At 64.8% G+C, this 56,634-nt stretch carries 50 protein-coding genes and 1 tRNA gene (2 of these 51 running past the window's edge); 25 read left to right on the top strand and 26 right to left on the bottom strand.

Annotation, left to right across the window (positions count from 1 at the left end):
• Positions 1-665 carry the 3' portion of an alpha/beta fold hydrolase gene (locus BLW56_RS17140; RefSeq protein ID WP_093511971.1) on the top strand. It extends 238 nt beyond the left edge of the window, so the window shows 665 of its 903 coding nt (coding positions 239-903); the start codon falls outside the window, past its left edge; it ends in the stop codon at positions 663-665.
• Between the two features lie 30 nt (positions 666-695).
• Here the strand turns inward: BLW56_RS17140 and sppA are convergent, their stop codons facing one another.
• The 5 genes from sppA to lptF form a co-directional block, all read right to left on the bottom strand.
• Positions 696-2,678, bottom strand: a complete 1,983-nt coding sequence (sppA, locus tag BLW56_RS17135; protein ID WP_093511969.1) for a signal peptide peptidase SppA — start codon at positions 2,676-2,678, stop codon at positions 696-698.
• 78 nt (positions 2,679-2,756) lie between these two features.
• Positions 2,757-3,653, bottom strand: coding sequence for an NAD-dependent epimerase/dehydratase family protein (locus BLW56_RS17130; RefSeq protein ID WP_093512107.1), 897 nt, complete (start codon positions 3,651-3,653; stop codon positions 2,757-2,759).
• Positions 3,654-3,667: 14 nt separating this feature from the next.
• Positions 3,668-4,774, bottom strand: a complete 1,107-nt coding sequence (proB, locus tag BLW56_RS17125) for a glutamate 5-kinase (protein WP_093512106.1) — start codon at positions 4,772-4,774, stop codon at positions 3,668-3,670.
• A gap of 133 nt (positions 4,775-4,907) precedes the next feature.
• On the bottom strand, positions 4,908-6,008 hold the full coding sequence (gene lptG, locus BLW56_RS17120; protein WP_093511967.1) for an LPS export ABC transporter permease LptG: 1,101 nt from the start codon (positions 6,006-6,008) through the stop codon (positions 4,908-4,910).
• Positions 6,009-7,229 (bottom strand): LPS export ABC transporter permease LptF, encoded by a 1,221-nt coding sequence (gene lptF / locus BLW56_RS17115; RefSeq protein ID WP_093511965.1) that lies wholly within the window; start codon positions 7,227-7,229, stop codon positions 6,009-6,011.
• Between lptF and BLW56_RS17110 the strand changes: the two genes are divergently transcribed.
• From BLW56_RS17110 to BLW56_RS17100, 3 genes are read left to right on the top strand one after another with little or no spacing between them, the layout of a single operon-like run.
• Positions 7,210-7,836 carry a DUF2141 domain-containing protein gene (locus BLW56_RS17110; protein ID WP_371262252.1) on the top strand — a complete coding sequence of 209 codons (627 nt, stop codon included), beginning with the start codon at positions 7,210-7,212 and terminating at the stop codon, positions 7,834-7,836. The genes lptF and BLW56_RS17110 overlap by 20 nt on opposite strands.
• 6 nt (positions 7,837-7,842) lie before the next feature.
• Positions 7,843-8,817, top strand: coding sequence for a diacylglycerol/lipid kinase family protein (locus BLW56_RS17105; protein ID WP_093511963.1), 975 nt, complete (start codon positions 7,843-7,845; stop codon positions 8,815-8,817).
• Positions 8,818-8,824: 7 nt separating this feature from the next.
• Complete coding sequence (locus BLW56_RS17100; protein ID WP_093511961.1) at positions 8,825-9,685, top strand: hypothetical protein; 861 nt, start codon at positions 8,825-8,827, stop codon at positions 9,683-9,685.
• Here the strand turns inward: BLW56_RS17100 and BLW56_RS17095 are convergent, their stop codons facing one another.
• From BLW56_RS17095 to BLW56_RS17085, 3 genes are all read right to left on the bottom strand, one after another.
• A complete protein-coding gene (locus BLW56_RS17095; protein WP_256203602.1) occupies positions 9,686-11,662 on the bottom strand; it encodes an ATP-binding protein in 1,977 nt (658 codons plus the stop codon).
• Positions 11,663-11,769: 107 nt separating this feature from the next.
• Positions 11,770-12,972 carry a serine palmitoyltransferase gene (locus BLW56_RS17090; protein WP_093511959.1) on the bottom strand — a complete coding sequence of 401 codons (1,203 nt, stop codon included), beginning with the start codon at positions 12,970-12,972 and terminating at the stop codon, positions 11,770-11,772.
• Between the two features lie 7 nt (positions 12,973-12,979).
• Positions 12,980-13,216 carry an acyl carrier protein gene (locus BLW56_RS17085; RefSeq protein ID WP_093511957.1) on the bottom strand — a complete coding sequence of 79 codons (237 nt, stop codon included), beginning with the start codon at positions 13,214-13,216 and terminating at the stop codon, positions 12,980-12,982.
• 164 nt (positions 13,217-13,380) lie between these two features.
• On the opposite strand from BLW56_RS17085, the gene BLW56_RS17080 reads away from it, so the two are divergent.
• From BLW56_RS17080 to BLW56_RS17060, 5 genes are all read left to right on the top strand, one after another.
• A complete protein-coding gene (locus tag BLW56_RS17080; protein WP_093511955.1) occupies positions 13,381-13,953 on the top strand; it encodes a Pycsar system effector family protein in 573 nt (190 codons plus the stop codon).
• A gap of 102 nt (positions 13,954-14,055) precedes the next feature.
• Entirely contained in the window at positions 14,056-15,453 is a 1,398-nt protein-coding gene (locus BLW56_RS17075) for an MATE family efflux transporter (RefSeq protein ID WP_093511953.1), read from the top strand.
• A gap of 131 nt (positions 15,454-15,584) precedes the next feature.
• Positions 15,585-15,872: a co-chaperone GroES gene (groES, locus tag BLW56_RS17070; protein ID WP_037514464.1), complete on the top strand. Its 288-nt coding sequence runs from the start codon at positions 15,585-15,587 to the stop codon at positions 15,870-15,872.
• Positions 15,873-15,952: 80 nt separating this feature from the next.
• Positions 15,953-17,596: a chaperonin GroEL gene (groL, locus tag BLW56_RS17065; RefSeq protein WP_093511951.1), complete on the top strand. Its 1,644-nt coding sequence runs from the start codon at positions 15,953-15,955 to the stop codon at positions 17,594-17,596.
• Positions 17,597-17,729: 133 nt separating this feature from the next.
• Positions 17,730-18,500 (top strand): glutaminyl-peptide cyclotransferase, encoded by a 771-nt coding sequence (locus BLW56_RS17060; RefSeq protein WP_256203614.1) that lies wholly within the window; start codon positions 17,730-17,732, stop codon positions 18,498-18,500.
• Here BLW56_RS17060 and BLW56_RS17055 read toward each other — a convergent pair.
• From BLW56_RS17055 to BLW56_RS17040, 4 genes are all read right to left on the bottom strand, one after another.
• Positions 18,497-19,174, bottom strand: coding sequence for a DJ-1/PfpI family protein (locus tag BLW56_RS17055; RefSeq protein WP_093512098.1), 678 nt, complete (start codon positions 19,172-19,174; stop codon positions 18,497-18,499). The two genes, BLW56_RS17060 and BLW56_RS17055, sit on opposite strands and share 4 nt — an antisense overlap.
• 149 nt (positions 19,175-19,323) lie before the next feature.
• Complete coding sequence (locus BLW56_RS17050) at positions 19,324-19,536, bottom strand: hypothetical protein (RefSeq protein WP_256203601.1); 213 nt, start codon at positions 19,534-19,536, stop codon at positions 19,324-19,326.
• A gap of 75 nt (positions 19,537-19,611) precedes the next feature.
• Positions 19,612-19,941: an entericidin EcnAB gene (locus BLW56_RS17045; protein WP_093511949.1), complete on the bottom strand. Its 330-nt coding sequence runs from the start codon at positions 19,939-19,941 to the stop codon at positions 19,612-19,614.
• 170 nt (positions 19,942-20,111) lie between these two features.
• On the bottom strand, positions 20,112-20,444 hold the full coding sequence (locus tag BLW56_RS17040; protein ID WP_093511947.1) for a hypothetical protein: 333 nt from the start codon (positions 20,442-20,444) through the stop codon (positions 20,112-20,114).
• A 228-nt stretch (positions 20,445-20,672) separates the two neighbouring features.
• Here BLW56_RS17040 and BLW56_RS17035 point away from each other — a divergent pair, with 228 nt between their 5' ends.
• From BLW56_RS17035 to BLW56_RS17010, 6 genes are all read left to right on the top strand, one after another.
• A complete protein-coding gene (locus BLW56_RS17035; RefSeq protein WP_093511946.1) occupies positions 20,673-21,659 on the top strand; it encodes an ArsR/SmtB family transcription factor in 987 nt (328 codons plus the stop codon).
• On the top strand, positions 21,656-22,594 hold the full coding sequence (gene metF, locus BLW56_RS17030; protein WP_093511944.1) for a methylenetetrahydrofolate reductase: 939 nt from the start codon (positions 21,656-21,658) through the stop codon (positions 22,592-22,594). The genes BLW56_RS17035 and metF overlap by 4 nt, the downstream gene beginning before the upstream one ends.
• A complete protein-coding gene (locus tag BLW56_RS17025) occupies positions 22,591-23,640 on the top strand; it encodes a homocysteine S-methyltransferase family protein (protein ID WP_177176004.1) in 1,050 nt (349 codons plus the stop codon). Before metF ends, BLW56_RS17025 begins: the two co-directional genes overlap by 4 nt.
• 4 nt (positions 23,641-23,644) lie before the next feature.
• Positions 23,645-24,169: a GNAT family N-acetyltransferase gene (locus BLW56_RS17020; RefSeq protein ID WP_093511942.1), complete on the top strand. Its 525-nt coding sequence runs from the start codon at positions 23,645-23,647 to the stop codon at positions 24,167-24,169.
• A gap of 22 nt (positions 24,170-24,191) precedes the next feature.
• Positions 24,192-26,810: a methionine synthase gene (gene metH / locus BLW56_RS17015; protein ID WP_093511940.1), complete on the top strand. Its 2,619-nt coding sequence runs from the start codon at positions 24,192-24,194 to the stop codon at positions 26,808-26,810.
• Between the two features lie 93 nt (positions 26,811-26,903).
• The gene (locus BLW56_RS17010) at positions 26,904-27,863 is read left to right on the top strand and encodes a right-handed parallel beta-helix repeat-containing protein (protein WP_093511938.1); all 960 of its coding nucleotides are present in this window, start codon (positions 26,904-26,906) and stop codon (positions 27,861-27,863) included.
• Here BLW56_RS17010 and BLW56_RS17005 read toward each other — a convergent pair.
• The 5 genes from BLW56_RS17005 to BLW56_RS16985 all read right to left on the bottom strand — a co-directional run bounded on the left by BLW56_RS17005 (position 27,860) and on the right by BLW56_RS16985 (position 32,251).
• On the bottom strand, positions 27,860-28,366 hold the full coding sequence (locus tag BLW56_RS17005) for a type III secretion system chaperone family protein (protein WP_093511936.1): 507 nt from the start codon (positions 28,364-28,366) through the stop codon (positions 27,860-27,862). The genes BLW56_RS17010 and BLW56_RS17005 overlap by 4 nt on opposite strands.
• Positions 28,367-28,465: 99 nt before the next feature.
• Positions 28,466-28,798, bottom strand: coding sequence for an accessory factor UbiK family protein (locus BLW56_RS17000; protein ID WP_093511934.1), 333 nt, complete (start codon positions 28,796-28,798; stop codon positions 28,466-28,468).
• A gap of 36 nt (positions 28,799-28,834) precedes the next feature.
• Positions 28,835-29,386: a TspO/MBR family protein gene (locus BLW56_RS16995; protein ID WP_093511932.1), complete on the bottom strand. Its 552-nt coding sequence runs from the start codon at positions 29,384-29,386 to the stop codon at positions 28,835-28,837.
• A gap of 61 nt (positions 29,387-29,447) precedes the next feature.
• On the bottom strand, positions 29,448-30,188 hold the full coding sequence (locus BLW56_RS16990; RefSeq protein WP_093511930.1) for a TlyA family RNA methyltransferase: 741 nt from the start codon (positions 30,186-30,188) through the stop codon (positions 29,448-29,450).
• Positions 30,188-32,251 carry a protein-disulfide reductase DsbD family protein gene (locus BLW56_RS16985; protein WP_093512092.1) on the bottom strand — a complete coding sequence of 688 codons (2,064 nt, stop codon included), beginning with the start codon at positions 32,249-32,251 and terminating at the stop codon, positions 30,188-30,190. Before BLW56_RS16985 ends, BLW56_RS16990 begins: the two co-directional genes overlap by 1 nt.
• Positions 32,252-32,336: 85 nt before the next feature.
• Here BLW56_RS16985 and BLW56_RS16980 point away from each other — a divergent pair, with 85 nt between their 5' ends.
• Together BLW56_RS16980 and proC are read left to right on the top strand one after the other, a co-directional pair.
• Entirely contained in the window at positions 32,337-34,022 is a 1,686-nt protein-coding gene (locus tag BLW56_RS16980; protein WP_256203600.1) for an alkaline phosphatase family protein, read from the top strand.
• 20 nt (positions 34,023-34,042) lie between these two features.
• Positions 34,043-34,873: a pyrroline-5-carboxylate reductase gene (proC, locus tag BLW56_RS16975; protein ID WP_093511928.1), complete on the top strand. Its 831-nt coding sequence runs from the start codon at positions 34,043-34,045 to the stop codon at positions 34,871-34,873.
• Position 34,874: 1 nt separating this feature from the next.
• Here proC and BLW56_RS16970 read toward each other — a convergent pair whose 3' ends face one another.
• Complete coding sequence (locus tag BLW56_RS16970) at positions 34,875-35,384, bottom strand: MarR family winged helix-turn-helix transcriptional regulator (RefSeq protein ID WP_093511926.1); 510 nt, start codon at positions 35,382-35,384, stop codon at positions 34,875-34,877.
• 79 nt (positions 35,385-35,463) lie between these two features.
• Between BLW56_RS16970 and BLW56_RS16965 the strand changes: the two genes are divergently transcribed.
• Both BLW56_RS16965 and BLW56_RS16960 read left to right on the top strand, forming a co-directional pair.
• Positions 35,464-36,549: a branched-chain amino acid aminotransferase gene (locus tag BLW56_RS16965; protein WP_093511924.1), complete on the top strand. Its 1,086-nt coding sequence runs from the start codon at positions 35,464-35,466 to the stop codon at positions 36,547-36,549.
• Positions 36,550-36,603: 54 nt separating this feature from the next.
• A tRNA-Gln gene (locus BLW56_RS16960) sits at positions 36,604-36,678 on the top strand.
• A 259-nt stretch (positions 36,679-36,937) separates the two neighbouring features.
• Here BLW56_RS16960 and BLW56_RS16955 read toward each other — a convergent pair.
• The gene (locus BLW56_RS16955; RefSeq protein ID WP_256203599.1) at positions 36,938-39,940 is read right to left on the bottom strand and encodes a TonB-dependent receptor plug domain-containing protein; all 3,003 of its coding nucleotides are present in this window, start codon (positions 39,938-39,940) and stop codon (positions 36,938-36,940) included.
• A 417-nt stretch (positions 39,941-40,357) separates the two neighbouring features.
• Between BLW56_RS16955 and BLW56_RS16950 the strand changes: the two genes are divergently transcribed.
• Entirely contained in the window at positions 40,358-42,739 is a 2,382-nt protein-coding gene (locus tag BLW56_RS16950; RefSeq protein WP_093511922.1) for a penicillin acylase family protein, read from the top strand.
• Here the strand turns inward: BLW56_RS16950 and dacB are convergent.
• The 7 genes from dacB to BLW56_RS16915 all read right to left on the bottom strand — a co-directional run bounded on the left by dacB (position 42,736) and on the right by BLW56_RS16915 (position 51,057).
• On the bottom strand, positions 42,736-44,208 hold the full coding sequence (gene dacB, locus BLW56_RS16945; RefSeq protein WP_093511920.1) for a D-alanyl-D-alanine carboxypeptidase/D-alanyl-D-alanine endopeptidase: 1,473 nt from the start codon (positions 44,206-44,208) through the stop codon (positions 42,736-42,738). The genes BLW56_RS16950 and dacB overlap by 4 nt on opposite strands.
• A gap of 1 nt (position 44,209) precedes the next feature.
• Positions 44,210-45,217 carry a serine hydrolase domain-containing protein gene (locus BLW56_RS16940; protein WP_093511918.1) on the bottom strand — a complete coding sequence of 336 codons (1,008 nt, stop codon included), beginning with the start codon at positions 45,215-45,217 and terminating at the stop codon, positions 44,210-44,212.
• Positions 45,214-46,794, bottom strand: a complete 1,581-nt coding sequence (locus BLW56_RS16935) for a permease (protein WP_256203598.1) — start codon at positions 46,792-46,794, stop codon at positions 45,214-45,216. Before BLW56_RS16935 ends, BLW56_RS16940 begins: the two co-directional genes overlap by 4 nt.
• Positions 46,791-48,029 carry a dicarboxylate/amino acid:cation symporter gene (locus BLW56_RS16930; protein ID WP_093511916.1) on the bottom strand — a complete coding sequence of 413 codons (1,239 nt, stop codon included), beginning with the start codon at positions 48,027-48,029 and terminating at the stop codon, positions 46,791-46,793. Before BLW56_RS16930 ends, BLW56_RS16935 begins: the two co-directional genes overlap by 4 nt.
• 22 nt (positions 48,030-48,051) lie before the next feature.
• Entirely contained in the window at positions 48,052-49,044 is a 993-nt protein-coding gene (gene dgcA / locus BLW56_RS16925; protein WP_093511914.1) for an N-acetyl-D-Glu racemase DgcA, read from the bottom strand.
• Between the two features lie 10 nt (positions 49,045-49,054).
• Positions 49,055-50,077 (bottom strand): N-acetyltransferase DgcN, encoded by a 1,023-nt coding sequence (dgcN, locus tag BLW56_RS16920; protein ID WP_093511912.1) that lies wholly within the window; start codon positions 50,075-50,077, stop codon positions 49,055-49,057.
• Positions 50,078-50,172: 95 nt separating this feature from the next.
• Positions 50,173-51,057 (bottom strand): LysR family transcriptional regulator, encoded by an 885-nt coding sequence (locus BLW56_RS16915; protein WP_093511910.1) that lies wholly within the window; start codon positions 51,055-51,057, stop codon positions 50,173-50,175.
• Between the two features lie 182 nt (positions 51,058-51,239).
• On the opposite strand from BLW56_RS16915, the gene BLW56_RS16910 reads away from it, so the two are divergent.
• From BLW56_RS16910 to BLW56_RS16890, 5 genes are all read left to right on the top strand, one after another.
• Complete coding sequence (locus tag BLW56_RS16910; RefSeq protein ID WP_093512084.1) at positions 51,240-52,877, top strand: N-acyl-D-amino-acid deacylase family protein; 1,638 nt, start codon at positions 51,240-51,242, stop codon at positions 52,875-52,877.
• 82 nt (positions 52,878-52,959) lie between these two features.
• Entirely contained in the window at positions 52,960-54,768 is a 1,809-nt protein-coding gene (locus tag BLW56_RS16905; protein ID WP_093511908.1) for a monovalent cation:proton antiporter-2 (CPA2) family protein, read from the top strand.
• 187 nt (positions 54,769-54,955) lie between these two features.
• Positions 54,956-55,732, top strand: coding sequence for an SDR family NAD(P)-dependent oxidoreductase (locus BLW56_RS16900; protein ID WP_093511906.1), 777 nt, complete (start codon positions 54,956-54,958; stop codon positions 55,730-55,732).
• Positions 55,726-56,517, top strand: coding sequence for an enoyl-CoA hydratase/isomerase family protein (locus tag BLW56_RS16895; protein WP_093512082.1), 792 nt, complete (start codon positions 55,726-55,728; stop codon positions 56,515-56,517). The genes BLW56_RS16900 and BLW56_RS16895 overlap by 7 nt, the downstream gene beginning before the upstream one ends.
• Positions 56,518-56,623: 106 nt before the next feature.
• Positions 56,624-56,634 carry the beginning of an arylsulfatase gene (locus BLW56_RS16890; protein ID WP_093511904.1) on the top strand. 1,831 nt of this gene lie beyond the right edge of the window, so the window shows 11 of its 1,842 coding nt (coding positions 1-11); the start codon lies at positions 56,624-56,626; its stop codon lies off the right edge, out of view.

The raw sequence follows: 56,634 nt of genomic DNA, 5'->3' as shown, positions 1-56,634 counted from the left end.
TCGTCAAATCGGTGATCGGCTTGCCAGTGCGTTCCGCCTATACGCTCGCCGATATGGCCGCCGACGGCATCGGCCTGCTCGACCACCTGGGTATCGACCGCGCGCATGTCGTCGGCGTATCGATGGGCGGGATGATTTCGCAGCATATCGCGGCGCGCTATCCGGATCGTGTGCTGTCGCTGACTTCGGTCATGTCGACTACCGGCAACCGCCGCCTGCCGCGTGCGCAGAAAGAAGCGATGCGGGTGCTCGCCAATCGTCCGATGAGCGGGGATAAGGAAGCGCTGATAGCTTACTCGGTCAACGCGGCGCGCGTGATTGGCAGCCCCGGCTATCCGTCGACCGAGGAGCGGCTCCAGCGCCGCGTCCGCACCGACTTCGAACGCGGCTGGTATCCGCAGGGCGTTGCGCGCCAGATGGCCGCGATCGTCGCCGACGGCGACCGGCGGCCGATCCTGAAGGATATCAAGGCACCGACGCTCGTCATCCATGGCGAGGACGATCCGCTCGTGCCGCTCCCCGGCGGTCGCGACACGGCGGAGAACATCGCGGGGGCGCGGTTGCTGACGATCCCGGGCATGGGCCACGACCTGCCGCTCGGGCTCGTCGACACGATGGCCGACGCGATTGCGGAGCACGCCAATCAGGTTGCCGTTACGGCCTGAATCTTCATCTCGCTTGCGGGAAGGGCATCGTTATTTCAGCAGCAACGCCATCGTCGCGAAGAACCCTTTCGCTTCGACTTGTCCCGGTCGCGGCACTGCGGGCAGATAGGCGCGGCAATCGAGGCATGACGCCTGCACCGACCCCGCCTGCGTCAGCATCGTCAGGTCCTGTACCAGCCGCCGTTCGGTGAGCTGGCGGTTCATCGCCGCGATGCCGAACCAGCCGCGCGGCAGCGCCGCCGTTTCTTCCTCGGCGCCCGACCAGCTTGCAAGCATCTTTGAAAATTCGCTCGGCTCGTCCTCGAAATATTTGGCGTGGAAATCGCCGTCGACCTTGGCGAGCTTCGCCGCGGCCTTCAGCGCGTCGGGCAGGCCGCCGAACTGATCGACTAGGCCGATCTGGCGCGCCGTGCCGCCCGCCCACACGCGCCCTTCGGCGATGGTGCGGACCTTCTCGATCGGCTGCTTGCGGCTCTTGGCGACCAGTCCGGTGAAGCGGCCATAAATATCCTCGACGCTTGCCTGCGCCAGCGCGTTGAACTCGTCGTTCACCCCGCCGAACACGTCGGGCTGGCCCGACAGCGGCGTGGTCGCGATACCGTCGGCGTTGACACCGATCTTGGCAAGCGCCTGATCGAAGCTCGGCAGAATACCGAACACGCCGATCGATCCGGTGATCGTCTCGGGCTCGGCGAAGATGCGGTCGGCGGGGGTTGAAACCCAATAGCCGCCGGACGCAGCGACATTCGCCATCGACACGATGATCGGAAGCTTCTTCGCTTTCGCGGCGAGCAGCGCCTGACGGATTTCCTCCGATGCCAGCACCGATCCACCGGGCGAATCGACACGGAGGACGATGGCCTTGATGCTGCTGTCGGCCGCGGCGTCGAGGATATGCTGCGCGACGGTTGTACCGCCCGCTACGCCGTTCGGCGCTTCGCCATCGACGATCTCGCCGACGACGGGAACGACCGCGATCGCGCTGCCCTTCGTTGCAGGGGGATTGGCCGCGACCCAATTTTCGAGCGGGATCGCATTATATTCCCATGGCTTGCTGTCGTCCGCCGCGCCGCTGATCTCCGCAACGCGGCGGCTGAACGCCATGCGGCTACCGGTCTTGTCGATCAGGCCGGCGTCGACCGACGCCTTCGACAGATCGTTGCCCGCCGCCTTCACCGCGCCCGCGGTGTCGGCGATAAAGGCGTCGACCTTGGCCGCCGGGCGTGCCTTCTTGACGTCGCTCAGCCAGTTTTCCCAGAGGACGCCGGCATAGGCGAGGTCGGCTTCCTTCGCCTCGGGCGACTGGTCGCTACGCAGATAAGGCTCGACCGCACTTTTGAAGGTGCCGACACGGTAGATATGCGCGGTGATGCCCAGCCGGTCCATCAGTCCCTTGTAATAGAGGCGCGATCCGCCGGGGCCCGCGATCGCGACGCCGCCGATTGTGTCGGCCCAGATTTCGCTCGCGTGCGACGCGACCTGATAGCTGTCGGTCGTATAGGCGGTCGCGAAGGCCAGCACGGGCTTTTTCTTCGCGCGCACCTTGTCGACCGCGGCGCCGATCTCGGCGAGCGAGACCTGTCCGCCGCCGAGGAAGCGGTCGAGATCGAGGACGACCGAGGTCACGCGCTTGTCGTCGGCGGCGACTTCCAGCGCGTGGACGACGTCGCGGACGCGGATTTCCTTAAGCTGCGCGCCGCCCGACAGCGCCGCGAACGGATCGACGTCGGCGGGCTGCTCGCTGACGATACCGTCGAGCTCGATCAGCAGCGCACCCTGGCTGACCGGCAAACCGGCATTGGGACGCCCGGCGAGCAGGCCGAACAGCGCGACGAAGAAGAGCAGCAGAAAGATCAGCGCGAGCGCGTCCTTGATTCCGACGAGCAAGTTCCACACCTTGCGCGGGAAGCTGGTTTTCGACTTCGGCGCATCTTCGCCGGGCAGCGGCCGGCGGACGGGGATGGCCCAGGGGCCGGCGGGATCGTTGGGCGTGTTCGCGGTGCTATCGGTCATGTCGGCGAACCTAGGGACACGCCTCGCCCTTGGCAATGCACGCTTCGACGGGCGAACGGCGACGCCGTACCGGTGACGTCAGAGCCAGCCTTGCTGGCGATACCAGCGCACGGTTTCCGCAAGCGCCTCGTCGGTATCGCGCTCGGGGCGCCACAGATCGGCGGGCGGCCCGGCGCCTTCGGTCGCTACCCAGTCGGGATGCGCGATATAGCGCGCGCGGTCGGGGGTCAGCTTGGCGCGGCTGCGGCGGATGAGTTTGTCGAGCCGCCCGCCGGCCCTGAGCAGCAGCGCGGGGGTCGCCACCGTCGACAGCCGCTGGCGCCCGACGGCGCGGGCGACCGCGCGGGCGAAGCTGCGGTGCGACCAGCCGGTGGGCTTGCCGTCGTCGGGCTCGTAAATCTGTCCGATGCTGGCGTCGCGGTCGGCGGCGAGCGTCACGAGCAGCCGCGCGAGCTCGTCGACAAAGATCGCTGACATGCGCCCGTTTGGCACCAACGCGATGCCACGGCGCGCCATGCGGAACAGGTCGAGCATTTCGGTGTCGCCGGGGCCGAAGACCGCGGGCGGGCGGACGATCGTCCAGTCGAGTCCGCTCGCCATGACGACGGCTTCGGCGCGTTCCTTCGACCAGCCGTAGTTGGAGATGCCCGGTTCGCGCGCCGCGAGCGACGACACATGGACGAAGCGTGTGACACCGGCGCCGCGTGCGGCATCGACGACGTTGGCGGTGGCGGTCGCATTGCCTGTTTCAAAAGCCGCACGTGTGGGGACGTTTACCACCCCCGCGATGTGCATGACGACGTCGGCGCCCGCCGCCATCTCGGCCAGACTGTCGGTCTGATCGAGCGCGCCCGCGATCCACGTCACGCCTTCGCGTTCGGGCTGCGGCCGGCGGGTGAGGGCGCGGACGTGCCAGCCCGCCGCGACGGCGTCGCGCATCGTTGCGCCGCCCACGAAACCGGTCGCGCCGGTCATCGCGAGCACGCGTGTCACAGAAGAACCATATGGTCGCGGTGGACCATCGCACTGCGCGGCGCATAGCCGAGCGCGGCTTCCTGCGCATCGCGGCCGAGGCCGACGATGTTGGCGGCGTCGGCACCCGGATATTCGGACAGTCCGCGCGCGATGACGCGCCCGTCGGGGCCCGCGATGTCGAGGATGTCGCCGCGTGCAAAGCTGCCGCTGACGGCGGTCACGCCTGCCGCGAGCAGGCTCGCGCCGCCCTGCAACGCCTTGGCCGCGCCCGCGTCGATCTCGACCCGCCCCTTGGCGGTGAGGCCGCCTGCGAGCCATGCCTTGCGCGCGCTCGCACCTTTGTCGGCGACGAACAGGCTGTGACGTGCTTCGGTCGATAGCGGCCGTTCGATGCGGCCCGAGGCAATCGCCAGATGCGCGCCTGCGGCATTGGCGATGCGCGCCGCCGCGATCTTCGAAACCATTCCGCCCGATCCCATGCCCGATGCGGAGCCGGTGTCGGCCATCGCCTCGATCGCAGCGTCGATGCGCTCGATATGTGCGATATGAACCGCGCCATCCTGCGCCGGATTGCGGTCGTACAGGCCGTCGATGTCGGACAGCAGGATCACACCGCCCGCTGCGGCGGCCTGCGCAACGCGTGCAGCAAGCCGGTCATTGTCGCCAAAACGGATTTCCTCGGTCGCGACGCTGTCATTCTCGTTGATGATCGGCACGACGCCAAGGCTGAGCAGCCGGTCGAGCGTCGCGGCGGCGTTAAGATAGCGGCGGCGATGCTCGAGGTCGTCGAGCGTTACGAGCATCTGCGCCGCGGTCAGCCCTTCGGCTCCGAGCACCTCTGCCCAGACCTGTGACAATGCGATCTGCCCGGTCGCGGCGGCTGCCTGCGCATCCTCCAGCGTTCCGCGCCCGCCCTTGGCAAGCCCCAGCCGCCGTGCGCCAAGCGCGATCGCACCTGAAGACACCACCGCGACCTGCTGGCCCGCGCGCGCGCGTTCGGCGATGTCGGCGGCGATGCCGACCAGCCAGTCGCGCCTGACTGCGCCATTGGGATCGACGAGCAGCGCCGATCCGATTTTCACGATCAGCCGGGGGCAGGATGCGGGTGGAAACAGGCTCATGGCGCCGCCGATAGCGCGATGCGCGCGTGCCGCCAATGCGAATGTCCCGGCAAGGCCCGCGTGCGCAACTTTATTCCGTGAAAGGCAACACCCGTTTTGGGGGCGGAGGGCTGCTGCCGCTCGAAACGCGACCCTATTCTTCGGTGCGGATCAGGATCATCTCGCCGATCAGCGCGAAGAGGATAAAAGGGCCCCATGCCGCGAGGAACGGCGAATAGGCGCCCAGATCGCCCATCGCGAGCGCGAAATTGTCTGCGACGAAATAGGCGAAGCCAAGTCCCATGCCGATGATGGCGCGGATGAACAACTTGCCCGACCGGGCAAGGCCGAACGCCGCGACGGCGCCGAGCAGCGGCATCAATATCGCGGACAACGGTCCAGAGATCTTGTGCCAGAGCACGCCTTTCAACGCATCGACAGGGCGGCCCGCGGCCTCGAGATCGGCAATCGCCGACTTGAGCTTCATGAAAGGCAATTCGTCGCCATCGACCTGCGCCAGTGTGAACTGGTCGGGGCGCACATTCTTGGCCGCGACGATCGTCCCCAATTGTTCGAGCGTGCCCGACCGGCGGATAAAGCGCCGCGCGTTGGTCAATTCCCAGCCGCCGCCGGCCACGGCGCGTGCGCTGTCGGCAGACAGCATCGACGACAGCACGCCGCCGGTGCGCTCATAGATCGTCACATAGCCAAGGACGATCGTCGGGCCGCTGGTGTCGACGGTCGTCGCATTGATCAGGTCGTCGCCGTCGCGAACCCAGATATTCGTGCGTATGCCGCTGTCCTTCGGTACCTTTTTATACTCGACCTTTTGCCAGGCGCTGAGCGCCGCGGTCGACCGCGTGACGATGCGCTCGTTGAAGGCAAAGCTGATCCCGGCAACGAGCAGAGCGGCAAGAAACAGGGGCGCGAGAACCTGATGCGCCGACATGCCCGACGCCTTCATCGCGATCACCTCGCTGTTCTGATTGAGCGTGACCATCGTCAGGATCGTGCCGAGCAGGACCGAAAAGGGCAGAAAAGTCTCGATGATCTGCGGCATCCGCATGCCGACATAGCGCCACACGTCCGAATCGCTATTGCCCGCGACGGCAAGTATCTTGCCGCTCTCGCCGAGCAGGTCGAGCGTCTGCAGGATCAGAACCAGCGCGAAAAGGATCGAGAAGGAGCGGATGAGAAAGAGGCGGCCGACGTAGAGCGCCATGGTGCGCGACGGAAAAAAGTGGAGCTGATGCATTTAGTTCACACTCTCCGCCGGCCGTTGTTTGCGCTGGAACATTGTGAGCATCGCGCGAATCTTCTGCCCTGCCTTCGCCGCGACGCGTTCGAGCGCGCCGATCGGCTGGCCGCCGGGGACATGCGCGACGACATAATACATCCAGATCGCGAGCGCCGCGAACAGCAGATAGGGCACCCACAGCGCGATCAGCGGGTCGACCACCCCGCGCGCGCCCATGTCTTCGGCATATTGGTTGATCTTGTGCTGGGTCACCAACAGCACGATCGACAGGAAGACGCCGAGCGACGAGGTCGATCTCTTGGGCGGGATGGCGAGCGCGATCGCGATCAGCGGGATCAGGAACATCGACATCACTTCGACGATGCGGAAGTGGAAATTGGCACGCGATTCGAGCCTTGTCTGCACCGACTGGCTCTTGTCCTTGCCCGCGACGAACAGTTCGGGGATCGTCATTTCGCGGTCGGCGCCGCCGCGCAGGCGGAACGCCTCGATCTTGGGCAGCGGGATCGGCAGGTCGTGGTTGTCGAAGGTCAGCACGCGCGGCACGGCAAATTTGGGCGATTCGTGAATCAGCACGCCCTGCGACAGGCGGAGGATGATCGTGTTCGGATCATCGGTGGCCAGGAACTGCCCGCGCGCCGCGGTCGCGGAGACGCGCTGGCCATCTTTCTGCTCGCCGCGCACGAAAATGCCGCGCAAGGACCGCCCGTCATTGTAGCTTTCCTCGATCCGTAGCGTCATGCGGTCGCCCAATTTGGTGAATTCGCCGACCTTGATCGACGCGCCGAGCGCGCCCGAACGAAGTTCGAACTGCAACCCTTCATAGGCATAGCGCGCGACGGGCTGGATAAAGCCGACGATCGCAAGATTGAGCGCGGCGAGGGCGATTGCATAGGCGAAGGGAACGCGCATCAGCCGCCCGAAACTCATCCCCACGCCCTTCAATACATCGAGCTCGCTCGATGTCGCAAGCCGCCGGAAAGCAAGGAGAATCCCGAGCATCAGCCCGATCGGAATGCCAAGCGAAAGATATTCTGGAATCAGGTTCGCCAGCATCCGCCACACGACGCTGACCGGGCCGCCCTCGGTGGCGACGAAATCGAACAGTCGGAGCATTTTTTCGAGCACGAGCAGCATCGCCGACAGGACGAGCGTGCCGAGCATCGGGAAAAAAATGAGCCGCGCGATATAGCGGTCGATGGCAGGCAGCTTATTCAATCTTTCGTCGCCCCATCACCATGATTTGGCCGCAGTTGTTTCCGATATGCCGATTCAAGGGCGACAGGGACCCATGTCGGCGCGCGTTTTTGCGCTCGCGGAGATGGCTATAGCCTCTGGAGGTTTTGAGGTCATGTCGAAATTTGTATCCGCTTTGCTTGCTGTTTCCGTGCTGGCATTTGCCGTCACGGCGCAGGCCGAAGGCCGGGTCATCTCGAACGATCTGTCGAAGTGCAGAAACGGTCCGTCGACGCTGATTCAGATCAGCGGTGTCAAGGCGTCGACCGGCAAGATCCGCGTGCAAAGCTATCGCGGAACGGCGGACGAGTGGCTGGCAAAGGGACGCTGGCTGGCCCGCGTCGAAGTGCCCGCGCGTGCCGGGACGATGACTGTCTGCGTGCCGCTGCCCGAAGCTGGTGTTTATGGCATCGCGGTGCGTCACGACGTCAATGGGAATGGCAAGACCGATCTCAGGTCGGACGGCGGCGGGATGTCGAACAATCCCAGCATCAACGTCTTCAACCTCGGCAAGCCGAGTTACAGGAAGACGGCATTTTCGGTCGGAGACTCGCCCAAGACGATCTCCATTTCGATGAAATATATGTGATCGGCAATGGCTAGCGTCGCGCTCCTTTCGAATCCACGCTCGACGGGCAATCGCTCGTTGTTGCCGCAGGTTCGCGAATATTGCGCGGCGCACCCCGATATTTTTCATTATGAGGTCGAGGACGTCGACCAGATCGAAAAGGCCATTCGCACGATGGCAATGGTCGGGCCGCGCGTCGTCGTCATCAATGGCGGCGACGGTACGGTGCAGGCCGCGCTGACCGAAATCTATTCGGGCGACCATTTCGGCGGTTCGCCGCCGCCGGTCGCGGTGCTGCCGAACGGAAAGACCAATCTGATCGCGCTCGACCTCGGTGCCGAGGGGGATCCGATCAAGGCGCTGCAGCGTGTCGTCGAACTGGTCGAAAGCGGCCGGCTTGAGGATCATGTGATCGAACGTCAGTTGATCGCGCTCGACAGCGGCGGCGAAGAGCGGCCGGTGCTCGGCATGTTCCTTGGCGGCGCCTATCTGGCCGATGTGATGCTCTATTGCCGCAATCGCATCTATCCGCTTGGCTTGCCCAATGGATTGTCCCATTTCCTTGCGGCGATCCTCGGGCTGTTCGCGATCATTTTCGGTATCGGCGGCGGGCGTCTGCCGCCGAAGCCCCAACCGATGACCGTCTCGCTGATCCGTCAGGGCGAATTCAAGGGCAAATTCTCGCTGCTGATCGTCACGACGCTGGAGAAATTGCTGCTCAGCATTCGCACCAGCGAAGCCTATGGCACGAACGGCAATATGAAATTGCTCGCGACCGACAGCAATGTCGGCGCGCTGTTCCGTATGCTCGGTGCGACCTGGCGCGGGACGTTGGGGCAAAAGCAGCTCGACGGCGTGCATTTCCAGCAGGGCGACGAAATCCGCATCGAGGGCGAGCGCTCGAACGTCATTCTCGACGGCGAAATCTTCCAGGCAAAAAATGGTGCGCCGATTATCCTGACCTCGACGCAGCCGGTTCCCTTCCTTCGCCTCGCCGCCTGATCCCTTCATGCCTGCGCTAGTTGAACTCGTCCGCGAAGAACTCGCGATCCCGGTCGATCCGCGCGTCACCGCGATGGCGCAGGCAATTGCGGCCGAATATCCGGGAAGCGCGCGCGCGGTTCTTTTCTACGGCAGCTGCCTGCGCGAAGCCGAACTCGACGGGTTGATGCTCGATTTCTACCTGATCGTGTCCGACTATGGCGACGCTTATCCCAAACGCTGGATGGCGGTTGCGAACCGGCTGATTCCGCCCAATGTCTTTCCCTTCCAGCACGGCGGGCTGATCGCCAAATATGCGGTGCTCAGCGAAGCCGACTTCGACCGGCTGAACGGCGCCGAAACGCGAAATGTTTCCGTTTGGGCACGCTTCGCACAGCCGTCGCGGCTGGTCTGGGCGGTCGATGACACGGCGAGCGACCGTGCGATAACTGCGGTTTCGCGCGCGGCGCCGACGTTGCTTGCCGCCGCCGGCCGGGTCAAAGGCGAGGCACCGCTCGATTGGTGGCGTCGCGCTTTTTCGCTCACCTATTCGGTCGAATTGCGCGCCGAACGGACGGGCCGTGCGCAATCGGTGGTCGATGCGGATGCAGAACGCTATGGTCGTTTCAGCGGCCCTGCGATCGATGCGATCCCCGCCGATGCGCAAAACGGCGGCTGGGCGCTGCGGCGGTTCGAGGGAAAGGCGCTCAGCATCGCGCGGCTTGCCAAGGCCAGCCTGACCTATGCTGGCGGGATCGATTATCTCGCGTGGAAGATCAACCGTCACGCGGGAACGAAGATCGAGATCAAGCCATGGCAGCGTCGCTGGCCGCTCGTCGCCGCGTTGACTTTGGTGCCCCGCCTGATCCGGGGCGGCGCGATACGCTGATCAGCTCGCGAGGCGCTGGCCCTCGGGTCGCGGTTCGCCGCGACGCCGGATCGCCTGGTCGAGCGCCGTCAGCGTGAAGGGCTTTCTCAGCACGTCATGGTCGCCGAACGCGGCGTCCTCGCTCGCATCGCCCGCATAGCCCGTCACGAACAGGACCGACAGTTCGGGCCAGCGCTGTTTCAACTGAGCGACCATTTCGGGGCCGGTGAGTTCGGGCATCAGAACATCCGAGAGTATCAGGTCGAAACCTTTCTCTCCCCCCGCCATCCGTTCTTCGACAAGCGCTTCGGCCTGAAGCGGGTTGCCGCATGCGACGGCGGTGTGGCCGAGTTCGCTGACCGCATCGACCGTCGCGGCGAGGACGCGGGCGTCATCCTCGACGACAAGGATGTTCAGCGCGTCGAGGGGTGCTTCGGGGCCGGCCATTTCGCTCGGGAGAATGTCGGCTGCGACATCGGTCTCGGCTTTTGCGATCGGAAGCAGCATGGCGACGCTCGTGCCTTCGCCCTCGGTCGACGCAATCTGCACCTCGCCGCCCGACTGGCGGCAAAAGGCAAAGACCTGACTCATGCCGAGGCCGGTGCCCTGGCCGGCAGGCTTGGTGGTATAGAAAGGGTCGAACACGCGTTCGAGCACCTCGGGCGACATGCCGCACCCGGTATCGATGACCTGCACGGCCAGCGCCTTGCCTTCGCCGTCGTCGAGCGTCCGGATCGTCAACGACCCGTGGCCGTTCATGGCGTCGCGTGCGTTGACCGCAAGGTTGAGCAGCGCGTTTTCGAACTGCTGCCGGTCGACCCAGCAAGCGAGGCCATCGGCCTGAAGGTCGAGCGTCAGCGCAATGCGGTCGCCGATCGTGCGTTCGATCAACTGTGCAAAGCTTGCGATACATTCGTCGATCGCGGTCATTTCGGGGCGCGCGGGTTCGGAGCGGGCAAAGGTCAGGAGGCGCCGCGTCAGGTCGGCGGCGCGATTGGCACCGTCGAGCGCGTTGGCGAGGTGACGCTGCGCCTTTTCCGGGGTGCCCGGCAACCAGCGCTGCGCGAGTTCGAGCCCACCGACCACGACCGCCAGCATATTGTTGAAATCATGGGCGATGCCGCCGGTCAGCTGCCCCACCGCTTCCATCTTCTGGGCCTGGCGAAGCTGCGATTCGGCGGTTTCGCGCTCGACCATCTCGCTCCGCAGCGCTTCGTTCGCTTGCGCCAGTTCGCCGGTTCGCTCTTCGACGGCCGCCTCGAGCTGCATCGCACGGTCGCTCTCGGCAAACTGCTCGCGCCGCGCAAGACGGCGTTCACCTTCGGCGCGGATCAGCGAGAAGCTGGCGCCGATCGCGATGACCGCAGCGGCAGCGCCGAGCAGCGAAAAGAGCAGGATCGCCTGATTGAGGCTGGCGCGGTCGGCCACCGCGAGCCGGTTGCGGTCGCGGAGCAGGCTGCGCTCGTTCGCGATGATTTCGCTGAGCAGCTTGTCGATCTGGCTGACGCCCTGTCCTTTGCCGGCGGCATAATATTTCGAGATTGCGGCGACGGTCTGATTGTAATTCGCGCTCAGCGCCGCGTCGCCGAGCAGCGCTCCGCGGCTGTCCATCTCGCGCGTCAACTGTTCGACCAGCGCCATTTGTTTCGGGTTGTCGCGGACATTGCGCCGCAATTGGGTCAGGAACTGGCGCGCACGACCCCATTGATATTCATAGACGCGCCCGTCTTCCTTCTGCAGACCGACCGCGAAGCGACCCAGCGCCGCCTCTGCGCGGGCGATCGCGGCGTCGACCGAGCGGGTCTGCGAGATCACCTCCATGCTCTGCGTCTGCCAGCCGAGCGAGCGATCATAATTGTCGTTGGCCTGCGCGAGCAGCAGCACGAGCGCCCCGACGATACCGGTCAGGACCGCGCCCAGCACGATCGTCAGCCAGAAGCGAATACGCTCCCGCCGGCCGTCGTTTTCGCTATCGATATCCCGCTCGAACACGGGCATGTCTTACCGGACAAGCGCGGCGCCGCAAAGCGCCGAAGTCCTCACCGCTGCGCCGCCGCTTCAACTCGCCCCGAAAAGGAATCCGCTGGTCGGCGGCGCGGCTCGGTTCAGCCGATAATGCCCACTCGTTTGCCCGCGCGTTCGAAACGGCCGAGGATCTCGGTTACCTGCTCGCTCGAATGCTCGGCGCAGAGCGAACAGCGCAGCAACGTCATGCCCGCGGGGGTCGCCGGTGGGCGTGCGAGATTGACGTACAGCCCTTCCTCCAGAAGCGCCTCCCACATCATCGCGCCCTTTTCGAGGTCGGGCATGATCACCGCGATAATCGCCGACTGCGGCTCCTCGGTACCGAGCGTGAAGCCCAGATCGCGAAGCCCCTTGTGCAGCACCTTCGAATTTTCCCACAGATGCGCGCGCTTGTTCGATCCGTGCATCAGCTTGCGGATGCTCGTCGCGGCGGTGGCGACGACGCTCGGCGGCAGCGAGGCGGTGAACACATAGGGGCGGCAGACGAGCCGCATGATTTCGAACTTCGGGTGGTTCGAGACGCAGAAGCCGCCGACGGTGCCGACGCTCTTGCTGAACGTGCCGATGATGAAGTCGACATCGTCGATCACGCCCTGCGCCTCGGCAACGCCGCGGCCATGCTCGCCGATGAAACCCATCGAATGCGCTTCGTCGACCAGCACCATCGCGCCAGCTTCCTTCGAGACGCGGATCATCTCTTTCAGCGGCGCGATATCGCCGAGCATCGAATAGACGCCTTCGAGCACGACGAGCTTGCCCGCTTCGGGGGGCAGGCGCTTCAGCCTTTTTTCGAGCGCTTCGACGTCATTGTGGCGAAAAGCGACGATTTCGGCGTCGCCCATCTTGCACCCGTCATAGATCGACGCATGGCTGTCGATATCGAGGATGACATAGTCGCCCTTGCCCGCGATCGTCGAAATGATGCCGAGGTTCGCCTGATATCCGGTCGAGAACACCATGGCATGGTCCATGGCGTAAAATTCTTTCAGCGCGTCCTCGCACTCCTTGTGCCCCTGATAGGTGCCGTTGAGCACGCGGCTGCCGGTGGTGCCGCTGCCGAACTTGTCGAGCGCATCCTTGCCCGCGGCGATGACATCCTCGTCGAAGGTCATGCCCATATAATTATAGGTGCCGAGCAGGATCGTCTCGCGCCCGTTGCAGATTGCGACGGTCGGCGAGACCACCCTTTCCATAACCAGGCTGAACGGGTCGGTGACGCCGGTCGCGAGCAGCGCCTCGCGCTGCTGGATCAGCGGGTCGAACTTGCTGAAGAGGTCGGTCATTGACGGATCAGCCCTGCAGCTTCTCGACGGCGGCGATCAGCTGGCCAACCGTCTCGATCTCGGCTTGCATGTTCATGCTGATGATGATGTCGAACGTGTCCTCGACCTCGGCAACGAAATCCATCACCGTCAGGCTGTCCCATTCAAGGTCGCCGGCAAAGGTCGTGGCGTCGGTCAGTTCGACGCCCTTCTTGTTGAAGGGGGCGATCAGCCCGAAAATCTGGTCGGTGAGGGCGGTGCTCATGGGATGCGTCCTATTAAGGAATAAAGTTGCGCGCGGGCATGCCGCGAAGGCTCCCGATTGGCAAGCGAATGCGGCGGGAACAGGGCAGCATCTTGCCGCTGGCGGGACTTCGTGGCATCCCCGTGACGGGTCGCTCGTAGAGTATCGGGCAGGGGCAGCTTGGCATGGACAGCGCAGATTCAAAGGCATCGGCTGAAAGGCCGGCGATTTCCTTCCCGCCGAATGCGGTGCACCTCGTGCGCACCAATCAGCAGATCACGATGCAGTTGTCGCAGATGGCCGACCAGAAGGCTTCGATCCTGATGGGCGCGACCTTCGTCGTCTTCACGCTCGCGATCGGGCAGGCGCGCGCCGGGGGCGGCGCGCTTGCGATGCCGCTCGCGATCCTTGCGACCTTCTCCTTCCTGTCGGCGCTGCTCGCGGTGTCGGCGGTGTTGCCGCGCGTCGGGAAGGCGCCGCCCGTCGTTTACAAGGACGGCAAGGACCACAGCAATATCCTGTTCTTCGGCCGCTTCGCACAGATGGACGAGGACGAGTTTATCGATGCGGTCAAAACCCGGCTGCGCACCGAAGAGGATCTCTACGAAACGATGCTGCGCGACACCTATCAGAACGGGGTCGTTCTCGCGCGGCGCAAATATCGCTATCTCGCCTATGCGTATCGCCTGTTCGTGGTTGGGCTGACGCTGACCTTTATCGTGTTCGGAGTTGAGATGGCGATGCTCTGGGGCAAATAGACCCGCCGCGCTGTTGCCTTTCTGCCACCCCTGCCGAGAAATGCCTCGCTGAGCCCCGCCCGCTATTGAACCCCCGGACCCCCGCGCCTATCCGGGCCGGCTATGTTGCAGCAGGCTGCCCCTCTGACCGCAGAAACGCCGCAGGGTCTGCGTACGGAATTCCGTGCGACGCTCGCGCTTGCGGCGCCGCTTGCAGCCGCGAACCTGCTCCAGATGCTCGTCCACGCGATCGACGTGATTTTCGTGGCGCGGCTCGGCGACGCGGCGCTCGCCGCCTCCTCGCTCGGCGTCGCGATCTTCGGCCTTCTCTTGTGGACCGGATCGGGGCTCGTCGGCGCATCGGCGCCGCTGATCGCCGCGGAACTCGGTCGCCGCAAACATGCGGTGCGCGAGGTGCGGCGGACCGTGCGGATGGCATTGTGGCTCAGCGCGCTGGTTTCGGTCGTCTTCATGGGCATATGCGCTGCAGGCGGACCGATCATGCTCGCAACCGGGCAACCGGCGGAAACATCGGCGCGCGCCGCCAGCTTCCTGCTGATCCTGATGTGGGGCCTGTTCCCGATGATCGCCGCGGCGGTGCTGCGTATTTTCGTTTCGGCGCTCGGCCGACCGACGATCGCGACCGCGATCACCTTCGGCGCGCTGTTCGTCAACGCGCTCGGCAACTGGACGCTGGTGTTCGGGCATCTCGGCATGCCCGCGCTCGGCCTGCATGGCTCGGCGATTTCCAGCGTGATGACCAGCGTGCTGATGCTCGCCGCTTATGTCGTCGTCATCCAGACCGACCGGCGGCTGCGGCGCTATCGCCTGTTCGGCAATTGGTGGCGCAGCGAATGGTCGCGCTTTTTCGATATGCTGCGCATCGGCACGCCGATCAGCCTGACCATTTTGGCCGAGGCGGGGCTGTTCACCGGCGCCGCTTTCCTGATGGGCCGGATCGGTGAGGCGGAGCTTGCCGGGCACACGATCGCGCTGCAGGTCGCGGCGCTCGCCTTCCAGATCCCGTTCGGCGTCGCGCAGGCGGCGACGATCCGGGTCGGTCTCGCCTATGGCGCCCGCGATCACCGTGGCATCACCTACGCAGGGCAGGCATCGCTGATCCTCGGCATCGGCTTCATGGCCTTTACCGCGCTGCTGATGTGGTTGTTCCCTCATCTCGTCCTGTCGATCTATGTCGATGTCGATGACGCCAAAAATGCGGCGCTCGTCGGCTTTGCGCTTCAGTTTCTTGTCGTCGCGGCCGCGTTCCAGCTCTTCGACGGGGCACAGGCCGTTGCGGCGGGCGTGTTGCGCGGGCTGCAGGACACCCGCATCCCGATGATCATAGCGATCTGCGGATACTGGATCGCCGGTTACGGCACCGCCATATATCTCGGCTTCTGGACGCCGCTTGCTGGAGTCGGCGTGTGGATCGGCCTTGCGGTTGGCTTGATCGTCGTCTCGGCAATACTCCTGCTCCGCTGGCGGATGCGCGCCCGTCTCGGCCTTCTTCCGGCCTGACGCAAAAACTTCGCAAGAATCTTGTAGCGCGGCGCTTGACGCCTATCTGACTCCCACCCATATGGCCGACTGTTAGCACTCGCGCCCTGTGAGTGCTAAACGACATCATTTCCATCTCTGGAGGGATTTCCATGCAATTTCGCCCGCTGCACGACCGCGTGCTTGTTCGCCGTATCGAAGCCGAAGAAAAGACGGCTGGCGGCATCATCATCCCCGACACCGCCAAGGAAAAGCCGCAGGAAGGCGAAGTCGTCTCGGTCGGCACCGGCACCCGCGCCGATGACGGCAAGGTGACCCCGCTCGACGTCAAGGCTGGCGATCGTATCCTGTTCGGCAAATGGTCGGGCACCGAAGTCAAGGTCGACGGCGAAGAGCTGCTGATCATGAAGGAATCGGACATCCTCGGCGTCATCGCTTGAGGCTGCTCTTCCGCCCCGGCGGAAATATGATTTCAGTGTGAAGTTACGCAGTTTTCTGCGATTTTTTGAAGGAAGCAATCATGGCTGCCAAGGACGTTAAATTTTCGCGCGACGCGCGCGAGCGCATCCTGAAGGGCGTCGACATTCTCGCCGACGCCGTCAAGGTCACTCTCGGCCCCAAGGGCCGCAACGTCGTGATCGACAAGAGCTTCGGTGCGCCCCGCATCACCAAGGACGGCGTCAGCGTCGCCAAGGAAATCGAACTCAAGGACAAGTTCGAAAACATGGGCGCGCAGATGCTGCGCGAAGTCGCCTCGAAGGCGAACGACAAGGCCGGCGACGGCACCACCACCGCGACCGTTCTCGCCCAGGCGATCGTGCGCGAAGGCATGAAGTCGGTTGCCGCCGGCATGAACCCGATGGACCTGAAGCGCGGTATCGACCTCGCGGTCACCAAGGTCGTCGAAGACCTCAAGGGCCGTTCGACCCCGGTCGCCGGCACCTCGGAAATCGCGCAGGTCGGCATCATCTCGGCCAACGGTGACACCGAAGTCGGCGAGAAGATCGCCGAAGCGATGGAAAAGGTCGGCAAGGAAGGCGTAATCACCGTCGAGGAAGCCAAGGGTCTCGAGTTCGAACTCGACGTCGTCGAAGGCATGCAGTTCGACCGTGGCTACCTGAGCCCCTACTTCATCACCAACCCGGAAAAGATGATCGTCGAACTCGCCGATCCTTACATCCTGATCTTCGAAAAGAAGCTGTCGAACCTCCAGTCGATGCTTCCGATCCTCGAAGCCGTTGTGCAGTCGGGCCGTCCGCTCCTGATCATCGCCGAGGACATCGAAGGCGAAGCGCTCGCAACGCTCGTCGTCAACCGTCTGCGCGGCGGTCTGAAGGTCGCAGCCGTCAAGGCACCGGGCTTCGGCGATCGCCGCAAGGCGATGCTGCAGGACATCGCGATCCTCACTGCCGGCGAAATGATCAGCGAAGACCTGGGCATCAAGCTCGAGTCGGTCACGCTGAATATGCTCGGCCAGGCCAAGCGCGTCACGATCGACAAGGACAACACCACCATCGTCGATGGTGCTGGCGACCATGATGCGATCAAGGGCCGCGTCGAACAGATCCGTGCGCAGATCGAAACCACGACCAGCGACTATGACCGTGAAAAGCTGCAGGAACGTCTGGCGAAGCTCGCCGGCGGTGTTGCCGTGATCAAGGTCGGCGGTGCGACCGAAGTCGAAGTGAAGGAGCGCAAGGACCGCGTCGACGACGCGCTGCACGCAACCCGCGCTGCGGTCGAAGAAGGCATCGTCCCCGGTGGCGGTACGGCTCTGCTGTACGCGACCAAGGCTCTCGACGGCCTGAAGGGCGCCAACGACGACCAGACCCGCGGTATCGACATCGTCCGCAAGGCGATCGAAGCGCCGCTGCGTCAGATCGCGGCCAACGCCGGCCACGACGGTGCGGTTGTCGCCGGCAACCTGCTGCGTGAAAACAACCAGGATCAGGGCTTCAACGCCGCGACCGACGTTTATGAAAACCTGAAGGCCGCTGGCGTCATCGACCCGACCAAGGTCGTGCGCACCGCGCTTCAGGACGCCGCGTCGGTTTCGGGTCTGCTGATCACCACCGAAGCTGCCGTCAGCGAGCTGCCGGAAGACAAGCCGGCGATGCCGATGGGCGGCGGCGGCATGGGCGGTATGGGCGGCATGGACTTTTAAGTCCGTACCGTTCGGCGCTCAGCCAACGAGAAACGGGGCCGGGGGAGCAATCCTCCGGCCCTTTTCTTTGGCGACGAAATGGGGTGGACGGGACATTGCCAGTTAAGGCGATGCGGCATAGCTAGGGGTGGTGATGATGTTCGCCTTCGCCTTCGCGCTGTTCGCCGACCCCGTGGTCGCCACCACGCCTGCGACCCCGCCGCCGATCGAGCGCTGCGGCTACCGGATCGTCCAGAGCTATCCGCACGATGCCACCAGCTTCACCCAGGGTCTCTTCTGGCATGAGGGGCATTTGTACGAAGCCACGGGCCAATATGGCCGGTCACGCGTCGCCCGTCTCGATCTCAAGACGGGAAAGGCGCTTGCGCAGACCAGGCTGCCATCCGATCAGTTCGGCGAGGGCATTACGCGCTGGGGCGACCAGATCATCGGCGTGACCTGGCAAGGCGGCGTTGGCAATCGCTGGTCGATCAAGGATCTGAAACCCGTCGGCACCTTCAAATATAAGGGTGAAGGCTGGGGCCTGACGATGGTCGAAGACAGTCTGGTGCTGAGTGACGGTACGACCGAACTGCGTTTCTTCGACCCCGCGACGATGAAGGAGCAGAAGCGCGTCACGGTGCGCTTCGGCGGCCGGCCGATCGCGATGCTCAACGAACTCGAGACGATCGACGGGCAGATCTGGGCGAATGTCTGGATGACCGATTTCATTGTCCGCATCGATCCCGCGACCGGCAATGTCGTCTCGCTCGTCGACCTCTCGACGCTAAAGGTCGATGCCGGCGCGAGCGGCACCGACGACGTCCTCAACGGTATCGCCTGGGATGCGAAGAAAAAGCGCCTGTTCGTCACCGGCAAGAACTGGCCCAAACTCTACGAAATCGCGCTCGCGGACTGCCGCTAGCGGGCGAGCGCCTGCTCCATTCGCGCTGCCGCGGCATCATAGACCCGGGCTTTCAACCCCGCGGTGACCGCTTCGGGCGTCCGGTCGGGATGACCGCCGGCGAAGGGCGGGGCGGGGTCATATTCAATCGCGAGCTGGATCATCTGCGCGACCGCGTCGCCCTTCAGCCGCGCGATCAACGTCAGTGCGAAATCAAGCCCGGAGGTCACGCCGCCGGCCGTCACGACATTTCCGTCCTCGACCACCCGCGCATTTTCGTGGCGCGCGCCCACGAGCGGGAGCAAATGGGTATAGCCCCAGTGCGTCGTTGCGCGCTTGTCCGCGAGCAGCCCCGCGCGGCCAAGCAGGAAGGCTCCGGTGCACACGCTCGTAACCCACTGCGCGCCCGCCGCTTGCCGCGCGATGAAATCGATCGTCGCCCCATCGCTCAGGGCATCGGTAACGCCGTGCCCGCCCGGCACGCAGAGAATGTCGGCTTGCGGCGCTGTCGCAAAATCATGCGTCGGCATGATAGAAAAGCCGCTGTCAGTGACAATCGGATCGAGGCTTGCCGCGACACCGGCCAGCACTGCTCCCGGCATTCGGGACAGCGCTTGCGCCGGTGCGGTGAAGTCGAGTTGCGTGATGCCGGGGAAGAGCAGGAAAACGATCGTCGTTGCGGATGGATCGGTCATAAGGATGTCCTTGCGCTTGCAGTGGATCACCCAGGCGCGCGGCTCGCGTGGATCCACCGGATCGGCCTCGCTCCCCGATGGGACTCCATCTTCAGCGCCAGTCGCAAGGCAGGCCGGGTTTAACTCCTGCTCGCGCGACGGGGAAGGTGCTATTTATCCCCTTTCGCCGTGTCGGCGGCGGGGCGCACCTCCTTGGTGTTCGGCATCCTGTCGCGGCTTTCAAGCATCTCGGCGGCATCGTCGAGCGCTTTGGCTTCGCTGACGGTGACGCCACCGGGGCCCGGTTCGTTGTCGGTGCGGCTGCACCCCCCACTCAGCAGCAGGACGGCGAGCGCAACGCTGGTCCGGATATTGGCCATCATGATGTGCTCCCACGAAAAAGGGCCCCATCCGTATTGGATGGAGCCCTTCTAACAGCCCGAAGGCGTGCCGACGACTTACTTCTTGTCGTTGGCTTCGGCCTTCTTGGTTTCTTCGGCGATCTTGTCGCCGGCCTTGGCGGCGGCGTCGCCAGCGGCATTCACGGTGCCTTCGACGGCGTTGCCGGCGTTCTTGGCGGCATCGGCGGTCGCATCGGCGGCTTCGCCGGCTGCTGCTGCGGTCGCGTCGGCGGCGCCAGCGGCTGCATCGGCCGCGGCATCGCCAGCGGCGGCGGCGTCATCGGCGGCCGAGGTGGCGGTTTCCGAAGCGGCGTCCTGCGTCTTTTCCGAGCAGGCGGCGAGGCTGAAGGCCGCAGCGGCCATCGATGCGATGATGATCTTACGCATGGGTAATTCCTTTCGAATGTAACGGCCGTGTGAAGGGCCATTGGAGCTGAGAGTTAACGAGGGATCAGATCCTTTGCAACCGCGCTGCTTGATACCTGTCCCGGAAGAAAAAGGGGCCGCCGGCGAACCGGCGACCCCTCCTTGTTTCGGCCCAAAAGCCAGAAAGAAGCTTACTTCTTTGCTTCTTCCATCGCGCCCTTGGCGGCGTCGGCAGCTTCCTTGGCGGCGCCGGCAGCTTCGGTCGCCTTGTCGGCAGCCTTGGCAGCGTCGCCCGAGGCAGCAGCGTCGCCAGCGGCGTCGGCAGCAGCGCCGGCTTCGCCAGCGGCAGCGGCGGTCGCGTCGGCGGCGCCTTCAGCTGCTTCCATCGCGCCATCAGCAGCGCCTTCGACGGTTGCCGCTGCGTCTTCGGTTGCAGCAGCCGTGTCGTCGGCAGCCTTGTCGGCGCAAGCAGCGAGGCTCATCGAGGCGGCGAGGACGAGCGACAGAGTGATCGATTTCTTCATGTGGGAATACCCCTCTCGGTTTGAACTGACCGATCGGCACAGGAACGGATCGATCCCGAATATTGCCAATCGCGCGCAGAATTACTCCCTCGCGGAATCGCGCGCAACGTCATTTTTGAGACAATTCGTCTGTTTCGTCGTAATTCGGTTCCGATCAACGGACGCACGGCGGAAATTGCGGCACAGCCCTGGTTGACCGGATATAAAGAAAGCTTTATATGTTGATTTGTGAGCGAGCTGATCGATATTTTCCGCGCCTTCGCGGACCCGACCCGTCTGCGAGTCGTCGCACTTTTGCGCGAGATGGAGCTTGCGATCGGCGAATTGGCAGTCGTGCTGGACCAAAGCCAGCCCCGTGTGTCGCGTCATGTGCGCATCCTTGTGGAGGCGGGAATCGTCGAGCGGCGACGCGAAGGCAGTTGGGTATTTCTCCGCATAGCTGAGAGCGAACCCGTTGCCGGGGTTATCGGACAGGCAGAAAAATGGCCCTTTTCGCCGCGTGAGATGAGAGTAATTGTACATGACGCGCGGCGGCTGGCGGCCGTGCGTGATGAACGCGCCGCAGCGGCCGAACGCTATTTCGCGGAACATGCCGTCGAATGGGACGCAATCCGCTCGCGCCACGTCGCAGAAAGCGAAGTCGAGGCCGCGATGCTGGCGATGATGCACAACCGCCGGCTCGGCCATCTGCTCGATATCGGCACCGGCACCGGCCGTATGGCGGAAATTTTCGCGCCGACCGCGCGTCGCATTACCGCGCTGGATCGCAGCCCCGAAATGCTGCGGATCGCGCGTGCCAAGCTGGAGGGGCAGCCTGTTCCCGTCGATCTGCTGCAAGGCGATTTCCTGAATCTGCCGGTCGCCGATGCAAGCATCGACAGCATCGTCATTCATCAGGCCCTGCATTTTGCGCACGAGCCAGACCGCGTGATCGCCGAAGCGAGCCGCGTGCTGCGTGGTGGCGGTCATCTGCTCGTCGTCGACTTTGCGCCGCATGAGGATGAGGAATTGCGTAGCCTCGCTGCGCATGCCCGCCTCGGTTTTTCGGATGCGCAAATTCGCGGCTGGTTCGCTTCGGCGGGGCTCCTCCTTGAAGCCATCCAAACGCTCGAAGGCGGGGAACTGGCCGTGAAGCTTTGGCTCGGCCGCCGTCGCAGCGACGAAGATCAACCTCCCGTCAGCGAAGGCGGGCAAAGCAAAAGGCTTGCGGCATGACGTCGAATTTGAACTCGCTGGCGGAAGCGCGCCGCGCTGCGGCTACGCCGCTGTTCGCCAATCTCGAAGGCGACATCGGCGTCAGCTTCGAGTTTTTTCCGCCCAAGACCGAGAAGATGGAAGCGCAGCTGTGGGATGCATTTCGGACGCTCGAACCGCTGGCTCCGAGCTTTGTGTCGGTCACCTATGGCGCTGGCGGGTCGACCCGCGAACGCACCCATGCGACCGTCGCGCGCATCGCTGTCGAAAGCAAGGTGCCGCCTGCAGCGCACCTGACCTGCGTCGAGGCTTCACGCGCCGAGATCGACGAAGTGGCACAGGCCTATTGGGCGGCGGGCGTGCGCCACATCGTCGCGTTGCGCGGCGACGTGCCGGGTGGTGAGCCCTATCGGGCGCACCCGGACGGCTATGCCAACGCGGTCGAATTGGTTGCGGGATTGAAGGCTGTCGCACCGTTCGACATTTCGGTCGCTGCCTATCCTGAAGTGCATCCCGACGCATCGTGCGCGGAAGGCGATCTCGACAATCTGAAGCGCAAACTCGACGCGGGTGCAACGCGCGCGATCACCCAGTTTTTCTTCTCTCCCGAGGCATTCCTGCGCTTCCGCGACGCGGCGGCGGCGGCGGGGATCGATGCGCCTATCATTCCCGGCATCCTGCCGGTATCGAACGTGTCGCAGACGCGGCGCATGGCCGACATGTGCGGCACCGCGATCCCGTCGTGGATGGTCTCGTTGTTCGACGGACTCGACGATCATCCCGCCGCGCGCCAACTGGTTGCAGCGACGATTGCAGCCGAGATGTGCCGCCGGCTCTATGCGGGCGGTGTCCGCGACTTCCACTTCTACACGCTCAATCGCGCCGAACTCAGCTATGCTATCTGCCATTTGCTGGGCCTGCGGCCGGTTGCGACCGAAAAGGATCAGGCAGCATGATCAGTGCACGCGAAGCTCTCGTCGCAGCTGCGAAGGAACGCATCCTGCTCACCGACGGCGGCTGGGGAACCCAGATCCAGCTCCGCAAGCTGACCGAGGCTTGCTATGCAGGAAATCTCGGACTGTCGCACGACCAGAAGGGCAACAACGACATTCTCGCGCTGACGCGGCCCGATGTCGTGACCGCGATCGGAGAGGCCTATCTGGCGGCCGGATCGGACATTGTGTCGACCAACACCTTCAGCGCGAACCGGATCAGTCAGGCCGATTATGGCGCCGAGGCGCTGGTCGCCGACATCAATATCGAAAGCGCGCGGCTGGGACGCGAGACGGCGGTGAAATATGAGGCGATCGACGGCCGCCGCCGTTTCGTTGCGGGCGCGGTCGGCCCGACGAACAAGACGCTGTCGCTGTCGCCCGACGTCAACAACCCGGGCTTTCGCGAGATCGACTTCGACGAGTTGAAGGATGTCTATCTCGAACAGGTCGTAGCGCTTGCCGACGGCGGCGCGGATTTTATCCTTATCGAGACGATCTTCGACACGCTCAACGCGAAGGCGGGAATCGCTGCGACGCTGGAAGCCGAGGCAAAGGTTGGACGCGAACTGCCGCTGATGATCTCGATGACGCTCACCGACCTGTCGGGCCGTAACCTTTCGGGGCACACGGTCGAGGCCTTCTGGTATGCGGTGCGTCACGCCAAACCGCTGACGATCGGGCTCAACTGCTCTTTCGGCGCGTCGCAGCTCCGTCCGCATGTGAAGGTTTTGTCCGAACTCGCCGATGCGCTCGTGATGGTTTATCCGAATGCCGGTCTGCCTAATGAACTCGGCGAGTATGACGAACTGCCCGAAACGACGGCAGAACTCGTGCGCGAATGGGCCGAGCATGGGCAGGTCAACATCCTTGGCGGCTGTTGCGGTTCGACGCCGGCGCATATCGCCGCGATGGCGAAGGCGGTCGCAGGACTTCCCGCGCGTCCAATTCCGGACGTGCCGGTGCGCACGCGGCTTGCGGGGCTTGAGCCCTTTACCATGGCGGCGTGAACCGATGCCCGACAATCCGACATGGACGATCCGGGAAGCCGGAGCCGATGATGCGTCGGGGCTCGCGTTGATCGGTGCCGCGACCTTTCTGGAAACCTTCGCCGGCATTCTCGATGGCGATGCGATCGTCGGCCACTGCGCCGCGCAGCATAATGAAGCCGCCTACCGTGCCTATCTCGCCGATGGTGGGCGGGCGTGGCTGGCAGAGGTGCATCCAGGCGGTGCGCCGGTTGGTTTCGCCCTTGTCGGCAAGCCCGATCTCGCCGCGGCGCTTGATGGCGATATCGAACTCAAGCGTATCTATTCGCTCTCGCGCTTCCATGGCAGCGGCCTCGGTGCGGCGTTGATGACATGCGCGCTGGAGGCCGCGAACGGCTATCGGCGCCTGTTGCTCGGCGTCTACGCCGGTAACCGGCGCGCGCTCGCTTTCTATCGCAAACAGGGGTTCGCCGATCTTGGCACGCGCCAGTTCGATGTCGGCGGCAAACTCTACGACGATCTCGTTCTCGCACGGCCGCTTGCCGCCTAATATTGAAGTTCAGGATTATCCGATGACCACCGCCGCCTCCTCCAGTTTCGTCAATATCGGCGAGCGCACCAACGTCACCGGATCGGCGGCGTTCAAGAAGCTGATCCTCGCCGACGATTATACCGCGGCGGTCGAGGTCGCGCGCCAGCAGGTCGAGAATGGCGCGCAGGTCATCGACGTCAACATGGACGAGGGTCTGCTCGACGCCGAATATGCGATGACGACCTTCCTCAAGCTCATCGCCGCCGAGCCCGACATCGCGCGCATTCCCGTGATGATCGACAGCTCGAAATGGGACGTGATCGAGGCGGGGCTGAAATGCGTGCCCGGCAAGCCGATCGTCAATTCGATCAGCATGAAGGAAGGCGAGGAGCTTTTTCTCGCGCATGCGCGTAAGTGCATGGCCTATGGCGCGGCGGTCGTTGTGATGGCGTTCGACGAAGTCGGGCAGGCCGACACCAAGGAGCGCAAGATCGAGATTTGCGAGCGCGCCTATAAATTGCTGATGACCATCGGCTTTCCACCCGAGGACATCATCTTCGATCCCAACGTCTTCGCGGTCGCGACGGGGCTCGAAGAGCATGACAATTATGCGGTCGACTTCATCGAGGCGGTGAAGGAAATCCGCGTCCGCTGTCCGCACGTCCATTTTTCCGGCGGCCTGTCGAACCTGTCTTTCGGTTTTCGCGGCAACGAGACCGTCCGTCGCGCGATGCACAGCGTCTTCCTTTATTATGCGATCCCCGCCGGACTCGACATGGCGATCGTCAACGCGGGGCAGCTCGATGTTTACGACACGATCGACCCCGAATTGCGGCAGGCGGTTGAGGATGTGGTGCTCAACCGCAAGGTCGAGGGCGAAGCCGAAAGCCCGACCGAAAGGCTGATCGCGCTCGCCGAACGCTATAAGGGCAGCAATCCCGCGCAGGAAAAGGCGGCCGAGGAATGGCGCGGCTGGGAGGTTGCGAAGCGGCTCGAACATGCACTGGTCAAGGGCATCGACGCCTATGTCGTCGACGATACCGAAGAAATGCGTCTGCTGATGCCGCGCCCGATCGAGGTGATCGAGGGGCCGCTGATGGACGGCATGAACGTCGTCGGCGACCTGTTCGGATCGGGCAAGATGTTCCTGCCGCAAGTGGTTAAATCGGCGCGCGTGATGAAGAAAGCGGTCGCGCACCTGCTGCCCTTTATCGAGGCGGCGAAGGAGCCGGGTGCGAAGGGCAAGGGCAAGGTCGTGATGGCGACCGTGAAGGGCGACGTCCACGATATCGGCAAGAATATCGTCGGCGTCGTGCTCCAGTGCAACGGCTTCGAGATCGTCGATCTCGGCGTGATGGTGCCCTGGTCAAAGATCCTCGAGGCAGCGAACGAGAATGACGCCGACATGATCGGCCTCTCGGGCCTTATCACGCCTTCGCTCGACGAGATGGTGACGGTTGCCGAGGAAATGCAGCGCGCGGGCATGAAGATGCCGCTACTGATCGGCGGCGCGACGACGTCGAAGGTCCACACGGCGCTTCGTATCGATCCCGCCTATCAGGGGCCGGTTCTTCACGTCCTCGACGCGAGCCGCGCGGTCGGCGTTGCGACGTCGCTGGTCAGCGACACCGGACGCGACGCCTATGTGCAGGGTTATAAGGATGATTACGCCCATGTTCGCGATGTGCGCGCGGGCAAGGGGCAGAGCGTGCTCCACACCCTCGAAGAAGCGCGCGCCAATTATTACGACGCATATTTGAGCGACAAGCCCGCGCCGCCGCTCCAGCCCGGACTGCACCGGTTCGACGACTGGTCGCTCGAAGATTTGCGCGAATGCATTGACTGGACGCCTTTCTTTCGCGCGTGGGAATTGCACGGTACCTATCCGTCGATCCTTGAAGACGAAGTGGTTGGAGAAACGGCGCAAGCGCTCAAGGCCGACGCCGACGCGATGCTCGACAGGCTGATCGCCGAGAAGTGGCTGACCGCGCGCGGCGTCTGCGCTTTCTGGCCCTGCGCCCGCGACGGCGACAGCGTGACCATCCATCTCGCCGAGGAGGAGCGTCATGTGACGCTTCCGTTCCTTCGGCAGCAGATCAAGAAGAGCCGCGACCGCGCCAATATGTGCCTCGCCGACTTCATCGATCCGGCGGGCGACTGGATGGGCGGCTTCGCCGTCGGCATCCACGGCATCGAGCCACACTCGGAACGCTTCCGCGCCGATAAGGACGACTATTCGGACATATTGCTGAAGGCGCTCGCCGATCGTTTTGCCGAGGCCTTTGCCGAGCGGCTGCACCAACATGTCCGCACGACCTTGTGGGGTTATGCGCCAGGCGAGCAGCTCACCAATGAGGCGCTGATCAAGGAAGAATATCGCGGCATCCGCCCGGCGCCCGGCTATCCCGCCTGTCCCGATCACAGCCTGAAGCCGATCCTGTTCGATCTCCTGCAGGCGGGCGAAAATGCCGGGCTGGTGCTGACCGAGAGCTTTGCGATGCTGCCGACGGCGGCGGTGAGCGGCTTCTATTTCGGGCATCCCGAAAGCCAGTATTTCGGTGTCGCGCGGATCGGGAGCGATCAGCTCCAAGATTATGCGCAGCGGCGCGGGGTCGATATCGAAACCGCGACACGCTGGCTGCGCCCGAACCTCGATTAACCTGCATCGGCACGCCTGTCCGATAAGGGGACAGGCGCGTGATTAACCAGCTTCGCGAACGACGGACGTAACAAAAGTCGCTATGGGCGGCGCATGTTCAAGGCAATTCTCCGTCGGCCGCTGTTGCCGCTGCTCGCCCTTCCGCTGCTTCTAGTGTCGGTGCCGTTGCCCGCGCAGACCGGCGCGGGGCCCTACAGCGTCGATGGCCGGTCGTTCGGCCGCTTGCAGGAGGCGGTAGACGCCATCGGTGACGGTGAGGGGACGATCACCGTTTCGCCCGGCTATCATCGCGACTGTGCGGTGCAGACGGCGGGCCGCATCGCCTTCGTCGCCGCCGAACCTGGCCGCGCGATCTTCGACGGCGTGACGTGCGAGGGCAAGGCGACGCTCGTGCTTCGCGGAAACGGAGCGCGCGTCGACGGAATCGTTTTCCAGAATTTGCGCGTGCCCGACGGCAATGGCGCCGGCATTCGCCTCGAACGCAGCGACCTTGAGATCGTCAACAGCATGTTCCGCAACAGCGAAGAGGGCATTCTCACGGGCGACGATGCGGCGGCGACCTTGACCATCACCCGCTCGACCTTTTCGCGGCTCGGCCGTTGCGACCGCGGACTCAGCTGTGCGCACAGCGTCTATACCGGCGCCTATGGCCGCGTGATCGTCACCAACACGCGTTTCGAAAAGGGCAGCGGCGGCCATTATCTCAAGACGCGTTCGCCGCAAGTGGAGATCAGCAATAATAGCTTCGACGATACGCAGGGTAAGACGACCAATTATCTGATCGATCTGCCTGCGGGGTCGGTCGGCCGCGTTACCAACAATCTGATGATTCAGGGGCGCAACAAGGAAAATTACGGGGCGCTGATCGCGGTCGCTGCTGAGGCGCGCGACAATCCGTCGCGCGGGCTGGTGATCACCGGCAACCGCGCCAGCGTGCCGCAAGACATGGGCCGAAAGACGATCTTTGTCGCCGACTGGAGCGGCGAGCCGCTTGCGATCGGACCGAATGAGCTTGGGCCGGGACTGACGCGCTTCGAAAAAATCGCGAACTAGGCCTCGCCGCGCGTTTCGATGAGCGATGCGGCGAGCGCCTCGGCGGGCGATTTGCCGCCCCACAGCACGAACTGGAACACAGGGTAAAAGCGCTCGCACTCGTCGATCGCGCTTTCGATCAGTGTTTCGGTCATGTCGAGCGGCAACGACGCGTCGGCGCCGAGCAGCATGCCGTGACGGAACAGGATCGTGCCGCTGTTCGACCACAGCTCGAAATGCCCGAGCCACAATTGCTCGTTGATCAGCGCGAGCGCCTCGTGCGCAACGACGCGCTTGTCTTCGACGACGCGAATGTCGGGAAAGGCGAGCAACTGGATCACGCCGTCGTCGGCGCGCCACACGGCGCGCAGTTCATAGGTCGTCCAGCTGCCCTGCGCGGTGGCGACGATCTCATCCTCGCCGACCATCTCGTGCGGCCAGTCATGCGCGGCGAAATAGGACGCCAGCATTTCCATCGGTGCTGCGTCCTGGCCGTCATCGTCGTCGTAAATATCGTCACTCATGCGCGCGCCTTAGCCCGGATGGTGCGATGACGCGAGTCCGCGTCCCGTGCCATCCGGGGAATATACTGTGCATAAACTGCCAAAAGCGCGCTGTGCGCCTCAGCTCTTGGGCTTGCGCGCCACCGGCTTGGCAGCGGCAGGCTTTGCCGCGGCTTTCGGCGCCGCCGCAGCCTTGGGAGCCGTGGCGGGTTTCGTCACGCCTTCCAGCTTGTCGAGACGCGCCTTCAGCGCTTCGGCTTCGGCACGCGCCGTGGCGGCCATTTTCTTCACCGCCTCGAATTCTTCGCGGCTGACGAAATCCATGCGGCCAACCCATTCCTTGGCGCGGTCGCGCATCGCGGATTCGGCTTCGCGCCCGGCACCGGCGACGGTTCCGGCAATGCCGTTCACCATCTTGGCGAGGTCGTCGAAAAAGCGGTTTTCGCTCTGCATGTCTCAAATTCCTTCGTGGGGTCTGTCCCCTTGCCATCACCTTATTTGGGTGCTCGCGGCGGCGGGGACAAGGGTTTCGGCATCGGGATTGCGCTGATCGATCTGGAAATTCAGGATCGCGGCAAAGCTCAACCAGATCATGTAGGGGACGAGGAGCCACGCCGCGGCCTTGCGGATCGGCGCAAAGGCAAAGGTGGTCGCGATCGTCACCATCAGGATGAAGATGATCACATAAAGTGCAGTCGTCACCTGATGCTGTCCGAAAAACAGCGGCGACCAGGCAAAATTAGCGAGAAGCTGGACGAAGAAGAGCAGCAGCGCAAAACCGCGCCCCTTGGCGCCGCGCGCATGCAGGATCATCGCGAGCGACAGGCCGAGGCAGATGTAGAGGATCGGCCACACAGTGCCGAACACCCAGCCGGGCGGCGTGATCGGCGGCAGGTCGAGCGAGGCGAACCAGCGATTGCCATAACCGCTGTTCGACAGCAGCCCCGACAGGCTGCCCGCAAGCACGATCGCCGGCACAGTCACGAGCGCCCAGCGCAGATAGGACATGCGAAGCTGCCCAGCCGTTGCGATTTCGGTCATGCCCGCATTACCCCCCACACGCGAATCCGTTGCATTTGTGTCGCGATTGTGCGGCGCAGCGTCAAGCGGTTCGGTTCACCGCAGCGATCAGAAATTCGACATTTCCTTCGGGGCCCGTGATCGGGCTTTCGACGAGGTCGACGACCTCCCAGCCTGCGCCGGTCAGCCAGCTGCGCACTTCGGCGCAAACGCGCGCATGCACCGCGGCATCGCGGACGACACCCTTCTTGCCGACCTCGTGGCGTTCGGCCTCGAACTGCGGTTTGATCAACGCGACCATGCGCGCGCCGTCCTTCGCGAAGGACATCGGCACCGGCAGAACCTTCGACAGCGCGATAAAGCTTGCGTCGCAAACGATCAGGTCGATCGGCTCGGGGATGTGCGCCGGCGTCAGAATGCGCGCGCTTGTTTGCTCGTGGACGACCACACGCTCGTCCTGCCGCAGCTTCCACGCGAGCTGGTTGGTGCCCGAATCCACCGCATAGACGCGCGCCGCGCCGCGGCTGAGCAGCACATCGGTGAACCCGCCCGTCGACGATCCGACGTCGATCGCGACCGCTCCGGCAACGTCCCAGCCCAAGTGCGTCAGTGCATGGTCGAGCTTGACCCCGCCGCGTGACACCCACGGATGGTCGCGACCTTTTACGCTGATCTCGGCATCCGCCGCGACTTGCTGCCCCGCCTTGTCGATCTTGCGATCGCCGACAAAGGCGAGCCCCGCAAGGATCAGCGCCTGCGCGCGCGTCCGGCTTTCGGCAAGGCCGCGGTCGACGAGCAACTGATCGGCGCGCTGCTTCGCCATCAGGGCTTTGCCTTTTCGGTGAGCAGGCCGGGCGTCAGGATTTGTGGCAATATTTCGGGCTTCGCGGCGCCTGGGGCATACCAGAGGTAGAGCGGCACGCTGTTCCGCCCATGCTCGGCCAGCGTGCGCGTGATGGCGGGATCGCCGTTCGTCCAGTCGCCGACGAGTGTGACGACCCCCGCCTTGTCGAATGCCTTTTGGACGGTTTCGCGGTTGATCGCACCCGCCTCATTCGCCTTGCAAGACAGGCACCAGTCGGCGGTGAAATAGACGAAAACGGGCTTGCCCGTGGCGCGCGCCCTGGCCAGCGCATCGGCCGAGAAGGTTGATCCGGCGCCTTCGGCGGTACGTTCGGCCTCGGCGACTTCGGTTACCGTGCCCGCGAGGCTTACAAGCAACAGCAACCCCGAGGCGACAAGCAGCCATGATCGCCGGTCGCCGCGCTGGATTGAGCCATAATGGGTGAGCAGTACCAGCGCCATCGCGACGGCAAGGGTCGGCCACATCAACTGCTCACCACTGCCGAGCTGTCGCCACAGAAGCCATGCCAGTGCGAGCGTGGTGAGCCCCATCGGCAACGCCATCCATTTGCGGAAGCGGTCCATCCACGGCCCCGGCTTCGGCAGTCGGTTGCGCAGCGCGGGCACAAAGCCGATTGCCAGGAAGGGCAGGGCGAGGCCCAGGCCGAGCCCGCCAAAGATCGGCAGCGCCGCCCATGCCGGAAGGACCAGCGTCGCGCCGAGCGCGGCGCCGAGCAGCGGTCCGCTGCACGGCGTCGCGACGAAAGCCGCGAGCGCACCGGTCCAGAAGCCGCCCGCCGCGCCGCTCTTCGCGGCCAGCGCCTGCCCGCCGCCGAATGACGGCAGCTCATAATATCCGAGCAGGTTCAAAGTGATCGCCAGCGAGAGGATCAATAGCGCGAGTACGCTCACCGGATGCTGCAGCTGGAAGGCCCAGCCGACCTGCTCGCCCGCAGCACGGAGCGCGAGCAGCGCGCCGCCGAGGAGCAGCGCGGTGACGATGGCGCCGGCGGTATAGGCTAGCGCCTCGACCTTGGCGCTTCGTGCATCGCCGCCCGAGCGCGCGAGGCTGAGCGCCTTGAGACTCAAGATCGGAAAGACGCAGGGCATCAGGTTGAGGACCAGCCCGCCAAGGATGGCGCCGCCGAGCGCGGTCCAGAACAGGCCCATATCGATGCCGTCGGCTTTCCCGGCGATCACCTCGCCGGTGGCGGGGACTGCGCCGGGTTCCAGCGTCAGCGACAATCCGCGCCCGCCGCCGAGCTTCAGCAGCGCCGCGACCGGCCCGGCCTTCTCGCCCTTCGAGCGCGTTTCGACGATGATGTGGTCGCCATTGCGACTGAAGCTTTGCGGAGCGGCATAGTCGATGACATCCTGCGTCTCGACGAACAGGTGCGGCGCGTCGATCGTGGTGCTTGCGGGGAGGGGGATGGCAAAGCGCACCATATCGCCTTTGCGCTCCCAGGTGCCGTGGCGATCGAGCGGCTGGGGCAGCAAAGCGCGCCAGCTGTCGAAGCGGGTACGCTCCGCAGGCGCGATCTTGCCGTCACCCGCTTTCAGCGCGACCGAAATCACTGCTTTTTCAGGCACGCACACCTTGTCGGTGCACGCGAGCCAGTTCGCGACGCCCGACAATGTCAGGTCGGTCCCCGGCGCGACGCTCTTGTCGACCCGCACCTCGGCAAGCAGCGCATAAGGATGTTCATAGACATGGTTCATCATGCCGAAGAGGATCAGCGCGTCGGGCACCGGATAGTGAAAAGGCGCGATCGTGACGCCCTCGGGCGCGTTCCATTCGACCGACAGGCCGAAACCCGCGTCACCGCCATTGATCCAATAGCCGTGCCAGGTCTTTTCGGGCGCCATCGTCAGCGCCAACGTCGTGCCGCTTCCGGGAGCGGGCGCCGCCGACTCGGCGACGAGTTTCGGCTGGATATGTGTCGATTGCGCGTGAGCGGGACTGATGGTGGCCAGAGTCAGGGCCAGCAAGGCCAGCAGCATCTGCCATGCGCGTGTCACAAAAGCCTCATTTGCCAAATTCATGCTCTGCCCGCGCCCGTTCATCGTTCGAAGGCTTGCCATATAGGCGGGTTTCGACGAGAGGACAGCCCGCGCTGACACCCCTAGGTTGGAGAAGCCGTCCGTGAAGCTGAAATATCTGTCCACTGCCCTTGCCGCCGTGCTTTGTGTTGCCGCTGCCGGAACCGGTCTTGCGCAGAATTCGGCCCCGCCCGTGCAAAAGGTTACGGCTGCGACCCCGGCGCCGAAGCTGGTCGTGATGATCGCGGTCGATCAATTTTCGGCCGACCTTTTTGCCGAATATCGCGGCCATTTCACCGGCGGCCTCGCGCGGCTCGCATCGGGAATCGTTTTTCCGTCGGGCTATCAGGCGCATGGCGCGACCGAGACCTGCCCCGGCCATTCGACAATCCTGACCGGCAACCATCCGGCGCACACCGGGATCGTCGCCAATAATTATTTCGACCTGTCGGCCGCGCGCGAAGACAAGCGCGTTTATTGCGCCGAGGATGAGGCGGTCGCCGGGACGACATCGAAAAGCGGCCAATATGCGCCGTCGGTCAATCATCTTCTCGTCCCGACGCTCGGTGATCTGATGAAGGTACGCGATCCGAAGGCGCAGGTCGTCTCGGTATCGGGCAAGGATCGTTCGGCGATCATGATGGGCGGCCGACAAGCCGACGAGTTGATGTGGCTCGCGCCGACGGGCCTCACCAGCTATCGCGGCACGACGCTGTCGCCCGCCGCGCAGCAGGCAAGCGCCGCGATCGCCGCCGCGATCAACCAGCCGCGTGCCGCGCTGGCGCTGCCTGCCGATTGCACGGCGCACGACATCGCGATTCCGATTGGCGACAAGGGCGCGACGGTGGGCACCGGCCGGATGGCACGCGACGCCAGCGATTTCCGGCGTTTTCAGGCGTCGCCCGAAGCCGACGGCGCGGTGCTCGCGACCGCCGCGGCGCTTCGCCAGGTGCGCAAGATGGGTGAGGGTGCCAGCACCGACCTGCTGATCGTCGGCCTGTCGGCCACCGATTATGTCGGGCACAGCACCGGTACCGAAGGCAGCGAAATGTGCATCCAGATGGCGGGGCTCGACCGCGAGCTCGGCGATTTCTTTGCGCGGCTTGATGCGACAGGGATTGATTATGTCGTCGCGCTGACCGCCGATCATGGCGGCCACGACCTGCCCGAACGCAACCGGCAAAACGCTTGGCCTGATGCACAGCGCATCGACAAGGCGCTGAATCCCGGTGCGATGGGCAAGGAAATCGCGGAGAAACTCGGCCTGCCGCAGCCCATCTTCTATGGCGACGGTGACGATTATTATTTCGCCAAGACGCTGACCGCAGCGCAGCGCAAGGCTGTGCTTGCGGAGATTCTGCCGCGCCTGCGCGCGCATCCGCAGGTCGAGGCGGTGGTGACGCGCGACCAGCTCGATGCACACCCCATTTCGAAGCGCGCGCCCGATACGTGGAGCCTGCTCGACAAGCTGCGCGCCTCGTACAACCCGCAGCGGTCGGGCGATTTCATCATCGCGTTGAAGCCGCGGGTCACCCCGATCAACGAACCTGGCATGGGCTATGTCGCGACGCACGGGTCGGTGTGGGATTATGACCGCCGGGTGCCGATCCTGTTCTGGCGCAAGGGGCTGGCGGGTTTCGAACAGCCCAATTCGGTGATGACGGTGGATATCATGCCGACGCTGGCGTCGGTGATCGGCTTGCCGGTCGATACAAGCAAGATCGACGGCCGCTGCCTCGACCTGTTGTCGGGGCCCGAAAGCAGCTGTCGATAAGGACAAGAAACGAAGGACCTATGACCAAAGCATTGCGGAATTTCTCCGGCCGGCTCCTGCTGGTTGGCTGTGGCAATATGGCGGGCGCAATGCTCGATCGCTGGCTGGCGGCGGGGCTCGACCCGGCGCTGGTCGCGATCGTCGATCCTTTCGCGACGCCGCGCGCCGGTATCGTCCAGCACGCGGCGCTGGACGAATGGCAAGCCGCAGGCGGCAGCGCCGACTGGATCATGCTCGGCATGAAGCCGCAGCAGCTGGGCGACGTGGCCGAGATACTCGCGCCGCTCGCAACGGGGCAGGTCCATCTTCTGTCGATCCTCGCGGGCGTGTCGCTCGCCGATCTCGCCGCCCGCTTCCCCGACGCCGGAGCGCAGGTCCGCATTCTGCCCAATCTCGCCGCGCGCATCGGTGCGGGCGTGTCGGCGGTCGCTACATCGGGCGATGCCGATGACAAGGCGATCAATGCGCTGCTCGATCCGCTCGGCAAAACGGTGACGCTCGCCGATGATTCGACAATGGATCTCGTGACGGCCTTTACCGGCAGCGGTCCGGCCTTTGTTTTTCGCCTGATCGAATCCTACGCCGCGGCGGGCGAACGCCTTGGTCTCTCGGCCGAGGATTCGCTGGCGCTCGCGACCGCGACCTTCGGCGGCGCGACCGCACTGCTCGCCGATAGCGGCGAAAAGCCGGGCGTGCTGATCGCGCAGGTCGCGAGCAAGGGCGGTACGACTCAGGCCGGGCTCGACGTGCTCGACAGTGAAGGCCAGCTCGCCGCGCTCCTTACCAACGTCCTGCGCGCAGCACGCGACCGCGGGCGCGAACTCGCCGATATCGCGCGGGGCGAAAGCTGAGCTAGCCCTCCTTGCCGAGCGCGGCGATCCGGCGGCGCTCGCGCGGGGGCACAAGCGCCTCGCTGACCTGCCAGAATCCCGTCACCGCCTGTTGTCCGGCATGGGTATAGGCGCGGCTCATCGTGTCGCGCAGCGTCGTGAAAATTGCGCTCTCGGCCGCGCGGCCAGCGTCGGTCAGGCGTAGCTCCTTGGCTCGCCGGTCGCGGTTGCCCGGTCGGGTGGTCAGATAGTCGCGCGCCTCCAGCTCCTTCACCACGCGGCCCAGCGACTGTTTGGTGATGCCGAGCAAGGCGAGCAGGTCCGAAATCGTCAATCCCGGCTGCCGCGCGATGAAATAGAGCGCGCGGTAATGCGCGCGGCCGAGCTCTTTTTCGGCGAGCCGCGCATCGATTGCGCGCCATAGCGAGGCATGGGCGAAAAAGAGGAATTCGATACCGCGGCGTACCTCCTCTTCGCGCAAGAAAAGAGCAGAGGCGGCGGGTACTTGTGAAAGAAAATTCTCATCCGGCATAGTCGCTACCGTTGCGCGCCGCGCCGGTCTTTGGCAAGAGGCGCGCTCCATAGACCCTCAAGCTACAGGGATTTTTTGCATGTCCGCTCCCGCCTTCACCCATCTGCCGCACCCCAATCTGATCGCGGACGATGTACGGGCGGCAGCGATCGCCGACCCTGCGTTCGGGCGCGTCTTTACCGATCATATGGTCTCGATCCGCTATTCGGACGACAAGGGCTGGCACGATGCGCAGGTGATGCCGCGCGGGCCGCTGTCGCTCGATCCCGCGACCGCGGTGCTCCATTATGCGCAGGAAATCTTCGAGGGGCTGAAAGCCTATCGACTCGACGACGGCTCGATGGCGCTGTTCCGCGTCGAAGCCAATGCCGCGCGTTTCAACGCCAGCGCGCGCCGCATGGCGATGGCCGAACTGCCCGAGGAACTGTTCATCGCGGCGGTCAAGGAAGCGGTCGCTGCCGACGCCGGCTGGTTCCCGCCGGTCGACGGCGGCGCGCTGTACCTGCGCCCCTTCATGTTCGCGAGCGAGGTGTTCCTCGGCGTCAAGCCGGCGTCCGAATATCAGTTCCTCGTCATCACTTCGCCCGTCGGCAATTATTTCAAGTCGGGTGCGCCCGCGATTTCGCTCTGGGTGTCGGAGGATTATACCCGCGCGGCTCCCGGCGGCACCGGCGCCGCCAAGTGCGGCGGCAATTATGCCTCCAGCCTCGTCGCGCAGCGCGAGGCGATCGCGAAGGGGCACGATCAGGTCGTCTTCCTCGACGCCGCCGAGCATCGCTGGATCGAGGAACTGGGCGGCATGAACATGTTCTTCGTCTTCGACGATGGCAGCATCGTGACCCCGCCGTTGACCGGCACGATCCTGCCGGGCATCACGCGCGACGCGATCATCACGCTGGCGCGCGACGCTGGCCTGACGGTGCGTGAGGAGCCTTATGCGATCGACCAGTGGCAGGCCGATGCGGAGAGCGGCAAGCTCACCGAAAGCTTTGCCTGCGGGACCGCTGCGGTGGTGACGCCCGTCGGCAAGGTGACGCGGGGCGATGCCAGCTTCACGATCGGCGCGGGCGGCCCGGGGCAGGTGACCGAGATGCTCAAGGGCAAGCTCGTCGACATCCAGCGCGGCCGCGCCGAAGATCGCTACGGCTGGGTCACCCGGCTCTGACCGCTGGCTTGCCAAGTGGCGGGGAGGCGCTATAGACGCGCTCTCACCGGCCGTTGGGGCGTCGCCAAGCGGTAAGGCAGCGGCTTTTGATGCCGCCATGCGCAGGTTCGAATCCTGCCGCCCCAGCCAGCCGGTGGATCGTATTGGACAACTCCGGTTCGCAAGCGGCGGTCAGCGCCGTTACTCACGAAGCTTCCTGCAATTCGCGATTTGCCTTGCGCTGTGATTCTTCGCTGGCCGCGTGTAGCCGCGCCCCTAAGACGAAAATAGAGCGCCTTTTGTTTCGCCGTTGATCGTCCGTGCGCGCGGAAAAATCTGCAGCACCCGATCGGCCAAAAGAAAAGGGAGGGCCCGGCGGACCCTCCCTTCTGCATTCATGCGCGGTGCGTCACTTCGTCTTGAAGCGAACGCCGATGCGGAACGACCGGCCGAGCAGGTCCGAATAGGTGCTCGCCGCGGCCAGACCCGTTTCGGGCAGCAGCAACGGATCGGCGTCGAACAGATTGGTGACGTTGAAGAAGAGCTCCGCCTCCGATCCGCTCCGGACGCCGACCTTCTGCGTCAGGTTGAGGTCGACGTAGAACGTCCCCTTGACGTGGTTGTTGTCATAGGTCGGGAACTGGCTGCTCGAGGTTGGGCACCCGGTCGTGCATTCGATCGCATTTGCCAGATATTTGCCCGAGCTGACGCCGCGGCCAACGACGGTGCCCGAGAAGGTCGGCGTTTCGAAATTGACGCTAGTGCGGAAAATCCATTTCGGCGTGCTGCCCTGGGTGCCGACCGCGCCGACCGTGTTGACCGGCGTGACCCCGGCGATGCCGGTGTCGGAGATATTGTCGATGTAGCGCGTCGCCGTACCCTTCAGCGTGATGGCGCTTTCGCCGCCGACCGGCAGGCGATAGGCGGCGTCGAAGTCGATGCCGCGGACCAGCTTGCTGACGAAGTTGAACGGCTGGGTCCGGATCAGCTTATACGGAATGGCCGGCGTCGAACGGATCGGATCGTCGGTGATCGCGTCGCAATATTCCTGCCGTCCCTCGTAACAGCGATTGACCGTCTCCTGCGCGCTGAGCGAATCGATCGCGCCTTCGAGGTCGATACGGAAATAATCGACCGATGCCGAAAAGCCCGGCAGGAAGCGCGGCGTCACCACCGCGCCGATGTTCCACGAATCTGCCTTTTCGGGCTTCAGATTCGGGTTGCCCGTCGTCAGGCCCGAATAGGGAAAGAATTGCGGACCATTTGCCAAGTCTGCCGTGAAGGCGGGGTTGCGTACCGAATCGCTGTTCGCGGTGCCTGCCTGGAACAGTTCGTTGAGGTTCGGCGCGCGAATGTCGCGGGACCGCGTCACGCGGAACCGGATATCCTCGATCGGTGCCCAGGTCGCCCCCAGCTTCCAGGTGGTGACATAGCCTGAGTTCGAATAGTCGGTGGCGCGCACGGCGCCGTTGAACTCGAGGCCAAGGCCCAGCGGAACCACGGTTTCGAGATAGGCTTCCTTCACATTATAGCTGCCTTTGAACGGCAGGTAGTTGCCGACCGACCAGCGGTTGGACGTCGTGCCGTTGGGATTGATGATCGGCTGGAATTCCTCGGGCACGGTGCCGCGGATCTTCTCCTCGCGATATTCGGCGCCGACCGCGATGCTGACGTCGCCCGCCCAAGTGGCGAAGGGCGTCAGCGACAGGTTGGCGCCGGTGACATATTGCTCCAGCACCTGCTTGCGATAGGGATCGCCAAGCACATAATCGATCGCTGCCGGATCCGCGACGCCAAGGCCGAGGCGATTGAGCGGTACGCAGTTCGGGTCGTTGTTCGTGGTGCTGGCGTCGACGTTGATCAGGCACTGGATCGAACCGACCGCATAGCCGCCCGTATTGCCGGCCGGCGCAAATGCCGCGTTGGTGGCCGCGGCCATGCGCGCGACATGCATGATGTTGCGGAGCTGTTCGCGCAGGTCGGACCGGCCATATTGGCCATAGACGTCCCAGCGCGCCGGCTTGCCGAACGCATCGAACTCGCCCTCGGCGCCGATGACATAGCGCTGGACCTGGCGCTTGTTGTTGATGCCGCGGAACGGCAGGTCCGCCGCCGTGGTCGTGATGCTGAAATTGTCGACCCCCGTGAGCGCCGCCGCACCCAGCGTCTGCAGCGCGAAGGCATTGCAGGTGATGGCAACCGGGACGGTCGTGCAGCCGCGCGTATCGAGCGTGGCCGAGCCCAGATTGGGGCCGGCGTTGAAGAAGACTTCCTGACGGTTGTACGAACCTTCGGCAAAGATTTCGACGCCGTCGGCGACTTCGTAGCTCAGGCGGCCATAGGCGCCCCAGCGGTCGTCCTTGGGGTTGAGCCCGATGCGGCGGCCCGAATCGTTGAGCCGCCAATCGCCGCCGACCGTGCGCGTCACTGCGGCGCTTCCGCCCAGCACCGGCGAGTTGAACGAACCATAGTTGAACTGGTTGACCTGGCCGTTCACGCCGAAATAGCGGCCGCGGAGCGTATTGTTGGTGGTGCCGACCGACCCCGTGATAAAGCCGCCCGGCGCCTGGTTCGTCTGGCCGGCATTCTCGCGGAAAGTGATAAAGGCCGGCTGGCCGTTCCCCGCGACATAGGCCGGGTTGGCAAAGGCCAGATAGCCACGGTGATTCCACGGCCGGTCGTTCGGATCGATTTCGTAGATGCCGTCCTGATGCGCGATCTCGGCGTTGAAGATGGCATGGCCGCGCCCGTCGGCGAACGACATGCCGCCCGCGATGCTGCCCGAATAGTTGAAGCCGTCGCCCTTGTCGGTGACTCCGATGTCGCCGGTGATGCGCAGCCCCTCCATCTTCTTGTTGAGGACGAAGTTGACGACGCCGGTGACCGCGTCAGAACCATAGGCCGAGGATGCGCCGCCCGTGACGACCTCGACCCGGTCGACCAGCGCCTGCGGGATCGTGTTGATGTCGACCCAGCCAAAGATCGTCGAACCGACCGAACGGCGGCCATCGACGAGGATCAGCACGCGGCTTTCGCCGAGGTTGCGCATGTTGAGCGCGTTGATACCCGCCGAACCGTTCGAAATGTTCAGGCGCGAGTTGGCGGGCCGCGTCGAACCGGCGAGCTGGGGCAGCTGGTTGACGAAGTCGGCGATATTGTTTGTCGGCGATGTGTTCTGGATGTCCTGCTGCGTCAGCACGACCAGCGGGGTCGGGGCCTCAAAGCCGTCGCGCGCGACGCGCGAGCCGGTGACGATGATCTGTTCGCTGAGCGCGGCTTCGCTGCTGTCGGCGGGGGCTGCAGTTTCCTGTGCCAGCGCCGGTGCGGCCTGCACCAGAGCCAGGGCGGTCATCGCCATGCCGATCCGGACCTTGCGCCCCATCAGCCCACGATTTCGTTCAAAATTACGCATGTCAGCAGTCCCCTTTTTTGCCCAAAGGGCGAGCCACACGCCGCGAAGACGTCGTGCCCCGGCGCCCTGCCGGGTTGGCTGCCCTGTTTTGTCCTACCTGATCGTTCGGCGGATGTTTGCCCCGCCTTCTTATATTGTTCCGGCGATATGCGCCGTGCCGCTCCGGCTATCGTCGCGGTCAAAGGCGCGCCGACGGCCAGTTTAGTTACAGCGAGGTTACAGGGTGGCCGCAGCCGGTCAACCGCTTCGCAGCTAACCTCGCGATATAGACATATAGCCTGAAGGAATGGTGTTGGCGATGGGCGGCGTCCATGCGGATAGCTTGCAGTTATAGGACGCAGCCCGCTTGCTATGGCCTTGGCGTGTCATGCTGCGATAGGGTCCCACTTCGTTCATTTTCAAAACGGGAGGGCCCTGTTGATCCAGCGCCGCGCATTCCTGCTGGCTTCGGTTGCGCTCGCCGCAATGCCGGGAAGCCTTTTGGCGAAACCCCGGGTCAAGGGCGAGGTACGCAAAGTCAAGCTATCCGGCGCGCGCGCGCCGGTCGAGGTCGTCGAAGACGAACTGGGTGTGCCGCATGTCCGCGCCGCCTCGCTGCACGATGCCTTTTTCGGTCAGGGCTATCTGGTCGCGCGCGATCGGCTGTTCCAGATCGACATGGAGCATCGCCGCGACATGGGGCGGATGGCTGAGGCCTTCGGGCCGCGTTTCGTGGCCGCGGACAAGGCGGCGCGGCTGTTCCTCTATCGCGGCGATATCGATGCCGAACTCGCGGCGCTTCCTCCCGACGTTCTCGAATGCGCGCGGGGCTATGTCGCGGGGGTGAATGCGCGGATCGATGAACTCGCCGCCGATCCCGCAAGCCGGCCGCTCGAATATGCTATTCTCGGGATCAGCCCGCTGCGTTGGGATATTACCGACCTTGTGCGCAACCGGGGCATCGGCATGGGCGATGCCGATGACGAGGTGCGCCGCGCGCAATTGCAGGCGCGCGGACTGCTTGATGCCGACCAGTTGATGGCACCGCTGCGCCCGGCATGGAACTTCACCGTTCCCGACGGGCTCGACTGCGCGGCGGTGACCGAGGCTGACCTTGGCATATTGGATCCGGCGAACCGGCCGGCGGCGTTCGATCCGGTACAGGAAGCGCAGCTCGATCCCGAAGCGCGCCGGAGCGATCGCTTCGCGCTGGGCAGCAATGCCTGGACGATCGCGCCGTCGCGGAGCGCGACCGGGCGGCCGATCCTCGCGAACGACCCGCACCTCGGCATCGGCCGCGCCAGTCCGCGGCACATGTGCCACCTGACGGCGCCGGGGCTCGACGTCATCGGCGCGGGCGCGCCGGGGCTCCCCGGCATCATGCAGGGCCATACCGACCGTTTCGCCTTCGGCCGCACCAATTTCCACATCGACCAGACCGACCTTTTCATCCTGCGCACCAAGCAGGGCGACCCCGGCCGCTATTGGCACAAGGGCAAGTGGAAGGCATTCGAGACGTTCGAGGACGAGATTCTCGTCAAGGGGGCGCCGCCCGAACGCGTGACCTTGCGCTATGCCGCAGGCCGCCCGATCGTGTCGCAAGACGCCGCCCGCGACCGCGCGGTGGCCTTCGCCACCGTCAGCATGCTGCCCGGCGCCAACCAGCGCTTCGCGATCATTGCGATCAACCTGTCGAAGGATTGGGCCTCGTTGCGGCAGGCGTTCAAGCTGCATGTGTCGCCGACCAACCACCATTATGCCGATATCGACGGCAACACCGGCTGGCAGACGATCGGCTTCACCCCGCGCCGGCCAAAGCATGACGGGCTGTTTCCGGCCCCGGGCGATGGCGATTTCGACTGGGCGGGCATCCTGCCGGTCGAGGATATGCCTCACGTCTATAACCCCAGCGAAGGGTGGTTCGCATCGGCGAACCAGATGAACCTGCCGGCAGACTATCCGTATCGCGAAAGGATCATCAGTTTCGGCTGGAGCGACCCCTTCCGCTACAACCGCATCGCCGAGGTGCTCAGCGCGCAGCCGAAGCACCGGATCGAGGACAGCATCGCGCTCCAACACGATGTTCAGTCGCTGCCCGCACGCGCTTTGCTGAAGCTGCTCCCCGCCAACCCATCGCCGGAGGCGGCACCCGCTGCCGCATTGCTCAAGCGCTGGGATTGCGGGGTCGAGGCCGATAGCGCCGCTGCTTTGCTGTACGAAATGGTGATGCCGGCGCTGTCGACCGACTTTTACGACCGGATCATGCCCGCGGCGGCGCGCGACCTAATCCCGTCGGTCAATCTGTCCGAAATGCTGCGCATCCTTGCGTCGCCTGACAAGCGTCTTGGCGAAAATCCGGCCGCGTCGCGCGATGCGATCATCGACCGCGCGCTCGCGGCGGGATGGAAAAAGGCGGTCGAGCTCGGCGGTCCAGATCCGGCGGGTTGGAAGTGGGGCGACCTGCACCGCGTGACGATTGCGCACCCGCTGGCGGCGTCGCACCCCGCGATTGCTGCCGCCTTTCCCAAGATCCAGGGTGGACGCTCTGGCGGTGACGGCACGACGCCGATGGCGCGCGGTTTCAATGCCAAACGCAGTTTCGACGTGTCGCATGGCGCGAGCTATTTGTTCGTCGCCGACGTCGGCGCCTGGGACAACAGCCGCTTCCTGCTGCTGCCCGGCCAGTCCGCCGACCCGCGCTCGCCGCGCTATCGCGACTTTTATCCCTATTGGCTTGCGGGCGCGATGCAGCCCCTGTGGTACAGCAAGGCGGCGGTCGACCGGCACGCCGCCGTGCGCACGACGTTGACGCCCGCCTAAAGCGCCTCGGCGATTGCGACGAGCGCGCGGTCGACCGCGGCGGTGGCCTGGCTGTCGGTATCCTCGGGCATGTCGTTCGCGAGTGCCGAGAAGATCAAAGTCTTGCCGCTGCGCGTCGTCAGGTAACCCGACAGCGCGCGCGATGCGTTGAGCGATCCGGTCTTGGCGAACAACCTGCCTTCGAGGATCGTGCCCTTGAAGCGGCTTTGCAGCGTGCCGTCGCGCCCTGCGATCGGCAGCGTCGCGCGCCAGTCCATGCTCCACGGCTGGCGGGAAATCCAGCTCAGCAGTGCCACCGCGGCGCGTGGGGATATGCGGTTATAGGATGACATCCCCGACCCGTCGGCGAAGTGATAAGCTGTCGCGGGCAGCCCGGCTTCGCCCATCACCTTGTGCATCACCGCCTGCCCGTCGGCGATCGAGCCGCTACCCGCCTGCCGCGCGACGCGCCGCAACATCAGTTCGGTATGGAGATTTTGGCTCTCCTTATTGATTCGCACCATATTTTCGGCGAGCGACGGCGCGGGCAGTTCGGCGAGCATCGCGGGTTCGGCGGGCAGGGTGACGGCTGCCCCCTTGCGCTTCTCGGGATCGTCGGCGGCGGTCAGCGGGCGGTGGCGCACCTCGATCGTCCCGTCGACGCGCACGCCGCGCGCGTGCAGCAACTCGCCAAGACGCCACGCCGCATAATGCGCCGGGTCGTCGATGCCATAACGCAGCGTCATCGGTGCCACGTCGGCGCCGACGGTGCCGGTCAGGTAAAGCACGCGGCTGTTCGGCATGCGGAACGCCTCGATTTCATCGGCTTTCCCGGCGACGGTGATGACGCGGTTTTCGATCGTGAAATAGCCGGATGCCCCGATGGTCGGTCCGGCGCCGATTGCGCCGGGCTTGAGCGTCATCACCAGCTCATTGTCGTCGAGCGTCAGGGCGGACACGCCGGTCCCGTAACGCGACTGGATATTGTTCCAGCTCATCCCCGGGCTCCAGCGTTCGTCGGGGAACCAGCTGTCGTCGCCGACGATGTTGCGCACGTGGCGCGTCTTCGCGGCGACGGCGTCGGCGAGCGTCTGCAGGCAGTCGGTCTTGCAGTCGTCGGCGCTCGAAAGCACGGCGTCGCCGCGGCCGTGAAGGACGACATCGGATATGCCGCCATGCTCCTCCAGTCGGACGCCCGCGCCTTTGGCGTTTTGCTGGAGCAGCGGCAGTTCGGCGTAAGCGATCGCGGTGGTGAACATCTTGGTGTTCGACGCCGGGATAAACCGCTGGTCGGGGGCGATCGACACCAGCACTTCGCCTTCGAGCGTCGTGACCAGCATGCCGAAGCGCGAACCTGCGGGCCCTTCGGCCAGCTTTTGCTCGACCGTTGTCCGAAGCGACGCGGGGGCCGGGCCCGTCTGCGCATGGGCCGCTGTCAGCGACAGGGCGAGGGCAGAGGCGAGGGCAAGGCGTCTGATCGATGGCGTCATATTATGTCCGTTCGTCCCAAGCTGAAATGATCCGCTCGCCCACCGCGGGGCGGAGCGTCGTGATGCCGCTGTCGGCGTGACGGGTCGGGTGGACCCGGTTGGTGAGCAATGTCCAGGCGAGGCCGCGCTTGAAATCGATCCAGAGGCCGGTGCCGGTGAACCCCGTATGCCCGATCGTGTCGGCCGAACAGGCGTCGCCGCCATGCCATCCGGCGAAAGCGCGTTCCCATCCGCAGGTGCGGTGGCGTTCGTTCGCGGTGCGCACCTCCGCAATCATCGCGGGTGACAGGATTTCGCCGCGCAGCATCGCGTGCGCAAAGCCGAGCACGCCGTCGACGGTACCGAACAGCCCCGCATGACCCGGCGCGCCGCCGAGCGCATAGGCATTTTCGTCATGCACCTCGCCCTTCATCACCCGCCCACGCCAGCTGCAATTTTCAGTCGCGACCGCCGGGCCGGGAGGTGGGCCAAAGCTGAGGCCCGCATCGAGCGGCCAGTCCGACAGCGGCGCCCCGGTCAGACGCTCGATCGCGATGCCGAGCAGGATGAAGTTGATGTCCGAATAGACGGGCGGGCCGTGCCGCCACTCGCGTTGCAGCACGAACGCACGCAGCCGCGCCGGATCGTCGCCATAGGTATAGATGGGCTCGACCGCGGGCAGGAAGCTGCGGTGCATCAGGCAGTCGCGAAAGGTCAGCCGGCGCTCGGCCGCACCTGCGACGTCATATTGGCGGAGATCCGGGATCGCGTCGGTCAGCGGCCGGTCGAGGTCGAGGCGGCCCTGTTCGGCGAGTTGCAGGATCATCGTGGTGGTCGCGATCACCTTGCTGAGCGACGCGAGGTCGAACCAGTGGTCACGCGTCAGTTCTTCGCGTTCGGGAACGAGCGCGGCCATTCCGGCGAAGCGCACGGCACTCATACCATCGGCGGACACGACACCCAGCGCCGCGCCGGGAATGCGTCCGGCGTCCAGCGCTGCCGCCACCGGCTCAAAAGCGCGGTCGATCATGGCCGGTCGTCCTCGCGGGCCTTGGCGCGCCCGATCAACGGCAGGAACAATATCGCCGCCAGGCTGATCGCGCCCGAGGCCAGAAAGAACAGGTCGAAGCCATTATATCCCGCGTCGTCCAGTCGTCCGACCACCGTGCCGCCCGCCCCCGATAACAGGCGCGGCAACAAAAAGGCGAAGCCCGACAGGAACGCATATTGTGCGCCGGGATAGCGCGGGTTCACCAGCATCGAGAGATAGACGACGAAGATGGCGCCGGCCATGCCATTGCCGAACTGGTCGGCGGCGGTCGCGATATAGAGGAGGTCCTGATCGAGCGGCTGGTGCGCGAGCCAGACGAAGCCGAAGTTGCCGATCGCCGCAAAGAGCGCGCCGATCGTCAGGGTGATGCCGAAACGCCAGCGGGTCGTCATCCATCCGCCCAGCCCCACGCCGACGATGCTGGCGGCCAATGCCACCACGCCGTCCGCCCAGCCGATCTCGGTCTTGGTATAGCCGAGCCCGAGGATCATCGGTTTCGACAGGTTGAGCGCCAGCACATCGCCCATCCGATAGACGGAAATAAAGGCCATCAGTGCGATCGCGAGGCCGCCATAGCGCCAGAAGAAATCCACATAGGGACCGATCGCCGCCGATGCGCGCAGCGGCGATGTCGGTGCGGCATTACGGATCCGGGGCAGCATCGCGGCCATCGCCAGAAACGGCAGCATCGCGATGCCGAGCACCCAGGGCGTGACATTGGTCTTGGCACTGATCCCGAGACCCGCGGCGGCGCCGAGCAAGAGCCCACCGACCACCGCAACCAGCGCTGCAAGCGCGAGCAGGATCGCCGCGCTTGTTGCCAACCCGCTCGCCAGCGCGGCCGAACGACCGCCGTCGCCGCGCCGTTCGGGCGGCAGCGCCGCGAGGATCGGCAGGGGCACGAACGCCGCCGCCGCGATCAACAGATAGGCGGCCGTCCAGCCCGGCGCGATCCCCAATACGCTGAGCGCCGGTGCCAGGCTGCCTTCGGCATCGGCGAACAACAGCGCTCCGCTGCCTGCCGCGACCATCGCGGTGCGATATCCCCACAGGTTCGCGGCGGCGAGCGGTCCCTGCAACTCGCGCGTCGGGGCCAGTTCGATCCGCCAGGCGTCGGCGGCGACCTCCAGCGTGGTGGTCCAGAAGGCGAGCAGGACCGCGAACAAGGCGGTCAGCGCCAGGCTGTCGTCGGCGGACGTGAACGCCATCGCCAACATCGCGGTCAGGATGCCGAGCTGGGACAGCATGATCCAGCCGCGCCTCTTGCCCCAAAAACGCGTGAAACCCGGCACCGCATAGCGGTCGAGCAGCGGCGCCCACAGAAATTTGAAGGTGGGCAACAATTGCACCCAAGCAAAGAAACCGATGATCGCCAGCGCGACGCCGTGATCGGTCAGCCGTACCGCCAACACGGTCGAGAACATGTAAAATGGCAGCCCCGCCGAAAAGCCGAGCAGCAGATAGAGTGCGCGCCAGCGCCGCTGCGCCGATTTGGCGGCGCTATCGTCCGAGACCGTCACCGCCGGGGTGTCGGCATCGAATGCCGCGGCGGTCATCCGTCCGCCTCGGGCTCGACGGCATTTTCGCAACGCGCGACGACGCTCGTGACGGTCAGGTTCGCGCTCGCGCTTGCGACGGTGCGCGTCATGTCGAGCAGCCGGTCGAAGGGCAGGACGAAGCCGACGACGAGCGCGGTCTGTTCGGCTGACACGCCGACCGCGGAAAGGACCGCGGCAAGCATGAACAGCGACGCCGACGGGATCGGAGCGGTGCCGAATGCGGCGAGCGCGCCGGTGAGCAGGACGATCGCCAGCATCGACAGGTCGGGTTCGACGCCGACCGCCTGCAGTGCGAAGATGCTGAGCAGCCCGACATACATGGCGGTGCCGTCCTTGCCGATGCTCGCGCCGATCGGCAGCACGGTCTTGGCGACGCCGGGCGCGATGCGCAGATCCTCGAGCGCGATGCGCAGCGCGACGGGCAGGGTGGCGGCTGATGATGCGGTCGAAAAGGAGACCGCTAGCGCATCGACGATGGTGCGATAGAAGCGCAGCACCGGCCGCCGCGCGACAAAGGCGATCAGCGGCAGATGAACGAGCAATATCTGCAGGATCACGCCGACCGCGACCCCGACCGCGAGCCAGCCGATATTGGCGAACACCGCGACGCCATTGTCGGCGACCGCCTTTGCGATCAGCGCGAGTACGCCGAACGGGGTGATCTCCATGACGATGCGCACGAGCTGGAACAGCACCTGTCCCGCCGATTGCAGCAGGTCGGCCATCGGGCGCCCCGCTTCGCCGGCAAGGATGACCCCGAAGCCGAAGAGGATCGAAAAGAAGATGATCGCGAGCATGTCGCCCTCGACCAGCGCCTGCACGATATTGACCGGGACGATGCCGATCAGCTGGTCGTGCAATGACTTGGGCTCGCCGAGCGCGTGCGGGACGGCGTTGCCCAGCGCGGCGCCTTGCCCCGGTTCGAGCAACAGGCCGACGATCATGCCGATCGACACCGCGCAGAAAGTGGTCGCCGCGAACATCCCGACCGTCCGCGCGCCGACCGAACCCAGCTTGCGCGGGTCGGCGAGCGCGGTGACGCCCGATGCGATGCTGATGAAAACGATCGGGACGACGAGCATCCGGATCACGCGGACGAACAATTCGCCGATGAAGGCGATCACGCCGGTCGCGGCAGGCCACAGAAGGCCCAGCAGCACGCCGACGACCATCGCGCCCAATACGCGTTGCCACAGCGGCACTGCGAACCAGCCGCGAAGAAACCCCGTCATCCGTCCCCCTGTTTTAGTCGTATCAAATCCCGCCCCAGAAACCGGGCTTTGGCGGCGACATGATACCGTTCGCCGCACTGACCCCGCCGTCGCGATCCTCTGCAAGCCAGAGCGGTCCGTCAAGGTCGACGAAACTGCTCTGCGCCGCAATCGCCCATGCGGGCGCGATCGACAGCGACGAACAGATCATGCAGCCCGTCATCACGCCGAGCCCGCGCGCCCGCGCCGCCTCGGCGAGTTCCAACGCGGCAGTCAGTCCGCCCGTCTTGTCGAGCTTGATGTTCACGACGCCATAGCCATCGGGCAATGTGTCGAGATCGCTGGCAACATGCACCGCCTCGTCGCCAGCGATCGGGATCGCCGAGCGAAAACCGATAAGGTCATCGTCGTCGTCGGCGGGAAGGGGCTGTTCGAGCAGGTCGACGCGAAGGTCGGTGAGCAGGCCTTGCAGGTCGCGTACCTCGGCGATCGTCCAGCTTTCGTTGGGATCGACGATCATTTTCGGTTTCGGCGCCGCGGCGCGAACGGCTTTGATCTGCTCGGCGGGATCGCTGCGGTCGACCTTCACCTTGAGCAGCGGAGCATCGGCAAGGGCTGCGGCTGCTGCGGCCATATGATCGGGGGCATCGAGGCTGACCGTCATCGCGGTAACGATCGGGCGGAGCGGCTTTTCGAGGTTCAGCGCGGTGGCAATGTCGCTTCCGGAAAGCCGCAGTTCCAGATCCCACAACGCGCAGTCGACCGCGTTGCGCGCGGCACCCGCAGGCATCAATTCCAGCAGCTCTTGCCGCCCCGCGCCCTGTTCGATCGCGCCGCGTATCGCTTCGATCGCGAGGATCGTGCTCTCGGCATTCTCGCCATAACGCGGGTAGGGCACACATTCGCCGCGCCCGGTGACGCCGTCCTGCGCGATGGCGACAATCACCACCTGCGCCGCGGTCCTCACCCCGCGCGAAATGCGAAAGGGCGTGTGCAGCGGAAATATCTCGCCGGCAGCGGTCAGCGTGCGGTGCATTGCCGGACGATCAGACGGTTTCGGCGGCGGCAGGAGTATCGAGCAGCTGGTCGAGGATGGCTTCGACTCCGAAACGATAAGGATCGCTCGTCGGCAGCCCGAACTCGGCCTCGATGCTGGCGCAGAGCGCCTGCGCCTCATCCTCCGCCATCGCCGAGGTGTTGAGCGCGATGCCCACGACGCGCACATCGGCGTTGGTCAGCCGCGCGACGCGCAGATTGGCTTCAATGGTTTCGGCGATGCCGGGCAGCGGATAATGCGGCAGGCCGCGCATATGCGGGCGCACGGGATCGTGACAGAGCACGAGCGCGTCGGGCTGCGACCCGTGCAGCAAACCCGTCGACACCCCGGCGAACGATGGGTGATAGAGCGATCCCTGTCCCTCGATCAGATCCCAGCCGTCGTCGCTGCGCGCGGGGGAAATCTGCTCGATCGCGCCTGAGATGAAGTCGGCGATCACGGCGTCGAGCGGCACGCCGTCGCCCGCGACCAATATGCCCGTCTGCCCGGTTGCGCGGAAATCGGCGGCGACGCCCCGCTTTTCGAGCGCGCTGGCGAGGCAGAGCGTCGTGTACATCTTGCCAACCGAGCAATCGGTGCCGACGGTCAGCAGCCTTTTGCCCGCGCGTTTCTTGCCATTGCCGATCGGAATGTCGGGCCGCGGATCGCGCACATCGTGGAGCTTGCGGCCGAGCCTTGCGGCGGCTTCGACCAGCCGCGGCTGGGCGTTCAGCCGCTGGTGCAGCCCCGATGCGATATCGAGCCCAGCTTCCATCGCGGCGAGCGCGTCGACGATTAGATCCTCGCCCAGCTTGCCGCCGGCGTTGGCGATGCCGAGCACCAGCGTGCGCGCGCCGGCCGCATATGCGGCGGCGAAATCCATGCGCGTCAGGTGCAGCGTCAGCGGGCAATCGTCGTGGCGATATTCGCCGACGCAAATGTCGGGACGGAACACGGCGAGCCCGCGCGAAGTCTTGATGTCGGCGGGGTCGCTCGAATGGCCGAGGTAGAGGAGATAGGGTGTTTCGATCATGGGTCGGTCAGCCTGCGTGACGATGGAAAAGCCGGTTCTACTCCCGGCGGTCGCGGCGCCCAAATATCTAGCGCCTCATATCCTATAGCCTGATGCTATAAGGCCTCGAGCACCCCTGCAAGCACGGCGAGGAACGCAGAGGCCGTTTTCGACGGCGGACGGTTCTGGAGATAGACCGCATTGATGTCGAAGGTGATCGCGGGCTGCAGCGGCCGGCTCGACAGGCCCGGGGGCAGCGCGGCCTGTGCAGTGAAATTGTCGACGATCGCCATGCCGACCCCCGCATTCACCAGCGCCGCGGCGACATAATAGGTGCGCGCGGACACGACCTCGTCGAGTTCGACCTCGAGCCGGCTGAGTTCGCTCGACAGCATGCGCCCGATCGGACCGCCCTGGACCGGGCTGATGAATTTGTGTCCGCATAGCTCGTCGAGGTGCAATCGCGGCGGCGCGCCGGGCATATCCTCTTCGCGATAGATGACGACCAGTTCGCCTTCGCCGATCACCTGATGCGCGACCGGCGCCGACAGCGGCACCTCGAAGCTGATCGCGATGTCGGTTTCATGCTCATAGAGCTTTCGCACCATTTCGTCGTGGTGGAGCGTTTGAAGGTCGAACATGATGTCATCATGATCGCCAAGGAAGCGCGATACCGCTTCGGGCACCGCGCCGAGGCCAAGCGAGGGGAGCGCCGAGATGCGGAGCAGCCCGCCGCGCCCATGGCGCAGATTCTGGCACGCCTGCCGCAATGAGCGCACGCGATCCTGAATGTCCGACACTTCGGCGAACAATGTGTGCGCGTCCTGTGTCGGGATCAGCCGCCCTTTCGACCGTTCGAACAGCGTCAACCCGATCGATCGTTCGGCATGGCGCAGCACCTTCGTCACCGACGGCTGCGACACGTTGAGCGAACGGGCGGCCGCGCTGACGGTGCCGTGCAGGAAGACCGCGTGGAATATCTCGATCTGGCGCAGGTTCATCGCGTCATGGCCCCAAGGCTGCGGTGGAAGCGTATCGGATACGCCCTTGTTTCGGCCGAGGATTTGCGACGGCTTCAATCTCTATGCCATCGGGTTATAGGGGGTGCAACAACGCACTCTGGACCTCCGGCGCTTATTCGGGACATTTCGTCGGAGGTCGTTTCCGCGAAAAGGTCATGTCGATGCCATTTGCCTCACCATCCGTTCGCCGGACGATCGGCCTGTTGTCGACCGCGGCGGCCTTGCTCTGTGTTTCGGGCGTGGCGGCAAAGGCGGATCAGAGCGTCGATGTGATCATCCGCGGCGGCACGATCTATGACGGCGGCGAAGGGAAGCCGGTTGTCGGCGATATCGCGATCGAGGGCGACCGCATCGTTCATGTCGGCGACACGCGTCGCTATTCGGCTCGGCAAGTCATCGATGCGAAAGGGCTAATCGTCGCCCCGGGTTTCATCGATCCGCACACGCATGCCGACAGCTTCATCCGCTCGCCCGACAAAGCCGAGCGCGTCAACGCGGCGTGGCTCAATCAGGGTGTGACCACCGTGATGATCGGGGTCGACGGTTCGGGTACGCCCGACGTCGCGGAGGATGCGGGCAAGCTGGCGGCGTCGGGAATCGGCACCAATATCGTCCCCTTCGTCGGGTTCGGACCGGTTCGCCAACGCGTGCTCGGTCAGGATGCGCGCGCGCCGACGCCGGCGGAACTCGACCGGATGAAGGCACTCGTGGCAAAGGGCATGTGCGAGGGGGCCGTCGGGCTCTCCACCGGACTTTTCTATGCACCGCAAAGCTTTGCCACGACCGCGGAGGTCGTGGCGGTCGCGCGCGAGGCGGCCATCCGGGGCGGGGTCTACGACACCCATCAGCGCGACGAATCGAGCTACAGCATCGGCCTGCTCGGATCGGTGAAGGAAGCGATCGACATCGGGCGACAGGCGGGAATGCCGGTTCATTTCGCCCATCTGAAGGCGCTCGGCGTCGACGTCCATGGACAGGCGGGCGCGGTGATCGCCGCCATCGACGATGCGCGCAAGGCGGGAGTGGACGTGACCGCCGACCAATATCCGTGGCTGGCGTCGGGTTCGAGCCTCGACGCGTCGCTGCTACCGCGCTGGGCGGTCGATGGCGGCGGACCGGCGTTGCTGAAGCGTCTCGACGATCCGGCCACGCTCGCGCGGATCCGGGACGAGATGCAGGAGAATCTGCGGCGGCGCGGCGGGGCGAGCGCCCTCCTGCTGATTGCGCAAGGTTTTCCGTGGACCGGCCAGACGCTTGAACAGGTGGCGGCCGAATGGAAGATGGACAGCCGCGACGCGGCGCTGCGCATCATCCGGCAGAGCATCGAATCGAAGGAGCAACGACGGACCGGCGGCGGCGCGGCGGTCGCTTCGTTCAACATGGCGCAGGCCGACGTCGACCTGCTGATGAAGCAGCCATGGATGGTGACATCGTCGGACGGGTCGGACGGCCACCCGCGCATGTTTGCGACCTTCCCCGAAAAATATGTGCGCTATGTCCGCGAGCGGCAGGTGATCGACCTCGGGGCCTTCATCCGCCAGTCGACGGGACGCACCGCCGACATCTACAAGCTCGACCGGCGCGGCTATCTGCGTCCCGGCTATTTCGCCGACATCCTCGTTTTCGATCCCGACCGCTATGCGCCGCGTGCCGATTATGTCCGTCCACGCGAACTCAGCGTCGGGGTCAGCAAATTGTTCGTCAACGGCGCGCTCGCGGTCGATAACGGTCGCACGACCGGCGTCGCCGTCGGGCGCGCCCTGCTGCGGCCGCCGCCGACTGGCTGCGCCGCGCGCTGATCGGGATTTTGCCGCCAGGTCTTGATTCCCGATAGCTTTCGCGGGCACGGTGAACGCTCACCGACCGCGCAGGGGACGAACGATGGCCGCCGAAACAGCACATGCCGCAGAGGCGGCGGCACACGGGTTCGACCTGTTGCCGATCGTGATCCTGCTCGCGGCGGCGGTAGTCGCGGTTCCGCTGTTCAAGCGGCTCGGCCTCGGCTCGGTTCTCGGCTATCTCGCCGCCGGCCTGGCGATCGGCCCCTTTGGGCTGGCGCTGTTCTCCGACGCGCAGACGATTTTGCACGTCGCCGAACTCGGCGTTGTCATGTTCCTCTTCATCATCGGGCTGGAGATGCAGCCATCGCGGCTGTGGGCGATGCGCGGCGAGATTTTCGGGCTCGGCGCGGCGCAGGTCGGCGGCGCGATCGCGCTGCTCATCTGCGTCGGGCTCGCGCTCGGCTATCCGGTGGCGGCCAGTTTCGTCGCCGGCACCGGCTTCGTGCTTACCTCGACCGCTATCGTCATGCAGATGCTCGACGAACGGCGCGAGATGGGTCAGCCCAAGGGGCGGCGGATCATCGCGATCCTGCTGCTCGAGGATCTGGCGATCGTGCCCTTGCTCGCGCTGACCGCCTTTCTCGCGCCGGGCGGCGAGGCGGTGTCGATGACCGACAGGCTGGTCGCCGTGGCGATCGGCCTCGGCGCGATCGTCGGGCTGATCATCGCCGGCCGCTATCTGCTCGACCCGATGTTCCGCCTGCTCGGGCGGGCGAAGGCGCGCGAGGTGATGACCGCCGCAGCGCTGCTCGTCGTTCTCGGCGCCGCGCTCGCGATGCAACTCGCGGGCCTTTCGATGGCAATGGGCGCCTTCCTCGCCGGCGTGCTGCTCTCCGAATCCTCGTTCCGCCATCAGCTCGAAGCCGATGTCGAACCCTTTCGCGGCGTCTTGCTCGGGCTGTTTTTCCTCGGCGTCGGTATGGCGCTCGACCTCAATATCGTTGCCGCCAATGCCGGGCTGATCGCCATCTCGGTCACCGCATATATGACGCTCAAGATCTTCGTCATCTATGCGGTCGCGCGCCTGTTCAAGAGCGGCCACGCCGAGGCGGTCGAACGCGCGGTGCTGATGGCGCAGGGCGGCGAGTTCGCTTTCGTGCTCTACGCCGCGGCGGCCGGCGTTGGGATCATCGATGCGGAGAGCAATGCGACACTGACCGCAATCATCATCGTGTCGATGGTGCTGACGCCGATCATGATCATCCTGCACGACCGTTTCATGCCGCGCGCCGCCGAAAGGACCGACGACCTCGACGTCGCCGACAATTTGAACGCAAGCATCCTGATGATCGGCTTCGGACGCTTCGGCCAGATCGTCAGCCAGCCGCTCTTCGCCAACGGTTGCAGCATCTCGTTGATCGACACCGACACGGTTGCGATCCGCGAATCCAAGGCGTTCGGTTTCAATATCTATTATGGCGACGGGACGCGCCTCGACATCCTTCATGCGGCGGGCGCGCATGATGCGCGGTTGATCATCGTCGCGACCGACGACCGCGAGGGGACGCTCAAGATCGTCGAGCTGCTGAAGGCCGAGTTTCCGCATACCCCCGTGCTGTCGCGGGCATTCGACCGCGAACATGCGATCGAACTGATCCACGCCAATGTCGATTATCAGGTCCGCGAAACCTTTGAGTCGGCGCTGGTGATGGCGGAAGAAGCGCTGCGGCGGCTTGAGGTCGACGAGGACGCCATCGGCGATATCATGGACGAAACGCGGCGGCGCGATCAGGAGCGGTTCGACATCGAAATCTGCGACGGCGTCTACGCCAGTCGACATCTGATTCAGGGCAATGTCCCCGTGGAGGATCGCGATCAATATATTGTGAAGCCCGCCGATACGCGGTGACCTTTATCCCCCGCCCGCCGCGCTTGGCAGCCGCGACGGGGGATGAGGTTCGTTGTGCACAAGGAGAACATTAGGGGAACAAAATAAATCCGTCAACTCGTTTTTCGCGGTTTTTCGTGAAGCGCCTTCCGGTTGACGTAAACGTCAATCGAGGCCAATGCGAAGCAAGCTAAGGAAAGGACATCTGATGGCGGAGCAACCGAAGTTCGATCTCACGGGCCGTGTGGCGTTGGTGACCGGCGCCTCATCGGGGCTGGGCGCGGGCTTTGCGAAGGCGCTTGCCGCGGCAGGCGCGAAGGTTGTGCTCGCCGCGCGCCGCGCCGACAAGCTGGCCGAACAGGTCGCCGCGATCGAGGCGGCGGGCGGGCAGGCGATCGCCGTCAGCATGGACGTCACCGACGAAGCATCGACCAAAGCCGCATATGACGCCGCCGAGGCCGCCTTCGGCACTGTCGACACGATCGTCGCCAACGCCGGTGTGGCGACCGAAAAAATGGCGATGGGGCTGTCGGTCGACGACGTCGATTTCCTGCTCGCGGCCAATGTCCGCGGCGTCTTCCTGACCGCGACCGAGGGCGCGAAGCGGCTCGACAAGGCCGGTAGCCGCGAGAAACAGAACGGCCGTATCGTCCTGATCGGATCGATCACCGCAGAGAAGGTCTTTCCCGCGACCTCGGTCTATGGCGCGACCAAGGCGGCGGTGCGCCACCTCGGCAAGGCTCTTGCGCGCGAGTGGGCGCGGCGCGGGATCAGCGTCAATGTGATCCAGCCCGGCTATTTCGAATCCGAAATGACCGCCGAGTTGTTCGAAAGCGACACCGGCGCGGCGATGGTAAAGAGCTTCCCGCGCCAGCGGATGCGGCCGCCGAGCGACCTTCACGCGCCGCTGCTGCTGCTCTGTTCCGACGCCGCGCTCGGCATCACCGGCAGCGTGATCACCGTCGACGACGGACAGACATTGTGAGCGAGTTGCTGATCGACCGCCGCGGTGCGGTCGAAATCGCGACGCTCAACCGGCCCGAACGGCTCAATGCGCTGAGCGAAGGGCTGGTGGGCGAACTCAACGCCTATTTCGGCGGGCTTGCCGACCGTCCCTACGTCCGCGTCGTCCTCCTGCGCGGCGCCGGGCGAGGATTCTGCGCCGGGCTCGATATCCAGGAAGACCGGTCTTCGGACGAGACGCCGGTCCTCCGCACGCTGCGCACCCAGACCAGCATCGGCAATATCTATCGCAAGATGCGCGCATGCCCGCAGCCGATCATCGCGCTCGGCCATGGTGCGGCGGCGGGTGGCGGGCTGTCGTTGCTGCTCGCATCCGACGTCCGGTACGCCGCGCCGTCGTTCCGTTGCAACGCGGCCTATATCCGTATCGGCCTTGGCGGGTGCGATATGGCGTCGAGCTATTTCCTGCCGCGCCTCGTCGGCGCCAGCCTCGCGTCCGAGATGATCCTGACCGGTCGCTTTATCGATGCCGAGCGGGCGCTCCGCGCCGGCCTCGTCAGCGAGATTGTCGAGGAAGAGGCTTTGCTGACACGCGGTCTCGCGCTTGCCGATGAGATGCTGGCGACCTCGCCCTACGGCCTGCGTCTCTCCAAACAGGCGCTCAATCTCAACATCGATGCACCCAGTCTCGACGCGGCGATGGCGATCGAGGACCGCCAGCAGGTCATCCTTTCGGCGACCGAAGACCATCGCGAAGCGCTGGCCGCCTTCCTTGAAAAGCGCGCGCCGGACTATCGCGAACGATAAGGTTAGCGGGCGATTATCGCCCCCATTGACTCGACGATATATTGACATAGTAAGTGTCACATCCCGAGGGGGTGGGAGTGATGGCAGTGCGCAGGAGGACCACTAAATGCCGGGTCG

Source organism: Sphingopyxis sp. YR583, assembly GCF_900108295.1.
Classification (GTDB): Bacteria; Pseudomonadota; Alphaproteobacteria; order Sphingomonadales; family Sphingomonadaceae; genus Sphingopyxis.
Note: the sequence above shows the minus strand (reverse complement) of the source record. Positions and strands in the feature narration are given on the sequence as shown.

What these genes read in the sequence shown, in the direction of transcription:
- sppA (WP_093511969.1), bottom strand. Translation starts at nt 2,678, where the DNA reads ATGACCGATAGCACCGCGAACACGCCCAACGATCCCGCCGGCCCCTGG.
- BLW56_RS17130 (WP_093512107.1), bottom strand. Translation starts at nt 3,653, where the DNA reads ATGACCGGCGCGACCGGTTTCGTGGGCGGCGCAACGATGCGCGACGCC.
- proB (WP_093512106.1), bottom strand. Translation starts at nt 4,774, where the DNA reads ATGAGCCTGTTTCCACCCGCATCCTGCCCCCGGCTGATCGTGAAAATC.
- lptG (WP_093511967.1), bottom strand. Translation starts at nt 6,008, where the DNA reads ATGCATCAGCTCCACTTTTTTCCGTCGCGCACCATGGCGCTCTACGTC.
- BLW56_RS17110 (WP_371262252.1), top strand. Translation starts at nt 7,210, where the DNA reads ATGGCAGGCAGCTTATTCAATCTTTCGTCGCCCCATCACCATGATTTG.
- BLW56_RS17105 (WP_093511963.1), top strand. Translation starts at nt 7,843, where the DNA reads ATGGCTAGCGTCGCGCTCCTTTCGAATCCACGCTCGACGGGCAATCGC.
- BLW56_RS17100 (WP_093511961.1), top strand. Translation starts at nt 8,825, where the DNA reads ATGCCTGCGCTAGTTGAACTCGTCCGCGAAGAACTCGCGATCCCGGTC.
- BLW56_RS17095 (WP_256203602.1), bottom strand. Translation starts at nt 11,662, where the DNA reads ATGCCCGTGTTCGAGCGGGATATCGATAGCGAAAACGACGGCCGGCGG.
- BLW56_RS17090 (WP_093511959.1), bottom strand. Translation starts at nt 12,972, where the DNA reads ATGACCGACCTCTTCAGCAAGTTCGACCCGCTGATCCAGCAGCGCGAG.
- BLW56_RS17085 (WP_093511957.1), bottom strand. Translation starts at nt 13,216, where the DNA reads ATGAGCACCGCCCTCACCGACCAGATTTTCGGGCTGATCGCCCCCTTC.
- BLW56_RS17080 (WP_093511955.1), top strand. Translation starts at nt 13,381, where the DNA reads ATGGACAGCGCAGATTCAAAGGCATCGGCTGAAAGGCCGGCGATTTCC.
- BLW56_RS17075 (WP_093511953.1), top strand. Translation starts at nt 14,056, where the DNA reads ATGTTGCAGCAGGCTGCCCCTCTGACCGCAGAAACGCCGCAGGGTCTG.
- groES (WP_037514464.1), top strand. Translation starts at nt 15,585, where the DNA reads ATGCAATTTCGCCCGCTGCACGACCGCGTGCTTGTTCGCCGTATCGAA.
- groL (WP_093511951.1), top strand. Translation starts at nt 15,953, where the DNA reads ATGGCTGCCAAGGACGTTAAATTTTCGCGCGACGCGCGCGAGCGCATC.
- BLW56_RS17060 (WP_256203614.1), top strand. Translation starts at nt 17,730, where the DNA reads ATGATGTTCGCCTTCGCCTTCGCGCTGTTCGCCGACCCCGTGGTCGCC.
- BLW56_RS17055 (WP_093512098.1), bottom strand. Translation starts at nt 19,174, where the DNA reads ATGACCGATCCATCCGCAACGACGATCGTTTTCCTGCTCTTCCCCGGC.
- BLW56_RS17050 (WP_256203601.1), bottom strand. Translation starts at nt 19,536, where the DNA reads ATGATGGCCAATATCCGGACCAGCGTTGCGCTCGCCGTCCTGCTGCTG.
- BLW56_RS17045 (WP_093511949.1), bottom strand. Translation starts at nt 19,941, where the DNA reads ATGCGTAAGATCATCATCGCATCGATGGCCGCTGCGGCCTTCAGCCTC.
- BLW56_RS17040 (WP_093511947.1), bottom strand. Translation starts at nt 20,444, where the DNA reads ATGAAGAAATCGATCACTCTGTCGCTCGTCCTCGCCGCCTCGATGAGC.
- metF (WP_093511944.1), top strand. Translation starts at nt 21,656, where the DNA reads ATGACGTCGAATTTGAACTCGCTGGCGGAAGCGCGCCGCGCTGCGGCT.
- BLW56_RS17025 (WP_177176004.1), top strand. Translation starts at nt 22,591, where the DNA reads ATGATCAGTGCACGCGAAGCTCTCGTCGCAGCTGCGAAGGAACGCATC.
- BLW56_RS17020 (WP_093511942.1), top strand. Translation starts at nt 23,645, where the DNA reads ATGCCCGACAATCCGACATGGACGATCCGGGAAGCCGGAGCCGATGAT.
- metH (WP_093511940.1), top strand. Translation starts at nt 24,192, where the DNA reads ATGACCACCGCCGCCTCCTCCAGTTTCGTCAATATCGGCGAGCGCACC.
- BLW56_RS17010 (WP_093511938.1), top strand. Translation starts at nt 26,904, where the DNA reads ATGTTCAAGGCAATTCTCCGTCGGCCGCTGTTGCCGCTGCTCGCCCTT.
- BLW56_RS17005 (WP_093511936.1), bottom strand. Translation starts at nt 28,366, where the DNA reads ATGAGTGACGATATTTACGACGACGATGACGGCCAGGACGCAGCACCG.
- BLW56_RS17000 (WP_093511934.1), bottom strand. Translation starts at nt 28,798, where the DNA reads ATGCAGAGCGAAAACCGCTTTTTCGACGACCTCGCCAAGATGGTGAAC.
- BLW56_RS16995 (WP_093511932.1), bottom strand. Translation starts at nt 29,386, where the DNA reads ATGACCGAAATCGCAACGGCTGGGCAGCTTCGCATGTCCTATCTGCGC.
- BLW56_RS16990 (WP_093511930.1), bottom strand. Translation starts at nt 30,188, where the DNA reads ATGGCGAAGCAGCGCGCCGATCAGTTGCTCGTCGACCGCGGCCTTGCC.
- BLW56_RS16985 (WP_093512092.1), bottom strand. Translation starts at nt 32,251, where the DNA reads ATGAATTTGGCAAATGAGGCTTTTGTGACACGCGCATGGCAGATGCTG.
- proC (WP_093511928.1), top strand. Translation starts at nt 34,043, where the DNA reads ATGACCAAAGCATTGCGGAATTTCTCCGGCCGGCTCCTGCTGGTTGGC.
- BLW56_RS16970 (WP_093511926.1), bottom strand. Translation starts at nt 35,384, where the DNA reads ATGCCGGATGAGAATTTTCTTTCACAAGTACCCGCCGCCTCTGCTCTT.
- BLW56_RS16965 (WP_093511924.1), top strand. Translation starts at nt 35,464, where the DNA reads ATGTCCGCTCCCGCCTTCACCCATCTGCCGCACCCCAATCTGATCGCG.
- BLW56_RS16955 (WP_256203599.1), bottom strand. Translation starts at nt 39,940, where the DNA reads ATGCGTAATTTTGAACGAAATCGTGGGCTGATGGGGCGCAAGGTCCGG.
- dacB (WP_093511920.1), bottom strand. Translation starts at nt 44,208, where the DNA reads ATGACGCCATCGATCAGACGCCTTGCCCTCGCCTCTGCCCTCGCCCTG.
- BLW56_RS16940 (WP_093511918.1), bottom strand. Translation starts at nt 45,217, where the DNA reads ATGATCGACCGCGCTTTTGAGCCGGTGGCGGCAGCGCTGGACGCCGGA.
- BLW56_RS16935 (WP_256203598.1), bottom strand. Translation starts at nt 46,794, where the DNA reads ATGACCGCCGCGGCATTCGATGCCGACACCCCGGCGGTGACGGTCTCG.
- BLW56_RS16930 (WP_093511916.1), bottom strand. Translation starts at nt 48,029, where the DNA reads ATGACGGGGTTTCTTCGCGGCTGGTTCGCAGTGCCGCTGTGGCAACGC.
- dgcA (WP_093511914.1), bottom strand. Translation starts at nt 49,044, where the DNA reads ATGCACCGCACGCTGACCGCTGCCGGCGAGATATTTCCGCTGCACACG.
- dgcN (WP_093511912.1), bottom strand. Translation starts at nt 50,077, where the DNA reads ATGATCGAAACACCCTATCTCCTCTACCTCGGCCATTCGAGCGACCCC.
- BLW56_RS16915 (WP_093511910.1), bottom strand. Translation starts at nt 51,057, where the DNA reads ATGAACCTGCGCCAGATCGAGATATTCCACGCGGTCTTCCTGCACGGC.
- BLW56_RS16910 (WP_093512084.1), top strand. Translation starts at nt 51,240, where the DNA reads ATGCCATTTGCCTCACCATCCGTTCGCCGGACGATCGGCCTGTTGTCG.
- BLW56_RS16905 (WP_093511908.1), top strand. Translation starts at nt 52,960, where the DNA reads ATGGCCGCCGAAACAGCACATGCCGCAGAGGCGGCGGCACACGGGTTC.
- BLW56_RS16900 (WP_093511906.1), top strand. Translation starts at nt 54,956, where the DNA reads ATGGCGGAGCAACCGAAGTTCGATCTCACGGGCCGTGTGGCGTTGGTG.